Origin of the sequence: Microbacterium sp. zg.B48 (assembly GCF_024623505.1) — a bacterium.
In the GTDB taxonomy this organism is placed as follows: Bacteria; Actinomycetota; Actinomycetes; order Actinomycetales; family Microbacteriaceae; genus Microbacterium.
Genome location: NZ_JANJFE010000021.1, coordinates 1 through 52,539, shown reverse-complemented (window position 1 = coordinate 52,539; position 52,539 = coordinate 1). Strand labels below are relative to the sequence as shown.

At 69.6% G+C, this 52,539-nt stretch carries 47 protein-coding genes and 2 tRNA genes; 12 read left to right on the top strand and 37 right to left on the bottom strand.

What is annotated here, in order from left to right; genetic code table 11:
- Positions 1 to 257 precede the first annotated feature (257 nt).
- From NQ152_RS16940 to NQ152_RS16930, 3 genes are all read right to left on the bottom strand, one after another.
- Positions 258 to 1,337: a DUF1524 domain-containing protein gene (locus tag NQ152_RS16940; RefSeq protein WP_257524816.1), complete on the bottom strand. Its 1,080-nt coding sequence runs from the start codon at positions 1,335 to 1,337 to the stop codon at positions 258 to 260.
- A gap of 300 nt (positions 1,338 to 1,637) precedes the next feature.
- Positions 1,638 to 1,714: transfer RNA gene (locus NQ152_RS16935), tRNA-Ile, on the bottom strand.
- Positions 1,715 to 1,772: 58 nt separating this feature from the next.
- Positions 1,773 to 2,861 carry a DMT family transporter gene (locus NQ152_RS16930; protein WP_374113614.1) on the bottom strand — a complete coding sequence of 363 codons (1,089 nt, stop codon included), beginning with the start codon at positions 2,859 to 2,861 and terminating at the stop codon, positions 1,773 to 1,775.
- A gap of 42 nt (positions 2,862 to 2,903) precedes the next feature.
- Between NQ152_RS16930 and def the strand changes: the two genes are divergently transcribed.
- A complete protein-coding gene (gene def, locus NQ152_RS16925; protein ID WP_257502220.1) occupies positions 2,904 to 3,470 on the top strand; it encodes a peptide deformylase in 567 nt (188 codons plus the stop codon).
- An 84-nt stretch (positions 3,471 to 3,554) separates the two neighbouring features.
- Here def and NQ152_RS16920 read toward each other — a convergent pair.
- The 5 genes from NQ152_RS16920 to dusB all read right to left on the bottom strand — a co-directional run bounded on the left by NQ152_RS16920 (position 3,555) and on the right by dusB (position 8,912).
- A tRNA-Asn gene (locus NQ152_RS16920) sits at positions 3,555 to 3,627 on the bottom strand.
- Positions 3,628 to 3,688: 61 nt separating this feature from the next.
- Positions 3,689 to 4,477 (bottom strand): ATP-binding cassette domain-containing protein, encoded by a 789-nt coding sequence (locus tag NQ152_RS16915; RefSeq protein WP_257502219.1) that lies wholly within the window; start codon positions 4,475 to 4,477, stop codon positions 3,689 to 3,691.
- Between the two features lie 64 nt (positions 4,478 to 4,541).
- Positions 4,542 to 6,404, bottom strand: coding sequence for a DNA primase (gene dnaG / locus NQ152_RS16910; RefSeq protein ID WP_257524815.1), 1,863 nt, complete (start codon positions 6,402 to 6,404; stop codon positions 4,542 to 4,544).
- Positions 6,404 to 7,747 carry a deoxyguanosinetriphosphate triphosphohydrolase gene (locus NQ152_RS16905; RefSeq protein ID WP_257524814.1) on the bottom strand — a complete coding sequence of 448 codons (1,344 nt, stop codon included), beginning with the start codon at positions 7,745 to 7,747 and terminating at the stop codon, positions 6,404 to 6,406. The genes dnaG and NQ152_RS16905 overlap by 1 nt, the downstream gene beginning before the upstream one ends.
- Positions 7,737 to 8,912: a tRNA dihydrouridine synthase DusB gene (gene dusB, locus NQ152_RS16900; RefSeq protein ID WP_257524813.1), complete on the bottom strand. Its 1,176-nt coding sequence runs from the start codon at positions 8,910 to 8,912 to the stop codon at positions 7,737 to 7,739. Before dusB ends, NQ152_RS16905 begins: the two co-directional genes overlap by 11 nt.
- Positions 8,913 to 8,959: 47 nt before the next feature.
- On the opposite strand from dusB, the gene NQ152_RS16895 reads away from it, so the two are divergent.
- On the top strand, positions 8,960 to 9,463 hold the full coding sequence (locus tag NQ152_RS16895; protein ID WP_257502215.1) for a glutathione peroxidase: 504 nt from the start codon (positions 8,960 to 8,962) through the stop codon (positions 9,461 to 9,463).
- Between the two features lie 15 nt (positions 9,464 to 9,478).
- On the opposite strand, the gene NQ152_RS16890 is transcribed toward NQ152_RS16895, so the two are convergent.
- Positions 9,479 to 10,153, bottom strand: coding sequence for a DsbA family protein (locus NQ152_RS16890; RefSeq protein ID WP_257524812.1), 675 nt, complete (start codon positions 10,151 to 10,153; stop codon positions 9,479 to 9,481).
- A 191-nt stretch (positions 10,154 to 10,344) separates the two neighbouring features.
- On the opposite strand from NQ152_RS16890, the gene NQ152_RS16885 reads away from it, so the two are divergent.
- Both NQ152_RS16885 and NQ152_RS16880 read left to right on the top strand, forming a co-directional pair.
- Positions 10,345 to 11,403, top strand: coding sequence for a PIG-L deacetylase family protein (locus tag NQ152_RS16885; protein WP_257524811.1), 1,059 nt, complete (start codon positions 10,345 to 10,347; stop codon positions 11,401 to 11,403).
- 107 nt (positions 11,404 to 11,510) lie between these two features.
- The gene (locus NQ152_RS16880; protein WP_257524810.1) at positions 11,511 to 12,566 is read left to right on the top strand and encodes a PIG-L family deacetylase; all 1,056 of its coding nucleotides are present in this window, start codon (positions 11,511 to 11,513) and stop codon (positions 12,564 to 12,566) included.
- Positions 12,567 to 12,573: 7 nt separating this feature from the next.
- Here NQ152_RS16880 and NQ152_RS16875 read toward each other — a convergent pair whose 3' ends face one another.
- Both NQ152_RS16875 and recO read right to left on the bottom strand, forming a co-directional pair.
- Complete coding sequence (locus NQ152_RS16875) at positions 12,574 to 13,386, bottom strand: isoprenyl transferase (RefSeq protein WP_257502211.1); 813 nt, start codon at positions 13,384 to 13,386, stop codon at positions 12,574 to 12,576.
- Positions 13,383 to 14,111 (bottom strand): DNA repair protein RecO, encoded by a 729-nt coding sequence (recO, locus tag NQ152_RS16870; protein WP_257524809.1) that lies wholly within the window; start codon positions 14,109 to 14,111, stop codon positions 13,383 to 13,385. The genes NQ152_RS16875 and recO overlap by 4 nt, the downstream gene beginning before the upstream one ends.
- Before the next feature lie 101 nt (positions 14,112 to 14,212).
- Here recO and NQ152_RS16865 point away from each other — a divergent pair, with 101 nt between their 5' ends.
- Entirely contained in the window at positions 14,213 to 14,911 is a 699-nt protein-coding gene (locus NQ152_RS16865; protein ID WP_257524808.1) for a trimeric intracellular cation channel family protein, read from the top strand.
- Positions 14,912 to 14,937: 26 nt separating this feature from the next.
- Here NQ152_RS16865 and leuA read toward each other — a convergent pair whose 3' ends face one another.
- Complete coding sequence (leuA, locus tag NQ152_RS16860) at positions 14,938 to 16,698, bottom strand: 2-isopropylmalate synthase (RefSeq protein ID WP_257524807.1); 1,761 nt, start codon at positions 16,696 to 16,698, stop codon at positions 14,938 to 14,940.
- Between the two features lie 287 nt (positions 16,699 to 16,985).
- Here leuA and NQ152_RS16855 point away from each other — a divergent pair, with 287 nt between their 5' ends.
- Both NQ152_RS16855 and NQ152_RS16850 read left to right on the top strand, forming a co-directional pair.
- A complete protein-coding gene (locus NQ152_RS16855) occupies positions 16,986 to 18,509 on the top strand; it encodes a S1C family serine protease (protein ID WP_257502234.1) in 1,524 nt (507 codons plus the stop codon).
- 40 nt (positions 18,510 to 18,549) lie between these two features.
- On the top strand, positions 18,550 to 19,176 hold the full coding sequence (locus tag NQ152_RS16850; RefSeq protein ID WP_257502207.1) for a hypothetical protein: 627 nt from the start codon (positions 18,550 to 18,552) through the stop codon (positions 19,174 to 19,176).
- A 24-nt stretch (positions 19,177 to 19,200) separates the two neighbouring features.
- On the opposite strand, the gene era is transcribed toward NQ152_RS16850, so the two are convergent.
- From era to lepA, 11 genes are all read right to left on the bottom strand, one after another.
- Positions 19,201 to 20,160, bottom strand: a complete 960-nt coding sequence (era, locus tag NQ152_RS16845; RefSeq protein WP_257502206.1) for a GTPase Era — start codon at positions 20,158 to 20,160, stop codon at positions 19,201 to 19,203.
- On the bottom strand, positions 20,160 to 21,503 hold the full coding sequence (locus NQ152_RS16840) for a hemolysin family protein (RefSeq protein ID WP_257502205.1): 1,344 nt from the start codon (positions 21,501 to 21,503) through the stop codon (positions 20,160 to 20,162). The genes era and NQ152_RS16840 overlap by 1 nt, the downstream gene beginning before the upstream one ends.
- Positions 21,500 to 21,967, bottom strand: coding sequence for an rRNA maturation RNase YbeY (gene ybeY, locus NQ152_RS16835; protein WP_257502204.1), 468 nt, complete (start codon positions 21,965 to 21,967; stop codon positions 21,500 to 21,502). Before ybeY ends, NQ152_RS16840 begins: the two co-directional genes overlap by 4 nt.
- Positions 21,964 to 22,992, bottom strand: coding sequence for a PhoH family protein (locus NQ152_RS16830; RefSeq protein ID WP_257524817.1), 1,029 nt, complete (start codon positions 22,990 to 22,992; stop codon positions 21,964 to 21,966). Before NQ152_RS16830 ends, ybeY begins: the two co-directional genes overlap by 4 nt.
- Positions 22,993 to 23,035: 43 nt before the next feature.
- The gene (locus NQ152_RS16825) at positions 23,036 to 23,383 is read right to left on the bottom strand and encodes an HIT domain-containing protein (protein WP_257502203.1); all 348 of its coding nucleotides are present in this window, start codon (positions 23,381 to 23,383) and stop codon (positions 23,036 to 23,038) included.
- Between the two features lie 40 nt (positions 23,384 to 23,423).
- Positions 23,424 to 24,173 carry a 16S rRNA (uracil(1498)-N(3))-methyltransferase gene (locus tag NQ152_RS16820; RefSeq protein WP_257524806.1) on the bottom strand — a complete coding sequence of 250 codons (750 nt, stop codon included), beginning with the start codon at positions 24,171 to 24,173 and terminating at the stop codon, positions 23,424 to 23,426.
- 3 nt (positions 24,174 to 24,176) lie between these two features.
- Positions 24,177 to 25,292: a molecular chaperone DnaJ gene (gene dnaJ, locus NQ152_RS16815; RefSeq protein ID WP_257502201.1), complete on the bottom strand. Its 1,116-nt coding sequence runs from the start codon at positions 25,290 to 25,292 to the stop codon at positions 24,177 to 24,179.
- 54 nt (positions 25,293 to 25,346) lie between these two features.
- A complete protein-coding gene (gene hrcA, locus NQ152_RS16810) occupies positions 25,347 to 26,387 on the bottom strand; it encodes a heat-inducible transcriptional repressor HrcA (RefSeq protein ID WP_257502200.1) in 1,041 nt (346 codons plus the stop codon).
- An 86-nt stretch (positions 26,388 to 26,473) separates the two neighbouring features.
- Entirely contained in the window at positions 26,474 to 27,685 is a 1,212-nt protein-coding gene (gene hemW, locus NQ152_RS16805; RefSeq protein WP_257524805.1) for a radical SAM family heme chaperone HemW, read from the bottom strand.
- Entirely contained in the window at positions 27,685 to 28,332 is a 648-nt protein-coding gene (locus NQ152_RS16800; protein WP_257524804.1) for a DUF1990 family protein, read from the bottom strand. The genes hemW and NQ152_RS16800 overlap by 1 nt, the downstream gene beginning before the upstream one ends.
- A gap of 52 nt (positions 28,333 to 28,384) precedes the next feature.
- Positions 28,385 to 30,238: a translation elongation factor 4 gene (lepA, locus tag NQ152_RS16795; RefSeq protein WP_257524803.1), complete on the bottom strand. Its 1,854-nt coding sequence runs from the start codon at positions 30,236 to 30,238 to the stop codon at positions 28,385 to 28,387.
- A 105-nt stretch (positions 30,239 to 30,343) separates the two neighbouring features.
- Between lepA and NQ152_RS16790 the strand changes: the two genes are divergently transcribed.
- Complete coding sequence (locus tag NQ152_RS16790) at positions 30,344 to 31,063, top strand: alpha/beta fold hydrolase (RefSeq protein ID WP_257502196.1); 720 nt, start codon at positions 30,344 to 30,346, stop codon at positions 31,061 to 31,063.
- Positions 31,064 to 31,180: 117 nt separating this feature from the next.
- Positions 31,181 to 31,441, top strand: coding sequence for a 30S ribosomal protein S20 (rpsT, locus tag NQ152_RS16785; RefSeq protein ID WP_257502195.1), 261 nt, complete (start codon positions 31,181 to 31,183; stop codon positions 31,439 to 31,441).
- Positions 31,442 to 31,501: 60 nt separating this feature from the next.
- On the opposite strand, the gene holA is transcribed toward rpsT, so the two are convergent.
- The 10 genes from holA to pabB all read right to left on the bottom strand — a co-directional run bounded on the left by holA (position 31,502) and on the right by pabB (position 44,785).
- Positions 31,502 to 32,542, bottom strand: a complete 1,041-nt coding sequence (holA, locus tag NQ152_RS16780; protein ID WP_257524802.1) for a DNA polymerase III subunit delta — start codon at positions 32,540 to 32,542, stop codon at positions 31,502 to 31,504.
- Positions 32,543 to 32,551: 9 nt separating this feature from the next.
- Positions 32,552 to 34,975: a ComEC/Rec2 family competence protein gene (locus tag NQ152_RS16775; protein ID WP_257524801.1), complete on the bottom strand. Its 2,424-nt coding sequence runs from the start codon at positions 34,973 to 34,975 to the stop codon at positions 32,552 to 32,554.
- Between the two features lies 1 nt (position 34,976).
- Positions 34,977 to 35,588: a ComEA family DNA-binding protein gene (locus NQ152_RS16770; RefSeq protein ID WP_257524800.1), complete on the bottom strand. Its 612-nt coding sequence runs from the start codon at positions 35,586 to 35,588 to the stop codon at positions 34,977 to 34,979.
- Positions 35,589 to 35,707: 119 nt separating this feature from the next.
- Positions 35,708 to 36,784: a redoxin domain-containing protein gene (locus NQ152_RS16765; RefSeq protein WP_257524799.1), complete on the bottom strand. Its 1,077-nt coding sequence runs from the start codon at positions 36,782 to 36,784 to the stop codon at positions 35,708 to 35,710.
- On the bottom strand, positions 36,762 to 37,754 hold the full coding sequence (locus tag NQ152_RS16760) for an alpha/beta fold hydrolase (protein ID WP_257524798.1): 993 nt from the start codon (positions 37,752 to 37,754) through the stop codon (positions 36,762 to 36,764). The genes NQ152_RS16765 and NQ152_RS16760 overlap by 23 nt, the downstream gene beginning before the upstream one ends.
- A 20-nt stretch (positions 37,755 to 37,774) precedes the next feature.
- Entirely contained in the window at positions 37,775 to 38,989 is a 1,215-nt protein-coding gene (locus NQ152_RS16755) for an epoxide hydrolase family protein (protein ID WP_257524797.1), read from the bottom strand.
- A gap of 153 nt (positions 38,990 to 39,142) precedes the next feature.
- The gene (locus NQ152_RS16750; protein WP_257524796.1) at positions 39,143 to 40,117 is read right to left on the bottom strand and encodes a helix-turn-helix transcriptional regulator; all 975 of its coding nucleotides are present in this window, start codon (positions 40,115 to 40,117) and stop codon (positions 39,143 to 39,145) included.
- Complete coding sequence (locus NQ152_RS16745; RefSeq protein ID WP_257502186.1) at positions 40,110 to 40,739, bottom strand: MEDS domain-containing protein; 630 nt, start codon at positions 40,737 to 40,739, stop codon at positions 40,110 to 40,112. The genes NQ152_RS16750 and NQ152_RS16745 overlap by 8 nt, the downstream gene beginning before the upstream one ends.
- Positions 40,740 to 40,820: 81 nt before the next feature.
- Positions 40,821 to 43,409 (bottom strand): leucine--tRNA ligase, encoded by a 2,589-nt coding sequence (gene leuS, locus NQ152_RS16740; protein ID WP_257524795.1) that lies wholly within the window; start codon positions 43,407 to 43,409, stop codon positions 40,821 to 40,823.
- A 71-nt stretch (positions 43,410 to 43,480) separates the two neighbouring features.
- Positions 43,481 to 44,785, bottom strand: a complete 1,305-nt coding sequence (gene pabB, locus NQ152_RS16735; RefSeq protein ID WP_257524794.1) for an aminodeoxychorismate synthase component I — start codon at positions 44,783 to 44,785, stop codon at positions 43,481 to 43,483.
- A gap of 43 nt (positions 44,786 to 44,828) precedes the next feature.
- Between pabB and NQ152_RS16730 the strand changes: the two genes are divergently transcribed.
- The 3 genes from NQ152_RS16730 to NQ152_RS16720 are packed head-to-tail and all read left to right on the top strand — an operon-like array spanning position 44,829 to position 47,318.
- A complete protein-coding gene (locus NQ152_RS16730; RefSeq protein ID WP_257524793.1) occupies positions 44,829 to 45,527 on the top strand; it encodes a DedA family protein in 699 nt (232 codons plus the stop codon).
- A gap of 4 nt (positions 45,528 to 45,531) precedes the next feature.
- Positions 45,532 to 46,569, top strand: a complete 1,038-nt coding sequence (locus tag NQ152_RS16725; protein ID WP_257524792.1) for an App1 family protein — start codon at positions 45,532 to 45,534, stop codon at positions 46,567 to 46,569.
- A gap of 41 nt (positions 46,570 to 46,610) precedes the next feature.
- Entirely contained in the window at positions 46,611 to 47,318 is a 708-nt protein-coding gene (locus NQ152_RS16720; protein ID WP_257524791.1) for an SOS response-associated peptidase, read from the top strand.
- A 33-nt stretch (positions 47,319 to 47,351) separates the two neighbouring features.
- Here the strand turns inward: NQ152_RS16720 and NQ152_RS16715 are convergent, their stop codons facing one another.
- The 4 genes from NQ152_RS16715 to NQ152_RS16700 all read right to left on the bottom strand — a co-directional run bounded on the left by NQ152_RS16715 (position 47,352) and on the right by NQ152_RS16700 (position 52,006).
- A complete protein-coding gene (locus NQ152_RS16715; protein ID WP_257524790.1) occupies positions 47,352 to 48,563 on the bottom strand; it encodes a glycoside hydrolase family 3 N-terminal domain-containing protein in 1,212 nt (403 codons plus the stop codon).
- Positions 48,564 to 48,609: 46 nt separating this feature from the next.
- Positions 48,610 to 50,289, bottom strand: a complete 1,680-nt coding sequence (locus tag NQ152_RS17320) for an acyl-CoA dehydrogenase family protein (RefSeq protein WP_257524789.1) — start codon at positions 50,287 to 50,289, stop codon at positions 48,610 to 48,612.
- A gap of 74 nt (positions 50,290 to 50,363) precedes the next feature.
- Positions 50,364 to 51,533, bottom strand: coding sequence for a PQQ-dependent sugar dehydrogenase (locus NQ152_RS16705; RefSeq protein WP_257524788.1), 1,170 nt, complete (start codon positions 51,531 to 51,533; stop codon positions 50,364 to 50,366).
- A complete protein-coding gene (locus NQ152_RS16700) occupies positions 51,530 to 52,006 on the bottom strand; it encodes a VOC family protein (RefSeq protein ID WP_257524787.1) in 477 nt (158 codons plus the stop codon). Before NQ152_RS16700 ends, NQ152_RS16705 begins: the two co-directional genes overlap by 4 nt.
- Positions 52,007 to 52,539 lie beyond the last annotated feature (533 nt).

The following is a 52,539-nucleotide window of genomic DNA, read 5'->3' as shown; positions in this document are numbered from 1 at the left end:
CGGATGCTCCCGCAGGTCAGCCTCTCGGCATCCCCATCAGGGCAACTTCTCTATCTTATTCCCCGCGACCCGCCTGTCAAATCCGCACAATCCAACGTTTCCGCCGGAAGCACGATCATCGACCGCGACTCACGAGAAGTCAGGTCCGCCCTGCGTTTAGGCCTTTCAGCCGGTCTCGCGGGGCAACTTGTCTAGCTTACCCCACGAAATCCCGAACCTGCACCACGGCCACCAGACTCACATCCGGGGTCTGATTCTCACTCGCAGCCGATGCCGTCGCCGTCTCGGTCGAGCTTGCTCGAGTAGCCCGGTTCGCCGGCTCGGATGGGTGCGGCACCGGCGGCGCGCACCGCGGTGCAGTTCTCGTAGTACACGCTCACCGGTGGGGCGGGGGCCGGCGCCACGGGCGCTGGCTGCACGGGCGCCGGTGCGGGCTCCACGGGCGCCGGTGCGGGCTCGGCGGGCGCGGGTGCAGGCGCGGGAGCGGGAGCGGCATACGCCGAGGTCGCTGCGGGTTCCTCTGGGCACCCCGCGAGGACGCGGGCGATGGCATCGTGTTCGGCCTGGGTCACCCACAGCCTGTACGTCGCCTTCACGGATACCTGCCGGGCGACGTATGCGCAGCGGAACGCCTTGTTCTTCGGCAACCAGGTCGCCGCGTCCCCGTCGGCCTTCTGCGCGTTGGACTTGCCGTCCACGGCAAGCAGATTCAGCGGATCGTTCGCGAACGTTGCGCGCTGGTCGGCAGTCAGCTGCTGGGCTCCCTTCTGCCATGCGTCCGAGAGCGCCACGACATGGTCGATCTGCACCAGTTCGGAGGTCCCTTGGCCGCGGACGAAGCTGATGCTGGTCCCGGTGAGCGGGTCCGCGAGGACACCGCTCATGACCTTGCAGACTCCGGACTTCACCACGGCGGTCAGGTCCCGAGCAAGGGTGTCGTTGCGGGTGTCGCAGCCGTTTCGGTCGACATCCAGCCAGCGCTGTCCGAACTGATCCCGGTCATATCCGGTCCGCGCCGCGCGTCCCTTCACCTCGAGCGTTGCCAGGACGGCCAGCGCGGTCCTGTCCGCCGTCGCAGACCTGTCCGAGACCGTGGCGGCATCGCCCGCGAATGCGACCAGCGTCTCATCCGGCTCCGGCGCGGCAACCGACGTGGGGGTCGGGGTCGGCGTCGCGGCCGGGATGGCCCTCGCTGCGGCGGCGGGCTCCTTGTTCTGGGTGCTGAGCACAACTGCACTGAGGCTCCCCGTGATCAGGAACCCGATCAGCACCCAGGCCCACATCGGCAGGCGTCTGTGCACCTTTTCCGGAGCAGACGCGCGCGGCGGCACCGTCACACGACCACCTCAGCCCACGCCGACACGGCGCGTCTCTTCGAGGCGAACTTTTGGCAACGGGTCCCCATGATTTTCCCCTGTGAAACTCAACGAGGTGAATGCTATATGCACGGCGTCGATATTGTGGCAGCGGCCACGCGCTGCGGGTTATGCAGGCGGCCGTTATACAAAGTCCGGCGACCGGGCAGAATGCGCACTTCGCCGCACCGAATGGCAAGAATGGCCGGAAACGGCTGCATTCCCGACAGTGAGCCGCATTCCACAACTGTGAACGCTCATGCCGCGGATTTCCGCGGCTCGTGGTGGGGCGGGTGGGACTTGAACCCACGATCGTCGGGTTATGAGCCCGCTGCCTTGACCAGCTTGGCCACCGCCCCTCGAGCACCGAGCCTAGCGAACCTCGGTCGCACGGACACGCGTCACACGTTCGCGGCCTCAGCGCGCCGGGCGGTGATCGTCGTCGTCGTCGTGCACCGGCGGCTCCGGCCACACCTTGGAGACCGCCTCCGTCAACCGGACGGATCCGGTGCTCGGGTGCGCGTCGCGTCCGCCGGTCGCGCTGCCGCGTTCGATCGGCAGCTCCTGGCTGTCGCTGAGCACCTGCGGATGATTGCGCGCGAGCGAGATCACCCCGTACACGGCGACCGCTCCGGCCAGCCCGAAGCCGACCAAGGCGGGCCAGGGTGCGGTGGCCGCCTCCTGCAGGATGATCAGCCCGATCAGAACGGCGACCATCGGGTCGATCACGGTGAGCCCGGCGATGACCAGGTCGGGCGGACCGGCCGAATACGCGGTCTGCACGAAGTACGCGCCGACAGCGACCGCCGCCAGCAGTGAGATCAGACACAGCAGCGTGAGCCACTCGAAATTGCCCGCCTGCACCCGCTTGATCACGACCTTGGCCAGCGTCGCGACGAACCCGTAGATCACGCCGGACGCGACGATGTAGAACAGCGCCTGCGCGCGCTTGCGCAACCAGATCCACAGGATGCTGAACGCGACGATGACCACCAGCAGCAGCAGCAGGATCGTGACCAGCTGCTGATCAGTCACCTTCTGCTCGGTGGCCACGAACGCGGCGATCGTGACGAAGATGAGGATGCCGCCGACGCAGGCGACGATGGCACGGATCGACTTCTTCGTCGGCTTGTGCCCGCTCACGCGCGAGTTCAGCAGCGTGGTGATCACCAGCGCAAGAGCGCCGAGAGGCTGTACGACGATCAAGGGCGCCAGTGCCAGCGCGCCCAGCTGACACAGGATGGCAAGAGCCAGCATCACGGTGCCGGCCACCCACGAGGGCCGTTTCAGCAGGCTCAGCAGCTGCCGTCCGGTCAAGCCCCGGCTGCCGGAAGAACCGGTCAGGCGCTCCACCTTCGCCACACCGCGGTGCTGATACTGCGCGCCGAAGGACATGAAGACCGCGCCCAGCAGCGCAAGGGGAATGCCGAAGAGGATGGCAGGATCGCGGAAGACGCCGACCACGTTCTGGGTCACGTCTTCGAGCGACAGGGGCAGCCACAGCACCCCTCGACACTAACCGCCAAGGCCGCTCGATAGGCTTAAGGCGTGGCCGTTCTGCCGATTCGCATCATGGGTGACCCCGTACTCCATGCCCCCGCTGACGCGGTGGGCGAGATCACCGACGAGGTGAAGCAGCTCGTCGCCGACATGTTCGAGACGATGGATGCCGCCCCCGGGGTTGGGCTTGCCGCCCCGCAGGTGGGCGTGCCGTTGCGGATCTACACCTACAGCTACCAGGACGACACCGGCGCACCCTGGCGGGGCGTGCTCATCAATCCCGAACTGTGGATGACTCCGCCCGAGCCGGGGCAACCGGACCCCGAGGAGGAGTCCGAAGGCTGCCTCTCGTTCCCGGGCGAGCGGTTCCCGCTCCGTCGCTCCGAGCGGGTTCTGGTCACCGGCCTGGACCTGGACGGGGCTCCGGTCGAGATCCGCGTGGACGGGTGGCGGGCCCGCATCATGCAGCACGAGTTCGACCACCTCGACGGCATCCTGTACGTCGACCGGCTGGACGACAGCGATTGGAAGACCGTGCAGAAGATCGCCCGCAAGCGGGGCTGGGGCCGTCCGGGCGCGTCCTGGACGCCGGGCGTCGATGACATCGACGCCTGAGGGAGCGCCTCGGGAAAAAGAAGCGACCCGGGGTGGAAGCCCGGGTCGCAGGTGAGGTCCGCGTTAGATGACGCGGGATCCTCGCTCCCCGGCTTGGACTCGAACCAAGAACCTATCGGTTAACAGCCGATTGCTCTGCCAATTGAGCTACCGAGGAAGACGCCCACCGGAGCGGGCAACTCGATCAGCTTAGCAAAAGGTTGAGCATCCTCTGAACGTCATGACACGACGAGTCGGCGGTCGGCGCCGCCGCTCGGAGTCCAGAGCAGATCATCCGCGCCGCGCCCGTACGCGATCGCATGACCGCCGCGCAGAACGAGCACCTCGGCGGCGAGCTCGCGGGCCACGTCGGCTTCGTTGGTGACGATGATCGCGGACATGCCGTAGGCCTGCCGACGCCGCAGAATCGCGTCCCTGGCCGCGCGGCGAACTTCCACATCCATGTTGGAGAACGGCTCGTCCGCGATCAGGGTGCGAGGCTGCAGTACCAGCGCGCGGGCGAAGACGACCCGCTGGCGCATCCCTGCGCTCAGCTCGTACGGGTATTTCGCCGCCGCGCCGAGCGGGAGCATCAGCTCGTCCAGAAGGGTCGCCACCCGCACAGCCAGCGCCCGCTGATTCACGCGACGGTCCCGGCTGGTGATCGGCTCGCCGATCACTTCGGCGACCGTCATGCGGGCAGGCAGCCGCGCTCCCGCCGTCTGCGGCAGGTAGCCGGTCAGGTAGGTCAGCGTCCGGTGTGCTCGTCCCGGTCGCCGCACGGCGATCCCCTCGACATGCGCACTTCCTCCGACCACCCCCAGTCCCGGCTCGTCGGCACCCGCGAGCACGGCGAGCAGACTCGACTTCCCGGATCCGGTCGGGCCCATCACCGCCAGCGTCGCACCGTGGGCGACCTCGAACGAGACACCGTCGATGACGCGCAGATCGGGCCCCCCGCGCGCCGCCCGTGCGATCGAGAGGTCATTGGTGCGGATCGCGACGTCGGCGTCTCGAGGGCGTGGCATGTGTTCATCCTGCCGTGCGGCCCGGCTCCGCGCCAGCGACGCCGTCCGCGCTGTCTGCACGGTGCTACTGGTCGGACGCGTACAACTGGCGCTCGGCATCCAGTTCGCGCAGCCGCATCCGGATCACGCGACCCTCCTGCGAGTCTGGAGCGACGCGCTGGATGGCACCCAGCAGCTCCGTCTTCTGCCGATCCACGGCTCGGCCCACCAGCCTTCGTGCCAGCGACCCGGCCGATACGGTCGCGGCCTCATCCGAGAGCGCGGGGAAGTCCGCGGTCAGCAGCTCCGCCGCGAGCGAGCGATAGGGCTCGCGCACGGCGGACACGGCATCCGCAGCCCATCCGGGCCGGCTCATGTCCGGCGCGGCGGCGACGGCCTGGCGGACCGCTTCCAGAGCAGGATGCCGGAAGGGCAGTGAGAGGGAGCGCTCGAGCAGGCTCGCATCCAGGCGGTGTCCGAACTGGAGGATGCCCATGAGGGCGTCCCGTTCGAGCGCGACCTCCGCGCTGCGCGGAAGCGAGGCGATCGTGACGCGAACCGCAGGCTCCGGCTCCCCCGGCTCCTGCCGCGCGGGCGCAGCCGGGGCGCCCTCCCCCGGTCGCTGGGACGCGCCGCGTGCGGCCCGCTCCACCGCGGCGCGCACCTCAGCCAGCTCCAGTCCCAGGCGTCGGGCCAGGACGCGCACATAGCCGGGACGAAGGGACGGGTCCCGGATCTCGGCGACGATCGGAGCCGCGGCGCGCAGGCCGCCGGCACGCCCTTCCACGGTGGACAGGTCGAAGCCGGCCAGTCGTTGGTCGATGACGAATTCGAACATCGGGACCTTGTTGTCCATCAGTGCCCGCACCGCTCCGTCGCCGCGCTGCAGCCGCAGATCGCACGGATCCAGGCCACCGGGCGCGACTGCGACGTAGGTCTGCGCGGCGAAGCGCTTCTCCTCGCCGAACGCGCGCATCGCGGCCTTCTGCCCTGCGGCGTCCGGATCGAATGTGAAGACCACCTCGCCGGAGGCGGAGTCATCCCCCATCACCCGGCGCAGGACCGTGATGTGGTCGGTGCCGAAGGAGGTGCCGCAGCTGGCGATGGCCGTGGTGACGCCGGCCAGGTGGCAGGCCATCACGTCGGTGTAACCCTCCACGACGACGACGCGGTGGTCGCGGGAGATGTCCCGTTTGGCCAGATCCAGACCGTAGAGCACGTGCGATTTGCGGTAGATCGGCGACTCCGGGGTGTTCAGGTACTTCGGTCCCTGGTCGTCGTCGTAGAGCTTGCGCGCTCCGAACCCGATCACCTGACTGGTCACGTCGCGGATCGGCCAGACCGCGCGGCCGCGGAAGCGGTCGTACACGCCGCGCTGGCCCTGGGAGACCAGGCCGGCCGCGCTGAGCTCGTCGTCGCTGAACCCGAGCTTGTGCAGGGCGTCCCGCAGGTTGGACCACCCCTTCGGGGCGTAACCCACGCCGAAGTGGGCCGCTGCTCCCGCGTCGAAGCCGCGTTCCCCGAGGAACCGCCGCGCAGTGTCGGCCTCGGCCGTGGACAACTGGGTTCGGAAGTACTCCGCGGCTGCTGCGTTCGCCGCGTACAGCCGCGCGCGACCGGTGGTCTCCGGCACCGCTCCGCCGTCCTCGTAGCGCAGCGTGTAGCCGATGCGACCGGCCAGTCGTTCCACCGCTTCGGTGAACGAGACATGATCCATCGCCCGCAGGAACGAGTACACGTCACCGGACTCGTTGCAGCCGAAGCAATGGTAGAAGCCCGCCTGGGCGCGCACGTTGAAGCTGGGGCTGCGTTCGTCGTGGAAGGGGCACAGACCTTTCAGCGAGCCGATCCCGGCCGGCTTGAGCGCGACCCGTTCGCCGATGATGTCCGCGATGTTGGTCCGCGCCTTGACCTCGTCGACGTCCGCCTGCAGGATCCGCCCGGCCATCAGCTCTCGACCCCGCGACCGGGGCGCGACGCCCGGGGGGCCCACACCCCCAGCGATGCGGCGTCCACCTCGCCGACGAGGCGACCGTGCCATGCGATCGCATGCTGGTCGGTCAGGCTGGCGACCTGGTCGACGACCACGCGGCGGCGCGCGGCATCGGTCTGCGCATCACGGAAGTCCTCGGCGTACACGGCGTCCAGCTCCTCCGGTCGCTCCCAGAGCGCCGTCGCCAGCCGTTTGAGCACCCGGCGCTGCTCCTTGTACACGCTCTTGCGTCCTTCGATCGATACGACCACCGCCCCGATGATGCCCTTGAGGACGGCCATCTCGGCCTCCACCACCCGCGGCACGACGACGTGAGCACGATAGCGCGTCAGCACAGAGGTGGCGTAGGCCTCGCGGGTCGCCGTCGTCGCGGCCCGCGCGAATCGGCCGATCAGATCGGACGTGAGGTTCTTCAGTCGCGCGTGGGACGCCCGCGTCCCGTCGAAGGAGGCGATCCACTCGGGCAGGCGCATCAGCCGGTACAGGGCGTCTTCGAGCTCGTCGCGCGCGAAGTCGAAGCCGACCCAGGACTGGATCGCAGACAGCAACGCGGCGTGCTCGGAACCGGCGGACAGGAAGGCCGGGTCCAGATAGCCGTTGACGATCGCGTCCTCGAAGTCGTGCACCGAATAGGCGATGTCATCGGAGAGGTCCATGACCTCAGCCTCGATGCAGCGCACACGCCCGGGGGCGTCGGCGCGGAGCCAGCGGAAGACGTCCTCGTCGTCCGGATACACCCCGAACTTCAGTCTGCCGCCGGGATCGGGCAGCGGGTGCTCGGACGTCCAGGGATACTTGCAGGTGGCGTCCAGGCTCGCCCGGGTCAGGTTCAGACCGTGGCTGCGCCCCGCCTGGTCGATCACCTTCGGCTCCAGCCGGGTCAGGATGCGCAGCGTCTGCGCGTTGCCCTCGAACCCGCCGCAGTCTGCAGCCCAGTCGTTGAGGGCGCGTTCGCCGTTGTGGCCGAACGGCGGATGGCCGAGGTCGTGACTGAGGCAGGCGGTGTCGACGACATCGGGCGAGAGCTGCAGCGCGGTGGCCAGCTCCCGGCCCACCTGGGCGACCTCGAGCGAGTGGGTGAGCCGGTTGCGGGCGAAATCCGCGGGGCTGGCCGGGCTGAGCACCTGGGTCTTGGCCGCCAGCCGGCGAAGTGCGGCCGAATGCAGCACGCGCGCCCGGTCACGCGCGAAGTCGTCGCGGCGAGAGCGGTGGTGCTCGGTGTAGAAGCGCGCGGCGTCCGCGTCGTCATAGCCTGAGGGGCGCTCGGTGGACAGCCGCAGCGCACCATCAGCCGCCACTGGTGTCCAGTTCCGCTTCGGCCAGGGTGCAGGATGCCTCGACCCCGAGGTCTCGCGAATCCAGCCAGCCGTCCGGGAGCGCCGGCCGTTTCGGGGTGCCGGAGCGACCGCGCTGGCCTTCTGCCGGAGCGCCCGGGTAGGGCGCTTCCAGATCGAGCGTCGCGAGGAGAGCGTCGATCTCCTCCAGCGTGGACGCCGTCGCCAGTGCCGCACGGGTGTCGCCCCCGACCGGGTAGCCCTTGAAATACCAGGCGACATGCTTGCGGATGTCGCGGCATCCGCGTCCCTCGTCCTCGAAGAACTCCACCAGCAGTTCCGCGTGCCGGCGGAAGGCGCGCGCGACGAACCCGAGTGTCGCATCCACCGGATCGCCGGCGGCGATCCCCGGAGCGCCGAGCGCACGGGCCAGGTCGCCGAACAGCCACGGGCGACCCAGGCATCCGCGCCCGACGACCACGCCGTCGCAGCCGGTCTCGGCCATCATGCGGACCGCGTCCTCCGCCGCCCAGATATCGCCGTTGCCCAGAACCGGCACGCTGGTCACCGCCTGCTTGAGCGCGGCGATGGCACTCCAGTCCGCCTCTCCGGAGTAGAACTCCGAGGCGGTGCGGGCGTGCAGCGCGATGGCCGCCACCCCCGCGTCCTCGGCGATCCGGCCGGCATCCAAGAAGGTGAGGTGGTCGGAGTCGATGCCCTTGCGCATCTTGATCGTCAGTGGGATCTCACCCGCTGCGCGCGCCGCACGCGAGACGATCTCTGTGAAGAGCTCGAGTTTCCACGGCAGTGCCGCACCGCCGCCCTTGCGAGTGACTTTCGGGACGGGACACCCGAAGTTCAGGTCGATGTGGTCGGCCCGGTCTTCTGAGACGAGCACGCGCACGGCCGCTTCGACGGTGGCGGGGTCCACGCCGTACAGCTGGATGGACCGCGGCGTCTCGGATTCGTGGTGCGTGATCAGGCGCATGGTCGTGGCGTTCCGCTCGACCAGTGCACGGGAGGTGATCATCTCGGAGACGTACAGGCCGGCGCCGTACTCACGACAGAGGCGACGGAAAGCGGTGTTCGTGATGCCGGCCATCGGCGCCAGTACGACCGGCGCGTCCAGCGCGATGGGCCCGATGCGCAGGGCGGATGCGGGAGCGATGGCAGTGGTCACAGCGTCCATTCTCCCAGAACGAGGCTGGGTACCGGCCTGCGCGCTAGCCTGTGGATATGACAGAGGCGACCAAGACCGATCTGCGCAGCATCCCGTTCGACACCGCCGATGGCGGTACGGCCACTCTTGCTGACTACGGCGATCAGGTGGTGCTCATCGTGAACGTGGCATCCAAGTGCGGATTGGCCCCGCAGTACGAGCAGCTCGAGGAGCTGCAACGGACGTACGGGGACCGCGGGTTCACCGTACTCGGCTTCCCCTGCAACCAGTTCATGGGACAGGAGCCGGGCTCGATGGAGGAGATCCTCGAGTACTGTGCGACCACCTGGGGCGTCTCCTTCCCTATCCTGGACAAGGTGAAGGTCAACGGCGGCAAGGCAGCCCCGCTCTACAAGGCGCTGAAGAAGGCGGACGACGCCGAGGGCGCCAAAGGCCCGATCCTGTGGAACTTCGAGAAGTTCCTGGTCACCCCCGGCGGCGACATCCACCGGTTCCGGCCGAAGGTCAAGCCCGACGACCCGGCGATCGTCGAGCTGATCGAGTCCAACCTTCCCCGCTGAGCCCGCTGAGCCGGCTCAGGCCTGGACGGGTTCCCGGCGTTCGTCCCAGACCTGACGGACGATCTGCGCGAATGCCTCTGCGGGCTGAGCTCCGGAGACGCCGTACTTTCCGTCGATGACGAAGAATGGCACGCCGTTGATGCCGTACGCGCTCGCCTGCGCCTGGTCGGCCCGCACGGCGGGCAGATAGCGTCCGCTCTGCAGCGCCTCACGCGCTGCGTCCGCGTCCAGTCCGACGTCGGTGGCCAGCGAGACCAGCTCGTCGTCGCGACCGAGGTGGCGTCCCTCGGTGAAGTAGGCGGACATCAGCCGCTCGGCCACCTCGTGCTGCCGTCCCTGCTCCTTGGCGAAATGCAGCAGCTCGTGGGCTTTGACGGTGTTGGTGTGCTTGAGCAGATCGAAGCGGTATGCCAGTCCGGCGCCTTCTGCGACACCGGTGACCCGCGCGAGCATCTCGCGAGCCTGCTCCGGCGAGATCCCCTTGTGGCGGGAGAGATACTCCTCTTCGCCGCCCTCGAAATCGACCGAGGTGTCCGGCGAGAGCTCGAACGAGTGGAACTCGACCTGCACGTCGGGAGCATCCGCATCCCCGGATGCCTGCTCCAGCCCTTTCTCCAGATTTCGCTTCCCGATGTAGCACCAGGGGCAGGCGATGTCACTCCACACGTCGATCTTTATGGCATCCGTCATTTTGCCTGCAACCACGCCGGTGGAACGGGAATTCCCGACATCGTGCACCACGGAACGGGAGTTGTGTGACTTTGTGCAATGATGACCCCGGCGCACGTGTCCACCCGGGAAGTGCGCGGAGAACTCGGTGAGGCATCGTGCGGGTCAGGGGAACCCGTCGCGCTGATAGTGCAGCGCGACGATCACGTCGCTTGGGGGCGACGTTAGGATGGTCGATCGGCATACTCGCCGTCGGCCTGTTCGGTCTTGCCGGCGCGGCCGTGGCCAGCGGTCAGGTGGGACAGCTGCTCGGCGGCGCATCGCCGACCCCATCGCTCACGCCCAGCCCATCCGCGACGCCGACTCCGTCGGTGACGCCCACCCCGACTCCCCCTCCGGCGCCGCCCGCCCCACCTGCCCCGGCCGTGCCGGTCTCGCCCGCGGACACCGCGTGCGCCACTGCCGTCACGATGTCCATCTGGGCGCACTATGACGACGACCTCATCTTCGGCAATCCCACCCTCCAGGATGCGATCACCGGCGGAGACTGCATCCGCTCCGTCTTCCTCACCGCATCCGACGCGGGCCGAGGCACGGACTACTCGAAGGGGCGCGAGCTGGGCATCCTGCGCGCGTACAACACGATGCGCGGACAGCAGGGGTTCTGGGCGGAGCGCCCCGTCACCCTCCTGTCCGGCGCGGTGCTGAGCCAGTGGTCGCCGGAGGATGACCCCGACATCACGGTGGCCTTCCTTCGCCTGCCGGACGGCAACGTCAGCGGCGACGGGTTCGCCTCCACCGGCTACGCCAGCCTGCCGAAGCTGCTCAGCGGCGTGCTGCCGGTGCTCGCCCCGATCTACGGCGCTCCGCCGCTGTCCTCCGAGACGCTCGTCGCCTCGCTCGCAGAGCTGGTCCTGGCCTATCACCCGGCGCACCTCCTCACGCATGTGCCTGCGGATGCGGCCATGCACGCCGCGGGAGACCACCCCGATCACGGCGCGACCGGGATATACGCCCGCGCGGCATGGCAGCGCGCGGGGTTTCCCGCCGGCGAGGTCCGTTACGCCGTGGGCTACCCCTCCGAGTCGTTCACGATCAACGTCACCGGCGACACGCTGATCCGCAAGATCGACGCGTTCCGGGTCTACGCCGCGCAGGACTCCGTCGTGACGTGCGCGACGGATGCCGCGTGCCTGGCCATGCCCCGTTTCGGCGCGTGGCTGCAGCGCAGCTACCTGGCGACGGATGCTGAGCTGTTCCCCGCCGGATGAGCTGCACCCCCGGTGCGCCGCACACACCGGGCCCGACGAACCGTGTGGGATGATCGAAGACGTCCCCGAGGGGATGCGCACACACAGCAGCTTCGGGAACGGTGGCCATGGCCCGGTTCACACGCACGGTCGCCCTGCGGGTGCGGTCCATCCGCACGTTCGCGGTCGCAGCTGCCGTCATCGGCGTCCTCGCACTCGGCGGCTGCACCACCGGCGCGGTCCCGGGGTTCGACGGAATCGAACCCGAGCAGACCGCCGCCGCGGCGCCCCCGCCTCCTCCCTCTTCCCCTTCCCCCGACCCTTCCCCCGACGAGACCGCGCCGCCCACCGCGGTGCCGACGCCACCACCCTGCACCGCGACGACGATGTCGGTGTGGGCTCACCCCGATGACGACCTGCTCTTCCTCCAGACCGTGATCGGCGCCGACATCGCGGCAGGAAACTGCGTGCGGACGGTGTTCCTGACCTCGGGTGATGCCGGCCGCGGAGCCGACTACTCGAACGGCAGGGAAGCCGGCCTCATGCGCGCCTACGACGTCATGCGCGGCGCGAGCACCCCGTGGGCTGCTCAGTCGGTGACGCTGTCCACCGGTGCGCAGACGACCGTGTGGCAGCCCGCGGACGACCCGCGCCTGTCCATCGTCTTCTTCCACCTGCCGGACGGAAACCTCTACGGACAGGGCTACCCGGCCACCGGCGAGCTCAGCCTCGCCAAACTCGCCGCCGACAAGATCCTGACGATCCCCAGCGTCGGCGGCGCGTACCAGCTCAGCTGGGGTCAGATCGTCGACTCGCTGCGCGAACTGGTCGGACAGTTCGCGCCGACCACGCTCCACACGCATGTTCCCGGAAGTGCGCAACGATGGGCCAAGGGCGATCACGCCGACCATGCCATCACCGGCATCCTGGGTCGGGCGGCGTGGCAGGCGGCCGGCCTGCCGGAGAGCCTGGTCAGGTACGCGGTGGGGTACCAGACGGTGGAGTACCCGCCGAACCTGGCCGGTCCGCTTCTGGAGAGCAAGATCGCCGCGTTCCGCGCCTACGCGGCCGGGGACTCGGTGGTGATCGGGTGTCATGACGACGCGAGCTGCCTCGCGCTTCCCCGGTTCGGCGACTGGCTCCAGCGCGAGTACACGCGGACCGAAGCCGAACTGTGGCAGTGACCACTGCTCAGAGCGCGGGGATCTCCGGGGTGTCCACGGCTCCGCCGAAACGGCGATCACGATTCACGTACAGACCGATCGCGTTCCACAGCTCCGTGCGGGTGAAATCCGGCCACAGTGTGTCCAGGAAGACGAACTCGGCGTAGGCGGACTCCCAGAGCAGGAAGTTCGAGGTCCGCTGCTCGCCGCTGGAGCGCACGAACAGGTCCACGTCGGGCATGTCGGGCTGGTAGAGCCGCTTCTGGACGAGCTTCTCGGTGACCGCCGAGGGACGCAGGCGCCCCGCGGCGATATCCTCCCCGATCGAACGCATCGCGTCGACGATCTCCACCCGGCCGCCGTAGTTGACGCACATCGTGAGGGTCAGCACGTCGTTGCCCGCGGTGAGCCGCTCGGCGTACTGCAGCTCCTTGATGACCGACCCCCACAGCCGGGGTTTGCGCCCCGACCAGCGCACCCGCACGCCCCATTCGTTCAGCTGATCCCTCCGCCGGTGCAGGACATCGCGGTTGAATCCCATCAGGAACCGGACCTCCTCCGGCGAGCGGCTCCAGTTCTCGGTCGAGAAGGCGTACACGCTGAGGTGTCGCACCCCGGCCTGAATGGCTCCGGCGACGACATCCAGCAGCGCCGCCTCGCCCGCGCGGTGCCCTTCGATGCGGGTCTGACCTCGCCGGTTCGCCCACCGGCCGTTGCCGTCCATGACGATCGCGACGTGCGCGGGAACCTTTCCCTGCGGGAACGTCGGCGGATACAGTCCGGTCCAGTCGACGCTCTTGTAGGGGACGGCGTCGCGATGGGTGAACGGCTTCGGGCTCACGTGGCAGCCTCGACGTGCTGCAGCGACCGGATGCCGCGCTCCAGATGCCACTGCGCGTACGCCGCGATCAGACCGGACGCCGATCCGCGGGTGGGGGCGGATGCCGCGTCCACCACGGCCCACTCCCCCTCCATCAGCGCCACCAGCAGAGCGGCGGTGGGCAGATCCACGCGGGCGGCGCCGACGGGCGCGCAGTCGCGGCACACCATCCCGCCGAGCTGCGCGACGAAGGTGTCGTGCGGGCCGGGTGCGCCGCATCGCGCGCAGTCGGCGAGGCCGGGCGCCCATCCGGAGAGCGCCATGGCGCGCAGCAGATAGGAATCCAGGATGCTGCGGGGAACGTGCTCGCCGCGCGCGAGCGCGCGGAGGCCCCCGACGAGCAGGAGGTACTGCTGCGCAGTGGCTTCCGCCTCGTTGAGCCGGTCGGCCGCTTCCACCATCGCGTTCGCGGACGTGTACCGGTCGTAATGCACCGCGATCTCGGCACCGTACGAGCCGAGGGATTCCGCCTGCTGCACGATGTCCAGCGATCGGCCTTCATACAGCAGCACGTCGGCCACCATGAACGGCTCCAGACGGGCGCCGAACCGCGAGGAGGTGCGTCGCACCCCCTTGGCCACGGCACGGAGCTTGCCGTGCCGGCGGCTGAGCATGGTCAGGATGCGATCCGCTTCACCCAGCTTGTGGGTGCGCAGGATCACGACCTCGTCGCGGAAGGTGGGCACCCCCCAATTATGGTCGCCACCGCCCTGCCCGCGGTGCGCCGAGCCGCGGTCTGACGGCAGGGCGTGTGGGCTGTTGCCGGGGATCATCCCAGAATGGAGGCATGAAAGAGCAGGTGTTCACGATCCCGCTGTGGGCCGACCTCCTGGCGGTGGGGCTCGGTGGGATCCAGGGCGCCCTGTTCGCCTCAGGATTCCGGGGTCAGCAGCGCCTGGATCTGCTGGGTGTGGCGATCATCGGCATCGTGGTCGGCATGGGCGGCGGGCTGATCCGCGACCTGCTGCTGAACGAGCCGCCGACCACGCTGCAGAGCAACTGGTACCTGCTCACCGCGATCGCGGCCGCGCTGTTCGGCATGCTGCTGGCCGGTCCGCTGAGCAAGCTCAACGGGATCATCGTCGGGATGGATGCCGTGGTGATCGGCCTGTTCGGCGCGTTCGGGACCAGCAAGGCCCTGGCGATGGGACTGCCGCTGGTGCCCGCCGTCTTCGTCGGCGTGTGCTCCGCCGTCGGCGGCGGAATCCTCCGTGACGTGTTCATGGGGATTCCGGTCGCGATCATGCACGTCGGCTCGCTGTACGCCGTCGCCGCAGCCACCGGATGCTTCCTGCTGGCGGGTCTGGAGGCCTTCGGGGTGCCGCTGGCGATCGCCGCCACCGCCGGGGTGTCCCTGACCGCCGTGATCCGGTTGCTGGCCGTGGTGTTCGACCTGTCGCTGCCCGAGCAGCGCATGCTCTACCGCCGCAAAGTCGCCTCCGAGACCGGTGCCATGCCGATCATCAAGCGTCGCCGTTCCGCCTGATCGGCCGACGCGCGCCGGCTGCGACGCTAGACGCTCGCCAGCTGCGCCGAGGCTTCGCGGGTGCGGATCGCGCGATTCACGCAGGACACGATCGCCTTCAGCGATGCCGTGGAGATGTCGCCGTCGATGCCGACGCCCCAGAGGCGCTCGCCTTCGACCTGCAGCTCGACGTAGGCCGCGGCCTGCGCGTCTCCGCCCGCGCTGAGCGTGTGCTCGACGTAGTCGTACAGCGAGACGTCGAAGCCGCGTTCGCGCAGGATCTCCAGGAACGCCGCGATCGGCCCGTTTCCGTGGCCCGAGGCTTCGACGCGGTCCTCGCCGTCGCGCAGCGAGACCTCCAGGGTGACGTCGCCGGCCAGATCGCTCTGCGTGCGCGTGGAGTGCAGTTCGAACCGTCCCCAACGATCTTCGGCCACGGCGGACGGCAGGTACTCGTCGGTGAAGATGCGCCAGATCTGATCGCTGGTGACTTCTCCGCCGTCGGCGTCCGTCTTGGCCTGCACGACGCCGGAGAACTCGATCTGCAGTCTGCGCGGCAGGTCCAGAGCGTGGTCGCTCTTGAGCAGATACGCCACGCCGCCCTTGCCGGACTGTGAGTTCACCCGGATGACAGCCTCGTACGAGCGCCCCAGGTCCTTCGGGTCGATCGGCAGGTACGGAACGGCCCATTCCAGCTCGTCGACCGAGACCCCTTCTGCGACGGCCTGTGCGGCCATCGCTTCGAATCCCTTCTTGATCGCGTCCTGGTGGGAGCCGCTGAAGGCGGTGAAGACCAGGTCGCCGGCCCAGGGGCTGCGCTCGTGCACGGGCAGCTGGTTGCAGTACTCGGCGGTGCGCTTGACCTGGTCGATGTCGCTGAAGTCGATCTGCGGATCGATGCCCTGCGTCAGCATGTTGATGCCCAGGGCGACCAGATCGACGTTGCCGGTGCGCTCGCCGTTGCCGAACAGGCACCCTTCGATGCGGTCGGCGCCGGCCATGTAGCCCAGCTCGGCGGCGGCGATGGCCGTGCCGCGGTCGTTGTGCGGGTGCAGGGAGAGGATCACATTCTCGCGATGTGCGAGGTGACGGCTCATCCACTCGATGGAGTCGGCGTACACGTTCGGCGTCGCCATCTCGACGGTCGCCGGCAGATTGACGATGACCTTCCGCTCAGGCGTCGGCTCGAAGATCTCGATGACCTGGTTGCAGACGTCGACGGCGAATTCGAGCTCGGTGCCGGTGTAGCTCTCGGGCGAGTACTCGTAGTACACCGTGGTCTCGGGGATGCGCTGCTCGAACTGCCGACACAGGCGCGCGCCCTCCAGCGCGATGTCGATGACACCCTGCTTGTCGGTGCGGAACACGACGTCGCGCTGCAGAACGCTGGTGGAGTTGTAGAGGTGCACGATCGCCTGCTTCGCGCCGGCGATCGACTCGTAGGTGCGCTCGATCAGGTGTTCGCGCGCCTGCGTCAGCACCTGGATCGTGACGTCATCGGGAATGACGTCCTCTTCGATGAGGTGGCGGACGAAGTCGAAGTCGGTCTGGCTGGCAGACGGGAACCCGACTTCGATCTCCTTGTAACCCATGCTCACCAGCAGATCGAACATGATCCGCTTGCGCTCGGGGCTCATCGGGTCGATGAGCGCCTGGTTGCCGTCGCGCAGGTCGACCGCGCACCAGCGCGGTGCGGTCGTGATGCGGGCGTCAGGCCACGTGCGGTCGGGCAGGTGCACCGCGATCTGCTCGTGGTAGGGCCGGTACTTGTGGATCGGCATGCCGGAAGGCTTCTGGTTGTTGTCCATGTCGTCGCTTGCTCTCTCGTCAGATGAGGGGGGCCAACACCAAGCTCCGCGACGAGGAGGGCCCTAGATCGAGGACTCGTCGCGGCGGCTAAGAAGGAGCCGGCCGAAGCGCATTCCTCAACGATACACCGCCGCGAGAGCAGGTTGCGAAGGGGCATGTATCAGAGCCTCCGGAAGCGGGCTCTGAGTCATCAAATGCCGCCGCCCGGCGCACGGCTCGAACAGCCGCGCCTCCCGGTCCGGCCGGTGACTTCCTTCCCTACCTATGCCAGGAGGCAACCGTGTCCATGTTCCATTCCAACACCGAGAGACGCGTCGCGACTGCGGTCGCGCTGGTCGCCGCCGGCGGCCTCGCGCTCTCCGCGTGCATGGCGACTCCCGCCGCCGCCGACCCCGAGAAGTCCCCCGCCGTGGGCTTCGATGACCTGCAGTCCGCGACCGTCTACATCAAGGGCCAGGGCACCTTCATCGACCCCGGCACGCTGGATCCGGCTGAGGGCCGCTGGATCGGGTCCGGGTTCATCGTCAGCGCGGACGGCCTCGTCATGACCAACAACCACGTCGTGACCGGCGCCGGGACACTCAACGTCTACATCGGCGGAGACGAGAAGAAGGAGGTGCGTGCCAAGGTGCTCGGCGCCTCGGAGTGTCTGGACCTCGCCGTGCTGCAGCTCACCGGCGGCGACTACCCGCACCTCGACTGGCACGACGGCGACATCGAGACGGGCCTCGACGTCTACTCGGCCGGCTACCCGTTGGGCGTCGCCGAGGAGTACACGCTGACCCGCGGCATCGTGTCCAAGCAGGACTTCCCGCTCGACACGCAGTGGGCGTCCCTCGACCACGTCATCGAGCACGACGCGCGGATCCGCGGCGGCAACTCGGGCGGCCCGCTCGTCGATGAGGAGGGGCGCCTGGTCGGCGTCAACTACGCCGGCGACGACAGCCTGGACTACAACTTCGCCATCCACCGCGATGAGGCGCAGGCGGCCATCGAGTCGCTCGCGGCCGGTGAGGCGGTCGACTCGCTCGGCATCAACGCCAAGGGCTGGGTCAGCGAGGACGGCTCGATCGCCGGCATCTGGGTGTCGTCGGTGGATGCCGGCGGCCCGGCCGACCGCGCCGGCGTCGAGCCCGGCGACCTGGTGTACAAGCTCGCCGGCGTGAGCGTCGGCGTGGACGGCACCCTCGCCGATTACTGCCAGGTGTTGCGCACGCAGGGCTCGGACGCGACGATCGACCTGCAGATCTACCGCCCCGCCACCGACCAGCTGCTGGACGGCCAGGTCAACGGCAAGGAGGTGACGGTCACCGCCTCGAACGTCTTCGGCGGCACGGCGGCCGACACCGGCGGGTTCACCACCGTGACCGACGACTCGCGCGTCCTGAGCGTCTCGGTGCCGAGTGACTGGTCGCAGATCGACGGCGAGGGCTTCTCGGCCGAGGACGGCACGCAGTGGAATTCGTTGTCGGCGGCGCCCGACCTGGCGGCGTTCTGGTCCGGCTACACCGCACCGGGCATGCAGCTGGTCGCCTCTCAGGGCACCGGCCAGTCCGCGCAGACCATGCTCGACACGATGTCGGCGACCTTCCAGGGCAGCTGCACCTCGGTCTCGGCGGCGCAGTCGTACGACGACGGCTGGTACGCGGGCGTCTACAGCGAGTTCCAGTGCGGCTCGACGACGGCCGTGGTGATCTCGACGCTGGACGAGGCGAGCAACCACGTGGTGGTGATCGTCCAGCTCGCGTCCGATTACGAGAAGCAGTCCGCGCTCCCCGAGATCCTGGCGACGTTCCAGGCCTCGCTCTGATCAGGTGAGACGATGCGGGTCATGCCGACACTGTGAAGACATGACCCGCATTCGTCGTCTCGCCCTCGCCGTCACGGCCGGCGCGCTCATATGCGCGCTGGCGGCCTGCGCCACCCCGACACCGTCCGACTCGTCTCCCGCCGGGTCGGGAGCTTTCGCGTCTCCAGAGCTGCCCGACGGGGACGTCATCGGTCAGGGCACCGTCATCGACGCGGACGGGAGGGTGAGACTGTGCCTGGGACCGATCGCGGAATCGTATCCGCCGCAGTGCGCCGGCCTGCCGGTCACGGGCTGGACGTGGGAGGACGTCGAGGGTTACGAGACCGCCGGCGACACCAGGTGGGGCGCCTACGCGGTGCAGGGGACGTACGACGGCGAGTCGTTCACCGTGACGCAGCCGCCGGTAATCCTGGCTCTCTACGACCCGATGACCAGTCCGGATCCGACCGGGGCCGAGCCGGGCAGGGGAATCGCCACCGAACTGCAGGCGATCCAGGATGAGCTGCCGGGTCTGCTGGGCAGCGACCTGCTGTCCGCGTCGGTCGCGGACAGCAGGCTGTGGATCGACGTCGTCTGGGACGATGGGACGCGGCAGGCTGTCGCGGACGCGGTGTACGGCGAGGAGGTCATCGTCGTGCGCTCCGCGCTGCGGCCGGTGCAGGGCTGACACCGCCGGCGCTGCCGCGGCGGATCAGAAGCCGAGGCGCCCCAGCTGCTTGGGGTCGCGCTGCCACTCCTTGGCCACCCGCACGTGCAGCGACAGGTACACCCGTGAGCCGATGAGCGGCTCGATGCCCGCCCGCGACCGCGCGCCGACGCTGGCCAGCCGTGAGCCCTTGTGCCCGATGATGATCGCCTTCTGACTGTCGCGCTCCACCACGATGTCGGCGAAGATGTCCGTCAGGTCGGAGTCCTCGCGCTTGGCGATGTCCTGCACGACGACCGCGATCGAGTGCGGAAGCTCGTCGCGGACGCCCTCCAGCGCGGCCTCCCGGATGATCTCCGCGATCCGGTCGTCGGTGGACTCGTCGGTGACGACTCCCTCCGGGTACAGCGCGGGACCGGTCGGCATCAGCGAGAGCAGCTCGCGCGTGAGCACATCCAGCTGCTCGTTGGTCAGCGCCGACAGCGGGATCACGGCATCCCAGTCGTCGCGCAGGGCGTCGACCTCGAGCAGGCGCTCGGTGATCTGCTCCCGGCTGGCGGCATCCGTCTTCGTCACGATCGCGACCTTCTTCGCGCGGCGGTAGCCGTCCAGCGATTCCGCGATGCGGCGATCTCCGGGCCCGACCTTCTCGGTGGCGGGCACGCAGAAGCCGATGACGTCCACGTCGCCCAGGACCTGTTCCACCAGATGGTTCAGCCGCTCACCCAGCAGGGTGCGCGGACGGTGGATGCCGGGCGTGTCCACGATCACGAGTTGACCGTCCGGCCGGTTCAGGATGCCGCGGATCGCGCGCCGGGTCGTCTGCGGCTTGTCGCTGGTGATCGCCACCTTCTCGCCGACCAGGGCGTTGGTCAGGGTCGACTTGCCGACGTTCGGACGTCCGACGAAGGTGACGAAGCCCGATCGGAAGTCCGGCCCCGACCTGAATTCGGAGGTTCGCGCCGACCCCGGCTCGGCCGAGGACTCTGCGGGCTCGCTGGGCATCATTCGCCTCTCTTGGCGCCGCTCTTGGCGACGCCGATCTCGCCGGTGCGCGGTGGGCGCCCGCCGTTGACTTCTTCGGCGGCGCGCGACGGTGCGCTCCGTTCCACGAACACCGACGCCAGGCCGCGGCCCCGGCCGCGCGATGCGCCGCCGGTCAGAATCAGTCCGCCGTACTCGGCCGTCACGCCGGGCTGGGGCACCTGCCCGAGCGCCTTGCCGAGGAGGCCGCCCACGGAGTCGACGTCCTCATCCTCGAGCTCCAGCCCGAACAGGTCGCCGACCTGGTCCAGTCCGAGGCGCGCGCTGACGCGGTACTTTCCGGGCTCGAGTTCCACGACCTCATCGGCACGGGGGTCGTACTCATCTGAGATGTCTCCGACGAGCTCCTCGATCAGATCCTCGAGGGTGACCAGACCGGACACGCCGCCGTACTCGTCCACGACCAGGCAGACGTGCACCGCTTCGCGCTTCATCTGCTGCAGGAGAGTCTCCGCCTTCATCGACTCCGGGACGAAGACGGCCGGACGCGCGATGCGGCTGATCGGCGCGTCCCGCCAGCCGGTCTCATCCCGGAAGCCGAATTGCACGAGATCCTTCAAGTACAGGACGCCCACCACGTCGTCGGCATCGTCATCGACGATCGGGATGCGCGAGACGCCCTTCTCCAGGAAGGTCGTCATCGCCTCCCGCGTCGAGGCGGCCGCATCGACGGTCACCATGTCGGTGCGGGGCACCATCACGGCCCGCACGAACGTGTCGGTGAAATCGAAGACCGAGTGGATGAGCTCGCGGTCGTCCTCCTCGATCAGCTCGTTCTCGGCCGCTTCGTCGATGATGCTGAGCAGCTGCTCTTCGGACGCGAAGGACGAGCCGCGCGCGACGCCGGGGGTGACGCGATTGCCGAGGGCGACCAGTCCGTGCGCGAGCGGGCCGAGGAGGATGCGCACGCCGCGGATGACCGGCGCGGCGCCGCGCAGCAGGCCCTTGGCGTGCTGGCGCCCGACGGTGCGCGGGCTGGCGCCCACCACCACGAAAGAGACACCGGTCATGATGACCACGGCCGCCAGCATCGCCCACCAGATGTTCTCGAACAGGATGGTGAATGCCACCGTGACCAGCACGGCGGCGCCGGTCTCGGCCAGGATTCGGATGAAGACCACCGCGTTGGCGTGGGCGTCCGGATCGATCGCGATCTTCCGCAGCGCGGCGGCGTTGCGGCCGCCCTCGCCCAGCTCGGCCAGATCGGCTCGGGAGGTGACACTCATGGCCGCATCGATCGCGACCATCAGAGCACCGAACGCGATCAGCAGGATCGCGGCGAGCAGGAGAAGTGCTGCGGTCATGCGCGCCGTCGTCGCTCGGCGACGTGGAAGCTCATGATCAGGTCGTTCTGCACACCGAACATCTCGCGTTTGTCCTCCGGCTCGGCATGATCGAACCCGAGCAGGTGAAGCAGGCCGTGGGTGGTCAGCAAGATCAGCTCGTCCATCGTGGAATGCTTGGCCGCGACCGCCTGCGTCTCGGCGACCTGAGGGCACAGCACGATGTCGCCCAGGAGCCCCGCCGGGGTCGGCATCTCCTCGGTCCCTGGGCGCAGCTCGTCCATCGGGAAGCTCAGCACGTCGGTCGGGCCGGGCTCGTCCATCCATTGGACGTGCAGCGCCTCCATGGCGCCCTCGTCCACGAGGAGGATGGCCACATCGGCATCCGCGCTCACGTGGAGCTCGGCGAGGTTGTGCTCCATGAGACGAAGCAGCACGGTCTCATCGACCGCGAATCCGGATTCGTTGCCGATCTCGATCGTCACGATCTGCCCCGCTTCGGAAGGTGGTCGCGCGGACCGGCCGGTCGCGCGCTGGTGCGCCGTTCGGCGCGGTTGGCGAACTCGGCGGCCTCGTCGCGCTCGCGACGGGTGGCGAGTCGGCGTTCGTCGTACTCGGTGTACGCGTCGACGATCCGCCCCACCAGATTGTGGCGCACCACATCCTCGCTGGTGAGGTACGCGAAGTGGATGTCCTCGATCTCACTGAGCACGCGGGTGACCAGTCGCAGACCGGACGCGCCCTGCGGGAGATCGATCTGCGTGATGTCGCCGGTCACGACCATGCGGGTACCGAAGCCCAGCCGGGTCAGGAACATCTTCATCTGCTCCGGCGTGGTGTTCTGCGCCTCGTCCAGGACCACGAACGAGTCGTTCAGCGTCCGGCCGCGCATGTACGCCAGCGGTGCGACTTCGATGGTTCCGCTCGCCATCAGCTTGGGCACCAGCTCGGGATCCATCATCTCGTTCAGCGCGTCGTACAGCGGCCGCAGGTAGGGGTCGATCTTGTCGTTCAGCGTGCCGGGCAGGAAGCCGAGCCGCTCGCCGGCTTCGACCGCGGGGCGGGTCAGGATGATCCGGCTGACCTCCTTGCGCTGCAGCGCCTGCACCGCCTTGGCCATGGCCAGATAGGTCTTTCCGGTGCCGGCCGGGCCGATCCCGAAGACGATCGTGCTCTCCTCGATGGCGTCGACGTACGACTTCTGGCCGAGGGTCTTGGGCCGGATGGTCCGCCCCCGCGACGAGAGGATCGCTTCGCCGAGCACTTCGGAAGGGCGCGGGGAACCTTCGGATTGGAGGATGCGGTTGGAGGAGGACACATCGGTCGGACCGAGCGAGTGACCGGCTTTGGTCATCGCCAGCAGCTCTTCGACGAGGCCGCGCGCAGCGGCGACGGCCGCGGCATCCCCGGTCAGGGTGATCTCGTTGCCTCGGACGTGCACATCCACCTCGGGGTGCTCGCGCTCGACGACGCGCAGCAGCCGGTCCTGGGGTCCCAGGAGCTGCACCATCGCGACCCCGTCCGCGTACAGACGTTCCACCGTGGCGTCGGCGTCAGCCACCGAGACCCGATTCGGTCAGGTCCCCGGCCAGGACGTGCCCGTGGACGTGGAAGACGGTCTGACCGGAGCGGGGGCCGGTGTTGAAGACGAGTCGGAAATCGCCATCCGCGTGCTCGGCGGCCACCGAGTTGGCCAGCCCGACCAGCTCGGCGAGCAGGTCGGGATCGCCCGCCGCCAGCTCCACGACGTTCCGGTATTCGTCGGACTTGGGGATCACCAGCAGGTGCACGGGCGCACGGGGCGCGATGTCGCGGATCGCGAACGCGTTCTCCGTCTCGGCGATGATCTCCGAGGGGATCTCGCCGTTCAGGATGCGGGTGAAGATCGACGGTTCGCTCATCCGGCCAGTCTACCGGCGGGGCACCTGCCGCGGCGGGCGCTCACCAGCGTCCCAGTGCGGCGTTGAGGACGGCCAGGGCCGCAGGACCGGCGGTCGAGGTGCGCAGCACGGTGTCCCCCAGTCGGGCCGCGGTCGCCCCGGCGCGCTGCAGGAGCAGCAGCTCTTCCGGAGCGATGCCGCCTTCTGGTCCGACGACGAGGATCACCTCGCGCGTTCGGGGGCTCAGGCTCAGAGCGCTCAGGCGCAGGTCGGCGGAGGGCTCGAGGACGATGACGTGGGATGCCGCGGCGCGCGCCGCCAGCTCGGCGGCCGTCGCCAGCGGTGCGACGTCCGGAACCCACGCCCGGTGCGCCTGCTTGGCGGCTTCGCGCACGATCGCCGCCCAGCGAGTGCGGCCCTTGTCCGCCTTCGCCGCGTCCCACCGGGAAACGCTCCGGGCGGCCTGCCACGGGAGGATCTCGTCGACTCCGAGTTCGGTCGCCGCCTGGACCGCAAGCTCATCGCGATCCCCCTTGGCCAGCGCCTGGGCGAGCACGATGCGCGGGACGGGAGCGGGGATGTCGGCGCGCGCCGTGATCCGCACCACCACCTCTCGAGGCGACACAGATTCGCACTCCCCCGACAGCCACGTACCTCGGCCATCGCCAACGGTGACGCCCTCACCGACCCGGACTCGGCGGACCGCCGCCGCGTGATGCGCCTCGGCGCCGGTCAGCAGAACCGTGTCACCGGGCTGCGCCTCCACCGCGCTGCGCTGGACGACCTCCGGCAGCAGGAAGTGCAGCGCCACCGGTCATCCGTTCCGGAAGCGGTCGCGCAGCTTCGCGAACAGTCCCTGGTGGAATTCGGCCAGTCGCGGCGGCGGGGACTTGGTCCGCTTGGCGAACTCTTCGACCAGGGCGCGCTCCTTGGCATCCAGCCGGGTGGGCGTGACCACGTGAACGCCCACGCGCAGGTCGCCGCGCTGCGTGCCCCGCAGCGGGGTGATGCCGCGACCCTTGATGGTCAAGACGTCGCCGCCCTGAACCCCCGGTCGGATCTCCAGGTCGACAGGTCCGTCGAGGGACTCGATGGTGGTGGTGGTGCCCAGGATCGCATCGGGCATCGACACCTCCAGCGTCGCGAGCAGGTCGTCCCCGTCACGGCTGAACTCCTCATCCGGCGAGACGGTGACCTCGATGTAGAGATCGCCGTTGGGACCGCCGGCGGGGCCGACCTCGCCGGACCCGGGAAGCTGCAGCCGCAGACCCGTCTCCACGCCGGCGGGGATGTCGAGCGAGACGGTGCGTCGGGCGCGGACGCGGCCCTGGCCCTGGCAGGTGGCGCACGGGTAGGGGATCGTCGTGCCGTAACCCTGGCAGACGCCGCACGGCTGGCTGGTCACGACGTTTCCGAGCAGGCTGCGCACGGTGCGCTGCACGTGGCCGGACCCGTGGCAGATGTCGCACGTGACGGGGGACGTTCCGGGCTGGGTGCACGATCCGTGGCACGTGTCGCACAGCACCGCGGTGTCCACGTCGATGTCCCGATGCACGCCGAACACGACGTCCTTCAGGTCCAGGGTCACCCGGACCAGCGCGTCCTGCCCGCGCTCACGACGGGACCGCGGCCGTCCGGCGCGCTGGCCTCCCCCGGACCCGAAGAAGGTCTCGAAGATGTCGCCGAAGCCGCCGAAGCCCTGCGCGCCGCCGCCGAAGGGCGAATCGTTCCCGCCGACGTCGTAGCGCGCCCGCTGATCGGGGTCGCTCAGCACGTCGTACGCGTGGGTCACGAGCTTGAATCGCTCGGAAGCGTCATCTCCGGGATTGACGTCGGGATGAAGCTCCCGCGCAAGACGCCGGTACGCCTTCTTGATCTCGTCCGGGGTCGCGTCGCGCGCAACTCCGAGGACCTCGTAGTGGTCGACCACAAATCGCCTTCCTGTCCGCGCGTCGCGCGGGATCATCTGGTTCCGGATGCCGCGTCAGCGGGCACTCTCGTCTTCGTCGAGCATCCGGGTGAGATAGCGCGCGACGGCTCGTACCGCCGCGAAATTCGTCGGATAGTCCATCCGCGTGGGGCCGAGCAGGCCGACCCTGGCCCGAGCGCCGGTGGCGTCGTATTCGCTCGCCACGACCGATGCCTCGGCCAGCCCGAACGGCTCGTTCTCCCGACCGATGCTGGCCGCCAGACCGTGGTCGTCCGCCACCATCTCGCTCATCAGCTTCATGAGGGTCACCTGCTCCTCGATCGCCTCGAGCAGCGGATAGATGCTCCCTCGGAAGTCCGCCTCGCTGCGCGCGAGATTGGCTGCGCCGGCCATGACGAGCCGGTCGTGGCGGAATTCCTCGAGCTCTTCGGCGAGGACCCGCACGATCGCCGCGGTCGCCACGTCCGGTGGCGTCGGCGACGGGTCATCCTGTGCCAGGCGCTCCTGCACGCGCTGGACGCCCTCACGCACAGGCAGGCCGACCACGAGGGAGGCGACCTCGGCGCGCACCCGAGCCAGATCCTCGTCGTCGAACTCGTCTCGGACCAACGCGAGCCGCTGCGAGACCCGGCCGGTGTCGGTCACCACGATCACCAGGATGCGCCCGCCGCCGAGCTGCACCAGCTCGACGTGCGAGATCGTGGCGCGCGCGAAGGACGGGTACTGCACGATGGCGACCTGACCGGTCAGCTGAGTCAGCGCACGCACCGTCCGCGCCAGCACGTCGTCGAGGTCGCCGGGGCCATCGAGGAACGCCGAGATCGCGCTGCGCTGGGCCGGCGACAGGGGCCGCACTTCGGCGAGATGATCGACGAAGACGCGATAGCCCTTGTCGGTGGGGACGCGACCAGAGGAGGTGTGCGGGGCTGCGATCAGCTCCTCGTCCTCCAGCAGGGCCATGTCGTTGCGGATCGTCGCTGCGGACACGCCGAACGCGTGGCGTTCCACGATGGCCTTGCTGCCGACCGGCTCGCGCGTGTCGACGAAGTCCTGAACGATCGCCCGCAGCACCTGCAGTCCTCTGTCGGTGACCATCTCGCCTCCCCACGCGCTCGAATTGGCACTCCTACGATCTGAGTGCCAATTCTACCGGATCGCAGACGCGGCGAGCGGGATGCTCCTCAGTCGGTGAGGGCGCGCACCACGGCGTCCGCCAGCAGCCGGCCCCGACGGGTCAGCACGATGCGACCGTGCACGGCCGCGGAACCGTCGATCAGACCGTCGGCGATGAGGGCGGCGACCGCGTGGCGGCCCTCGCCGAGCAGTTCGGAGATGGGCAGTCCCTCCCGCACGCGCGTGCGCAGCAGCACGCTCTCCAGCGCCCGTGCTGCGGCATCCGGTCGCTCGCGCGCCGCGGCGGGCGACTCGCCCGCCGCCAGGCGCTGGGCGTACGCGGCGGGATGCTTCACATTCCAGAAGCGCACGCCGGCCAGGTGGCTGTGGGCACCGGGACCGAAACCCCACCAGTCCGCACCCTGCCAGTAGGCCATGTTGTGCCGGGAGCGGTGCGCCGCATCGCGGGTCCAGTTGGACACTTCGTACCACTGGTAGCCGGCGCTTTCGAGCAGGTCGTCTGCAAGCTCGTACATGTCCGCCTGGAGGTCGTCATCGGGTGTGACGACCTCGCCGCGGCGGATCTGGCGCGCGAGCTTGGTCCCCTCCTCCACGATGAGCGCGTAGGCCGAGATGTGATCCGGCTGCAGCGCCGCGGCCGCCTCGAGCGAAGCCCGCCAGTCCGCCAGCGACTCGCCCGGCGCTCCGTAGATCAGGTCCAGGCTCACGTCCAGTCCCGCATTCCGCGCGGCCTCGACCGCGGTGCGGACGTTCCCGGGTACGTGGGTGCGATCCAGCGCCGCGAGAACGTGCGGGACCGCGGACTGCATCCCGATCGACAGCCGGGTCACCCCGGCCGCGGCGAGCATCGACGCGGTCGCGCCGGTCACCGTGTCCGGGTTGGCCTCGACGGTGATCTCGGCATCCGGCGCGATGCCGAACGTCGAGCGGACACCCTCGAGCATGCGCACCAGGTCACCCGGTGGGAGCAGCGTCGGCGTGCCCCCGCCGAAGAACACGGTGGCGGCGGGGCGGGGCGGACCGATCTGGGACAGCACCCGACCGGCCAGCTGCACCTCCTGCAGCAGAGTGTCGGCGTACTGGTCCTGGCGCGCCCCGCGCAGCTCATCCGCGGTGTAGGTGTTGAAGTCGCAGTATCCGCACCGCACGCGGCAGAACGGCACGTGCAGATAGACGCCGAACTGCGCAGCGGGATCGATGGTCGCCGGAACGGACCCGTCCCGCGGCACGGGCTCACCGAGCGGGAGCGCCGATCCCATCAGGGCGTGGTGTACAGGGGCGAGATCGCGCGGAGGTAGCGCGTGAACAGCTCGCGGCGGCGGCGGCGGACCAGACGGGGGAAGACGCGGTAGAGCAGCGCGGAGGGCGCGTCGAACGCGCGCACGGTGAACCACACCTCATCGTTGTCGTACCACTGCACCATGAACGATTCCTCGCCGCTCACGACCGATCCGCTGACGGTCCCCAATGCGAAACCGACCCGCCGAGGCTCCTCGATCGCGAAGATGACGCGCAGCTCCCCCCCGACGCTCATGCCGCGGACACGACCGTCGACACGGACGGTGGTGCCCGGCCCGACGTACGGCGTACCGTCCGAGTCGAAGCGCTGATCCGCTTCGAGCTTGCTGGGGGCGAGCGGATTGCCTTCCGAATCGAAACTGACCCCGGAGTACATCGGCCCCGCGGCGGGTCGCACGTCGCTCAGCTCGAGTCCCGCGCCCCGCTGCGCACCCCAGGACAGGAGCGCGTCGCTCGCGCTCTCGAACCGCGCCTGGCCGCTGCCGATCCGCCAGGATTCCTCTGCGGGCAGGCTCCGCTCGGGCGGATAGTGCATCAGGTCTGCGGCCTGCGTCGCTCCCACGGCGGCATAGTCGACCGTCTCATCTCTGAAGGTCCCGCGGCGCATGGATTCCAGCCTAGTTCGGGTTCCTGAAGGCGTCATCGGACGCGTTCAGCAACTACTTCTTGTCTTTGGTCTCGGTGTCCCCCGACAGCGCGGCGATGAACGCCTCCTGGGGGACCTCGACGCGTCCGACCATCTTCATGCGCTTCTTGCCCTCCTTCTGCTTCTCGAGGAGCTTGCGCTTGCGGGTGATGTCGCCGCCGTAGCATTTGGCCAGGACGTCCTTGCGCATCGCGCGGATCGACTCGCGGGCGATGATGCGGGCGCCGATCGCGGCTTGGATGGGAACCTCGAACTGCTGACGCGGGATCAGCTTCTTCAGCCGCTCCGTCATCAGCACGCCGTACGCGTAGGCCTTGTCCCGGTGCACGATGGCACTGAACGCATCGACGGGCTCGCCCTGGAGCAGGATGTCGACCTTGACGAGGTCGGCCTCCTGGTGCCCGCTCGGTTCGTAGTCCAGCGAGGCGTAACCGGCCGTCTTGGATTTGAGGTGGTCGAAGAAGTCGAAGACGATCTCGCCGAGCGGGATGGTGTAACGGATCTCGACGCGATCCTCACCGAGGTACTCCATGCCCAGGAGGGTGCCCCGCCGTGACTGGCACAGCTCCATGATCGTGCCGACGTAGTCCTTCGGCGCGAGGATCGCGGCCTTGACCATCGGCTCGGTGACGCTGGCGATCTTGGTGCCCGAGGGGAACTCGCTGGGGTTGGTGACGGTGTATGTCTTGCCGTCGTCGGTGGTCACCTCGTAGGTCACCGACGGCGCTGTCGAGATCAGATCCAGTCCGAACTCGCGCTCCAGGCGCTCGGTGACGATCTCCAGATGCAGCAGCCCGAGGAACCCGCAGCGGAATCCGAACCCCAGCGCCACCGAGGTCTCCGGCTCGTAGTTGAGGGAGGCGTCCGAGAGCTTCAGCTTGTCCAGCGCCTCACGCAGCACGGGGTAGTCGCTGCCGTCGATCGGGTACAGGCCGGAGAAGACCATCGGCTTGGGATCGGTGTAGCCGGGCAGCGCGTCGTTCGACGGCTTGGCCGCGCTGGTCACGGTGTCACCCACCTTGGACTGACGGACGTCCTTCACGCCGGTGATCAGGTATCCGACCTCCCCCACGCCGAGACCGCGTGTGGGGGTGGGCTCGGGCGAGGAGACGCCGATCTCGAGCAGCTCGTGGACCGCGCGCGTGGACATCATCTGGATGCGCTCGCGGGGACTGAGCGACCCGTCGATCATGCGCACGTAGGTGATCACGCCACGGTAGGAGTCGTAGACCGAGTCGAAGATCATGGCGCGAGTGGGCGCAGTCGGATCCCCCTGCGGGGCGGGGATCTGCCGGATGACCTGGTCGAGCAGCTCTTCCACGCCCACGCCGGTCTTGCCGCTGACGCGCAGCACGTCCTCGGGCTTGCCGCCGATCAGGCTGGCGAGCTCTCTGGCGTACTTCTCGGGATCCGCGGCGGGCAGGTCGATCTTGTTCAGCACCGGGATGATCTGCAGATCGTTCTCCAGGGCGAGGTAGAGGTTCGCCAGCGTCTGCGCCTCGATGCCCTGAGCCGCGTCCACCAGCAGGATCGCGCCCTCGCACGCCGCCAGCGAACGACTCACCTCGTAGGTGAAGTCCACGTGGCCGGGGGTGTCGATCATGTTCAGAGCGTGCGTGACCCCGTCCAGCTGCCACGGCATCCGCACCGCCTGGCTCTTGATCGTGATGCCGCGCTCACGCTCGATGTCCATGCGGTCGAGGTACTGCGCACGCATGTCACGGTCGGAGACGACACCCGTCATCTGCAGCATGCGGTCGGCAAGGGTCGATTTGCCGTGATCGATGTGAGCGATGATGCAGAAGTTTCGGATCAGCTCAGGAGGGGTCGCGGACGGCTCGAGCGTGTTCAGGGCGCGCGGTGACATATGGGGGCCATTCTACGGGCCGAACGCGCCCCCATCGCTCCCCCGCCCCTTAACCCTCCGGCAGGAGTGCGCCGAGCGCATGTTCGTCGGCAATATCCTGGGCGGATGGTCGTCCAGGTCGTGCTCGTGCACGGCATCCGGACGTCCGCGACCATGTGGCGCGCGCAGGTGGCCGCTCTCCAGGAACGCGGCAATCCAGCGGTCGCGATCGATCTGCCCGGCCATGGCACCCGCATGGCCGAGGATTTCACGATCGAATCCGCTTTCGCCACGATCGATGCGGCGGTGAGGGAGGCTGCCGCACGCGGGCCGGTGCTGCTCGTGGGGCATTCCATGGGCGGCCTCCTGTGCATCGAATACGTGGGTCGGAACGACCCGCCGCCGGTCGCCGGGTTCGTCGCCGCCTCCTGCACGTCCATCCCGCGCGGAGTCGGTCTGCGCACCTACCGCCTGCTCGCGCGCGGCTTCGACTCCCTCCCCGACCGCGGGATGTGGCTGACGAACCGGATGCTGGAGCGGACCCTTCCGCCGGAGACCCGGGCCGACTTCGGCGCCGGCGGCTACGCGTTCGACATGCAGGACACCGCGCTGCGCAGTCTGTCGGTGCTGGATCTGCTCGCAGCGCTGGAGCGGATCACCGTGCCCCTCTGGTTCGTCAACGGCCAGTACGATCAGCTTCGACTCAATGAGCGGCTGTTCCAGCGGATCGCCCCGCACGCCGAGCTGATCGTGGTGCCGCGCACGAGCCATCTGGTCAGTGCCATGCGCCCGGGCGTGTTCAACGCCGTCCTGGGTCTGGCGATCACGACGGTCGAACGGACCTGATAGACTCGGTGATCGGCTTGCGTGTGGGTTGATTCCCTCACGTCCGTCGTGCGACAGCCCTCTTCTGTCACTCGACACTTCAGATCGATTCCTCCGAACGAAAGACCGTCGTCAAACGTGGCAAACATCAAGTCGCAGATCAAGCGCAACAAGACCAACGACAAAGCACACGAGCGCAACAAGGCCGTGAAGAGCGAGCTGCGCACGCAGGTGCGTCGCACCCGTGAGGCCATCGCCGCAGGCGACAAGGCCGCCGCCGAGAAGGCGCTCGCGAAGGCGACCAAGAAGCTCGACAAGGCAGCCAGCAAGGGTGTCATCCACGCGAACCAGGCTGCCAACCGCAAGTCGGCCATCGCGAAGCAGGTCGCAGCTCTCTGAGCTCACCTTTCACGACAAGCCCGTCCCCCTGGGGGCGGGCTTTCGGCTTTGTCCGCGTGCTCAGGAACTCCCGTAGGGTGCGCGAGTGGCGATGACGGTGATCAGCCGCTCCAGCGCGAAGATGCTGTCTCGTGAGCCGCCCTTGACCTCGGCGTCGGCGCGGGCCGCGGCCTGGATCGCCATCCCCAGCGACGCGTCCGACCAGCCGGTCAGATCGCGGCGGGCGCGATCGACCTGCCAATCCTTCAGCCCCAGGCGGGCCGCGAGAGCGGATGCGGGTTCCCGGTTGCCGGCGACCCGGGCCATCGTGCGCAGCTTGGAGGCGATGGCGGCCACCAGCGGTACCGGATCGGCGCCCGACGCCAGCGCGTGGCGCAGCGACACCAGCGCATCGCCGTAGCGTCCGGCGATGGCGGTGTCGGCGACCGCGAACGCCGAGGTCTCCACCCGCCCGCCGTAATAACGTTCGACGACGTCCGCGGTGACATCTCCCGGCACATCCGAGATGAGCTGCTGGCACGCTGCCGCGAGCTCGGTCAGATCGTCTGCGAACGCCGAGACGAGCGTGCGCAGCGCCCCCGGGGCGATGCGCTTGCGCGCCGCGGCGAACTCGCCGGCTGCGAAGTCGAACCGGTCGGAATCGCGTTTGACGGCCGGACAGGCGATCTCGATCCCGCCGCCCTGGCCGGCCCGGACGGCGTCCAGGAGCTTCTTGCCGCGCACCGAGGCTCCGGTGTGCCGCAGCACGACGGTCGCGCCGTCCTGCGGCACAGCCAGGTAGCTGACCGCCTCGGCGAGGAACGCGTCCGAGCACTTCTCGACCCCGGTGATGCGCACCAGGCGCGGCTCGCCGAACAGCGATGGCGAGGTGACCGCCAGCAGGGTGCCCGCCTGATAGTCATCCGCGCGCAGATCGGTGACCTCGAGGCTGGGATCCTCGGCGCGAAGATACTCGCGGATCCCCGCGATGGCCCGTTCCGCGCAGATCTCCTCGGGACCGGACACCAGCACGACCGGTGCCGGCTGCGGGGTGCGCCAGGACACCTGCGGGATGCTCGTCCGGGCGCGCCCGGCCGGGGTCCGTCGGGTGCTGGTCGCCATGCTCCCAGCCTACCCAGCCGGCCCGACGTCGCTTCCGCGCTCGCGCCACACCCGCAGAGCCTCTCCGTCCCGCCACACCGCGATCGCCCCCGCCCGGTCCGTACGTGCGATGCGCGCCCCGAGTAGGCTCAGCGCGTCCAGCACCTCGGCGCGCGGATGGCCGTACCTGTTCTCGCCCACCGTGATCAGGGCGAGCGCAGGCTGCGCCCCGGCGTACAGGTCGGGATCCTGATCGGCGCTCCCGTGGTGGGCGACCTTCACGAGGTCGTACGGCGGATCGAGCACGGCCGAGGCGGCGAGCGCCCGCTGCGGGGAGGCCGACAGGTCGCCGAGGAACAGCGCGGCCGGCATGCCGCCGCCGCGCACGTCCAGCACCACGCTGGCATCGTTGCCCGCCTCGAATGCGCGACTGCGCGGTGGCGGCCAGAGCACCCGCCAGCGCGCATCGCCGAGGCTCCCGGTCAGTCCCGCCCGGGCGGAGACCATCCGCGCGCCGCCGCCCTCGAGGAGCGAGAGCACCGCCGAGGCTTCGGGCGATCCCGCAGGTCCGTGCAGGGCGGTTCCGACGCGGTCCGCGACAGCGGCGACGCCCCCGACATGGTCCAGGTCGAAGTGGGTGAGCAGGAGCAGGTCGATGCGCTGAACTCCGGCACGTGCCAGGCATGCCTCCAGGCGAGCCGGCTCCGGGCCGGCATCGACCAGCGCCACGGCCTGGCCCGAGCGCAGCAGCACCGCATCGCCCTGACCCACGTCGCACGCCAGGATGCTCCACGAAGACGGGAGCGTCCACCGCCCCGCCACGGAGCTCAGGGCGGCACCTCCGGCCGAGACACCGGTGACGGCGGCGAGCAGGAACACCGCGACGAGCCGGACCCGGCGCTGCCGGGTCGACCCGGTCGGCGGCAGCGCGATCGCGATCGCGACGGCGCTGCCGACCACGGCCAGGCAGAGCACGCCCGGCCAGCCCGACAGCCACGGGATCTGGTCGCCCGGAAGCGCACTGAACGTGGTGGCTGCGCCGGCGATCCAGGATGCCGGAAGCCAGGCGAGGGCCGTCAGGCCGGACTGCAGCCACGGCAGCGGCGCGGCGACGCACGCGGTCAGTCCGAGGACCGTCGCGATCGGCGCCGCCGGCGCAGCGAGCAGATTCGCCAGCACCCCGTAGAGCGGAACGCTCGGCGTGACCCCCAGCAGCAGCGGACCGCAGGCCAGCTGCGCTGCCAGCGGCACCGACAGCGCGAGCGCCAGCGGGCGCGGCATCCATCGCTCCAGGCCGGCCGCGAGGGGCCGCGCGAACAGCAGCAGCGAGGCGGTGGCGACGGTGGACAACGCGAACCCGAGCGATCCCGAAAGCCACGGATCCCCGACGAGCAGCACAGTGACGGCGAGCGAAAGCACGCCCATCCCCATGCCGGTGCGGCCCAGGAGCACGCCCAGCATCGCGATGCCTGCCATTGCCGCAGCCCGCACCACGCTCGGCTCGGCCGTGACCAGCAGGACGAACCCGAACAGGGCCGCCGATGCGACAGTGACCCGGGCGCGGCGCGACCCCCCGACGGCCGCGACGGCTCCGAAGGCGAGACCCACGACGATCGCGCAGTTGGATCCGGACACCGCGGTCAGGTGCGAGAGGGAGGATCGCTTCATCGCCGCGTCCAGCTCGGCGGACACGGCGGAGGTGTCCCCGACCGCCAGCCCCGGGATCAGCTCCGCCCCGGGCGCGGGCAGCCCCCCGGCCGCGCGGACCAGGCCTCGCCGCAGCTCGCCCGCCACGGCGAGCACCCCCTGAGGCGCAGACAGCACCCGCACGCCGCGTGAGGCGTTCACGGCCAGCACAGCGCGGGCACCCGAAGCCCCAGGGCGTGCCGTCCCGCTCACCTCGACGGCCGAGCCGACATCCAGCAGCGGCGCACGGTCCACCCGGGACGGCTGCACACGGACCGTGACGTCGATGCGGACGGCGTCCGCCACCGCCCCGGTGCTGACATGTGTCGCCACCGCATCGAACTCCCATTCCCCGCTCGCACGCGTCTCCACCTTGCCGGCCACCGTCGCGTCGAAGACCACCGCCCTCCCCCCGCCCAGTGCGAACCGCTCCACCTCCGCGCGCGCCGGCTGGGCCAACGCCACATGGGAGCCCACCGCCGCCGAGGCAGCCAGCAGCAGTGCCAGGACCACCGCCGCCCGCATCCGTCGCCGGCGCACTCGAGGTGTGCGGTGCTCGCGCCGAGCAGCCGCCAGCAACCCGCACAGCGCCGCCAGGCACGCGCCCCACAGCGCCAGCGCGACCGGCGCCGCAGCCGCCGGGAGGAGCGTCGAGATCAGCGCCGCTGCCCACACGGCGCCGGCGACCGGCACCAGCCGCAGCTGCGCCCGCCGCCGCGCGGGAACCACGACGGCGCCGTCCGCCACCGTCGCCGTGCCGCGGCTCACGTCACACCGTGACCAGATCGCGGAGGGCCTCGAGCATCTTGTCGCCGATGCCGGGCACGGCCAGCAGATCCTCGACGCTGGTGAAGCGCCCATTCGCATCGCGCCACTCGATGATGCGCGCCGCGAGCGCCGGTCCGATCCGCGGCAGGGTGTCCAGCTCGGCCTCAGAAGCGGTGTTCAGGTTGACTCGGCCGTCCCCGGGCGGACTCACCGGCGCGCCGCCCGGCGCGGCTCCGGCTGTGTCCCCGGCGGTCGGCACGTGCAGCTGCTCGCCGTCGCTGATCGGACGGGCCAGGTTGACGGCCATCTCGTCGGCTCCGGCGGCGAAGCCTCCCGCGGCCGAGACGGCATCCATCACCCGAGCCCCCGCGTGCAGGACGTACAGGCCCGGCGCGGACACGGCGCCGGAGACGTGGACGTACACGGATTCCGGCGTCGCGGCATCCACCTGCCCTGCCTCCGCGACGGTCACCGTCTCGACCGGTGCGGCGGCACCACGCAGGATGCCGATGCCCACGGTGACGCTCAGTGCCAGCAGCACCACCACGATGGCAGCCCCCAGCCCGAGTCGCACGCGAGGCCTCGCCGTGCGGGATCCCTCGGCAGTCGACACACGGCGAAAGTAACCGCGTCGACCCTCACCGATGCGCGGCCCGTGCGATCCCGTGGACGCTCACCGCTCGCCTCCGTCTGGGGAGGAGACGGGCGGAGAGCGCGTGCTCGGGGCGCGGCTCAGCCGAACGTGAAGCAGTACGCCTCCACTCCGGGTGAGCCGAACTCGATCTCGAACAGACGGTCGACGATCGGCTCGGGCTGCCGGACGAGCTGGTACGTCTTCTGATCCAGCACCACCCCGGTCCCGTCGGCCGCCGCATCGGTGCCACGGCTGTCGCCGACCGCTTCCCCGTCCAGCAGGATCCGGAACGGGATGCTCTCGCCCGCGCGCGCCGGCCCCATCACGAGATTGACATCTCTGGCGTGGAACGCGAACGAGATCCGACCGCCGGAGCGGTCCGCCACGACCGCCTGGCTGGTCACCGTCCATTCGCCGGTGAGGTCCCACCCGTTCAGCGGCAGCCGCGCGGCGCCGCTGTAGGCGTGCCGACGGTCAAAGGCCGCCGGGTCCTCCGAGGCGAACCCGGCACTCTGGGCGTATCCGAGGTAGGTCTCCGGGGATTGCAGGGACCGCCAGTCGGCGGCGACCTCCACCCCCACCGGGTCGACCAGCACCAGCTCCCGGTCCACCCGGGGGCTGCCCGCGTCGACGAGAAGCCGTTGGATGACCATTTCGGTCCGCTCGTACTCGCCTTCGCCGTAGTGGTGGAACCGGATCCGTCCCGCCGCGTCCGCGATGTACAGCGCCGGCCAGTAGTGGTTGGCGAACTCGTCCCACACGCCGTAGTCGTTGTCGATGGCGACCGGGTAGCGGACGCCGAGGTCCTGCGCCTGCATCCTGACGTTGCGGAGGGAGTGCTCGAAGCCGAACTCGGGTGTGTGCACGCCGATGATGCTCAATCCCGCGTCTGCGTATTTGGCATGCCACGCCGACAGGTACGGCAGCGTCCGCAGCCAGTTCACGCAGGTGTAGGTCCAGAAATCGACCAGGACGACGCGACCGCGAAGCGCCACCGGAGTGAGCGGATCGGACTGCAGCCAGCCGGTCGCCCGGTCGAAGGACGGCAGCCGTCCCTCGTCCGGGAGGAGCTCCCGGTCCCCGGCAAGCCGGTGCGCGATCGAGCGGACCAGCCCGCCGCGGGCGGGGGTGTCGACCGGTCCCTCCGCATCCTCAGTGCCGACTCGCCGCGACATCGACGCTCGCCTCCTCCGCCTGCTCCGGCCGACGCGTCCCGGCCACGTCGAGGACGGCGTCGGCGAACGCATGCGGTGCTTCTTGCGGGAGGTTGTGGCCGACTCCCCCGCCGATGACGCGGTGCTCGTAGGCGCCGGCGAACAGCGGGCGGTACGCCCCGGCATCCGGGTGCGGAGCGCCGTTGGCATCGCCATCCAGCGTGATGGTCGGAACCTCGATGGGGGGACGCTCAGCCAGCCGTCGCTCCAGTTCGTCATGCGCATGGGCGCCGTCGGCGAGCCCGAGTCGCCAGCGGTAGTTGTGGATGACGATGTCAACGTGATCGGGGTTGTCGAATGCCGCCGCAGTCCGATCGAAGGTCTGCTCGTCGAAGTTCCACCGCGGCGAGGCGGTCTTCCAGATCAGCCGCGCGAACTCGCCGCGGTACTGCTCGTACCCGCGACGCCCGCGCTCGGTGGCGAAGTAGAACTGATACCACCAGCTGAGCTCGGCCGCGGGGGGCAGCGGAGCCCGATTGGCCTGCGGGCTGCCGATCAAATAGCCGCTGACCGACACCTGCCCGCGGCAGCGCTCGGGCCACAGGGCGGCCAGCACGTTCGCCGTGCGCGCCCCCCAGTCGAACCCGGCCACGACGGCGCTCGGTATCCGCAGCGCGTCCAGCAGTGCGATCGCGTCCAGAGCGAACACGACCTGCTGTCCGTTGCGCACTGTGGCATCGGATCGGAACCTCGTGGTGCCGTACCCGCGGAGGTACGGCACCAGCACCCGGTGACCTGCCGCCGCGAGGAGCGGCGCGACCTCGGCGTAGCTGTGGATGTCGTACGGCCACCCGTGCAGCAGCAGGACCGCGGGACCGTCCGCCGGCCCCAGATCGACCAGGCCCACGCTCAGCTCGCCGGCGTCGATCTGGGACAGCGGAGCGAACGCGCCGTCGCTGGGGGACACGGCGGATCGGACTGCGTCGGTCATGATGTCACTGTCCCCGGGGCTCACCGCAACGACCGGAAAGCGGCGCGCATCTCCCGCGAGAACAGGTCGGGCTGCTCCCAGGCCGCGAAGTGGCCGCCGCGATCCAGGCGGTTGAAGTGGATCAGGTTCGGGTACGCCTGCGCGCTCCAACTGCGCGGCGCCGCGTAGATCTCGTCGGGGAAGACGCTCACCGCGACCGGCAGCGTGACTCCCTTGGGCGCGAAGAACGGGAGCTTGCTCTCCCAGTACAGACGCGCCGAAGACACCGCCGTGTTGGTCAGCCAGTACAGCGTCACGTTGTCGAGGATGTCCTGCGCAGTGAGCCCTTCGCTGCCGCCCGCGAACACCCGCGCGATCAGGTCATAGCTGCGGGAGTCGTGATCGAGCATCCAGGCGGCCAAGCCGACGGGCGAGTCGGCGAGCCCGTAGAGCGTCTGCGGTCGGTTTCCCATCTCCTGGGCGTAGGCCAGCCCGTGGGCGTAGAAGAACGCCAATTGGTCCCACGCGCCGCGCTCCTCCGGCGAGAGGTCCTCGGGCGCCGGCTCGCCGGCGCTCAGTGCCGCTTGAATCGCGTCCGGGACCGTGGCCGGCATGTTGGTGTGGATGCCGATGAGTCCCGGCGGGGTCAGCAGCGCCATCTGCTCGGTCACGGCGTTGCCCCAGTCCCCGCCCTGTGCGACGTAGCGCTCGTATCCGATCCGGCGCATGAGCTGCACCCAGGCCTTGGCGATGCGGATCGGGTCCCAGCCGGTCGCGTCCGGTGTGGCGGAGAATCCGTGTCCGGGAAGGGACGGGATGACGAGGTGGAACGCGTCCTCGGCGCTCGCGCCATGCGCGGTGGGATCGGTCAGGGGGCCGATGATCTTCAGCTGCTCGATCACCGAGCCCGGCCATCCGTGCGTGACGATCATCGGCAGGGCGCCTTCGTGCGCCGACCGGACGTGGATGAAATGGATGTCGAGCCCATCGATCCGCGTGACGAACTGCGGCAGCTCGTTGAGTCGTAATTCGACGGCCCGCCAGTCGTAATCGTCGGCCCAGCGCTGTGCGAGCTGCTGGACGACCTGGAGCTGGACCCCCTGCGAGGCGTCGTCGACGGTCTCCCGCTCCGGCCAGCGGGTCTCACGCACCCGCGTGCGCAGGTCATCCAGGTCCTCCTGCGCGAACTGCACGGTGAACGGACGAAGCGCGGTGTCGTCGCTGCGTTGTTCGGCCCGGTCTTCGGTCATGGTCATGGTGATCTCCTCTGCGAACGCGGCCGCGTTGTGCCGCACGTCGAATGCTCCCGTGGCACCGCCGCCGACGGCGTCCGCGGGAATCCTCAACTGTCCCGCCGAGTGCGCACCCCCGTGTCGGCAAACCCTCAACCGCCGACCCGCTGCCGCCGATCAGGCCAGGCCGTGTCGGAATGCGAAGGCGGTCGCTTCGCTGCGACGGGCCACGCCGATCTTGCGGTACAGGCTGGTGACGTGCCGTTCGACGGTGCGGTCGCTGAGCCACATCATCCCGGCGATCTCCTTGTTGCTCAGGCCCTGGGCCAGCAGTCCCAACACCTCGGTCTCGCGACGGGTCAAGGAGGGCACGGCCGAGCGGACGCCGTCGCGGGACGTGCCGCCCGCCGGCGCCGGCGGCACCGCTTCCCGCACCGATGGCAGGCCGGTATCGGCACCGAGCGCCGCCAGCAGCGAATCGACATCGTTCTGCAGCTGCGCGGCCTCCTGCATCCGGCGCGTCAGCGCCGCGAACGACGGACCGACATCTTCGGCCAGGGCGCGCACCAGCTCGTGCTGTCGGCGCAGAGCAGCCTCCGCGGCGACGCGCGCGGCGTGCTCGCGCCCGATGCGGCGCGCGGTGTGGATGGCGATCGCGGCTTGACTGACCGCGATGCGCAGCAGATGCGTCTCCATGGCGGTCGGAAAGTCCTCCCGCTCGGAGGAGACGAGCACCAGCCCGCTCTCCCAGGGGAGTGCCAGTGGCACGCTCGTGACGCGGACGGTGCGCCGCCCGTCGGCACGCACCGGCGTGGTCGTCGTCCCGGCCCCCGGCGCCCCTGTGTCCAGGAGGATTCGAAATTCTGGGGGCGGGGTGGATCCGGAGGGCCGCCAGCATTCCAGCGGAACGCTGCCGGAGGGCAGGTCGTGGAAGCGCGCGTACGCGCCCTCGAGCTGCAGGACACCGGCCAGCACGCTCAGCAGGCCGGTCGCGATCTCCGCGGGTTCATGGTCCACCCACATGGCCGGCAGCGCGAGCAGCGCGCTCAGGTCGCGCATCCATCGTCGCGAATCGGCTGCGGACAGCGCGAGATCAGCCGCCTTGGCGGGCCTCGACGATGCGTCCACCACCGGGATGGCCCCGTCAGGCATCCGAGGTCGCACTGCGCTCCCGCAGGAACTCGGACGGCGGGACGAAGAACGGGTTCTCCTGCAGGATCCCCCCGATCAGGACCATCGGATGGGTGCGCAGGATGTCGATCACGAACGAGCCGTCGAACCTCGTCGCATCGTAGGAGCAGATCACGACGTGCTCATGGCGGGCGTGGATGAAGTTCGCGCGTGCCTCGAACCGGATCAGGCTCTCCGCGATCCCCGGGCGGTCCACCGCCCACCCCATGTCGCACAGCATGCGGGTGCGGGGCGAGTCGCCGGCTCCGAGCATCCGGTCCAGTTGATCCAGCATCCGTCCCTGATCGAAGCTGCCGCCCTGCAGGTAGGTCTCCGACCAGGTCCGCACTTCACAGCGATGCTCTTCGAGAAGCCGTCCCGCGTCGTATCCCAGGTGCCGGATGTGCGTCACCGGCGCTGCGGATGCCGCGGGATCCACGACGTAGAGCAGGCGGTCGCCGTGATCGATCCCCTGGGCGATGAACGGATCCAGAACAGCATCGTCGGCCTGCCCGTCCATGAACGCGCACACGTGGCGGTAGCGGTCCAGCACGCCACCCGCGAAGGTGATCGGGTCGGCTGCATGACGGTGTTCGGATGCCATTTTCCCGCCCCAGCGAGGAACCGGCTCGATCGGTTCCGGAATCTGGAGGATAACCCACGCGCTCCGGGCACCACAACGGCATCAGCTGGTGCTGAAACTGACCACCTTCGGCGGACGCACCACGGCCCGGGTGATCTCCCGGCCGTTCAGCGCGCGCTGCACGCGGGCATCGGCGCGTGCCAGCGCTTCCAGCTCGTCCGGAGCGATCCGGGCGGAGACCTCGATGGTCGCGCGGACCTTGCCGTCGATCTGGATGACGGTGGTGACCGTGTCCTCCACCAGCAGCGTCGCATCGGGCTGGCGCCAGGGCACCAGACCGACGAACGGCTGGTAGCCCAGCATCTCCCACATCTCCTCCGCAGTGTGCGGGGCGAACAGGTCCAGGACCATCGCGGTCGTCTCGGCCGCCTCGCGGACGGCGGGATCGGCCGGGCCGGCCCCGCTGTCGATCACCTTGCGGGTGGCGTTGACCAGTTCCATCAGCCGCGCGACCACCACGTTGAACTTGGTGTGCTCGACCAGCCCGGGAGCGTCGGCGAGCAGGCGGTGGGTGACGCGTCGCAGCGCCTGGTCGCCCTCGGCCCAGACCACGTCCGGGCTGCTGGCCACGTCCTGGGCCACGCGCCAGGCTCGCGCCAGGAACTTCTGCGCGCCGGTGGTCGAGACGTCCTCCCAGTTGATGTCGTCCTCGACCGGACCGGCGAAGGCGACCGCGACGCGCACGGCATCCGCGCCGGGGTCGACCATGCTCGCGGAGAACTCGACCAGGTTGCCCTTGCTCTTGGACATCTTGGAGCCGCCGAGCAGGACCATTCCCTGGTTGATCAGGGTCGAGAACGGTTCGGTGAAGTCCACCAGACCCATGTCGAAGAGGACCTTGGTGATGAAGCGCGCGTACAGCAGATGCAGGATCGCGTGCTCGACGCCGCCGATGTACGAATCGACGGGCGCCCACTTGGCGGCCTCCTTCGGCGAGAACGCCTCGGTCGGGTCACCCGGTGAGAGGAAGCGCAGGAAATACCACGAGCTGTCCACGAACGTGTCCATCGTGTCCGGATCGCGCGTGGCCGGTGCGCCGGTCTCGGGGTCGGTCGTGGCCATCCACTCCTTCGCGGCACCCAGCGGCGACGTTCCCCTCGGCGCCAGGTCGAGTTCCTTGGCGTCGGGCAGGGTCAGCGGCAGCTGCTCGTCGGGCACCGGAACGGTGCGGCCGTCCTCGGTGTGGATCATGGGGATCGGGGTGCCCCAGAAACGCTGGCGTGAGATGAGCCAATCCCGCAGTCGATAGGACTTCGACGTGCGGCCCGTGCCGGCAGCGGTGAGCTGCTCGGTGATGCGCGCGATGGCGTTGCGCTTGGAGAGCCCGTCGAGCGGTCCGGAGTTGATCATCCGGCCCTCGCCGGTCAGCGCGACGCCGGTCGTTGCCGGGTCCAGGTCGGGGACGGATGCCGCGCTCGGGCCGGGATCGATGGGATCTCCGTGCTCGTCCAGCTCGATCACGGCGATCGCGCCGGTCACCGGCGCGGTCGTGTCCACGACCACCCGCACCGGCAGATCGAAGGCGCGCGCGAAGTCGAGGTCGCGCTGGTCGTGGGCGGGCACGGCCATGACGGCGCCGTGCCCGTAGTCGGCCAGCACGTAGTCGGCAGCCCAGATCGGCAGTCGTTCGCCGTTGATCGGGTTGATGGCGTACCGCTCCAGGAAGACGCCGGTCTTGGGACGATCCGTGCTCTGGCGCTCGATCTCGGAGGTGCGGCCGACGCTGGTCAGGTAGTCCTGGAATCGGAGCTGCACCTCGCTCGACGCCCCCGCCGCCAGGGTCGAGGCCAGGTCGGAGTCGGGGGCCACGACGAAGAAGGTCGCGCCGTACAGCGTGTCCGGGCGCGTGGAGAAGACGGTGACCTTCTCGGGGTGTCCTTCGATCTCGAAGTCGATGTCGGCCCCGATGGATCGTCCGATCCAGTTGCGCTGCATGCGCAGCACCTTCTGGGGCCAGAAGCCTTCGAGCTGGTTCAGGTCGTCCAGGAGGCGGTCGGCGTACTCGGTGATCCGGAAGTACCACTGGGTGAGCTTCTTCTTGACCACTTCGGTGCCGCAGCGCTCGCAGCGGCCGTCCACGACCTGCTCATTGGCCAGCACGGTCTGATCGTTCGGGCACCAGTTGACCGGGCTCTCCTTGCGGTAGGCCAGACCGCGCTCGTACAGGCGCTGGAACAGCCACTGGTTCCAGCGGTAGTAGTCCGGGTCGCTGGTGTGCAGGATCCGGCTCCAGTCGTATGACGAGCCGTACTCGCGGAAGCTCTTCTTGTGCTGTTCGATGTTCGCGTACGTCCACTCGCGCGGGTCGGCACCGCGCTGGATCGCCGCGTTCTCGGCGGGCAGCCCGAAGGAGTCCCAGCCGATCGGGTTGAGCACGTTGTAGCCGCGGTGGCGCCAGAAACGCGCCACCACGTCGACGTACGCATAGCTCTCGGCGTGACCCATGTGCAGGTCACCCGAGGGGTAGGGGAACATGCCCAGCACGTACTTCCGCGGCCGTCGATCCTCGGCGCCGCCCGCACGGAACGGGTCGGCCTCGCGCCACCGCGCCTGCCACTTCTGCTGGATGGCGTAGGCATCGTACCCGCCCTCGGAGGGCGCGGCGGTGTCGGGCGGAAGGGTCTGACTCACGGAAAGATGCCAATCGTGGGGGTGTGCTGGACGCGCAGAGCGCGCCTTCTAGGCTACCGGACCGCGCCTCGTCACCAGCCGGGAGGCAGATCCGCGCCGATCGCGGCCAGTGGGCCCCGGGCCTTGACGCCGACCTCGGCGACCTCCGCGGCGGCCTCGGACCGCCATGTGATCCCTCCGCCTGCTCCCACGTACGCTCCGCCCGGGTGCACGACGATGGAGCGGATCACCATCGCCAGATCCAGCGCACCGTCGCTGCCGATCCATCCGAAGCAGCCGGCGAACACGCCACGTGGGCCACGTTCCAGCTCGTGCAGGATCGTCATCGCGGACAGCTTCGGAGCTCCGGTCATGCTCCCTGCGGGGAAGGTCGCATCGAGCAGGTCGCCGACGGTGACGTCCGGTGTCAGCGTCCCGGACACGGTGCTCACCAGCTGGTGCACCGCCGGATACGACTCCACCTCGAGAAGACCCTCGACCCCCACTGAGCCGGGTTCGCAGACGCGCGACAGGTCGTTGCGCATCAGGTCCACGATCATGACGTTCTCGGCCCGTTCCTTCTGGCTGGTCCGCAGCTCCTCGGCCAGGGCGGCGTCCTCGATCGGATCAGAGCCGCGCGGCCGGGTTCCCTTGATCGGCCGGGTGCGCACCACGCCGTCCTCGACCTCCAGGAAACGCTCGGGGCTTGCGCTGGCGAGCGCGAACTCTCCCGAGCGGACGAGCCCGCCGTGGTGCGCCGGCGTCATCCGTCGCAACCGGACGTACGTGGCCACCGCATCGACCTCGGCATCCACGGTGAACCGCGTCGTCAAGCACAGCTGGTAGGCATCGCCTTCGCGGATGGCGTCCCGGCAGCGTTCGATCAGCGCCGCGTACGCGTCCGGCTCATGCCGGCCCGTCGCCTGCACCCGCAGCGGCACCGGCGCACCGATGCCCGGGTGGGGAGCAGTCACAGCCGCCGCGAACGCTTCGACCGCTTCGGCGGGCGCCACCGCCCAGGCGCGGCGACGGGCATGATCGAAGGCCACGAAGCGCTCCACCCGGAGCCACCGCTCGGTGGGCGCATCGGGGGCGGCCTCACTCACCGGCGCTCCCGCACGAGCAGCCGCGTCCTCGTATCCGAGCCACCCGATCCACCCGCCGCGGAAGCGGCCGGCATCCCACCCGTCGCGCGGCCCGGCGCCGGCCAGCGCGACGGCGCGCACGCGGTCGGGATCATCCTCCACGACGCCGTCGCCCACCCAGCTCCAGCCGCTCTCGGCCGATGGTCCTGCGTCCAGCCAGAAGGAATCAGAGGAGCAGCCGACGATGAATGCGTGGACGGACGCCGGGTCCTGCCACCCGCTCAGAGGGACGGCGATCAGGGGCTCCGGCATCCTCCCAGGCTAGAGGGCCGCGGGGCCGCTCTAGGCTTCAGGTGTGAACGAGTTCCTCACCTGGCTGCTCGACACCGTCCAGAGCGTCGACCCGCTGCTGCGGACGGTGCTGGCCGGGCTGGCGATCATGCTCGAGACCAGTGTGCTGGTCGGGCTGGTCGTCCCGGGTGACACCGTCGTGATCATCGCGGGCACCGCGGTGGCATCGCCGCTCGAGGGGGTGCTGCTGGGCGTGGCGGTCGTGATCGGCGCGCTGATCGGCGAGAGCATCGGATTCGGGCTCGGCCGCTTCCTCGGTCCGAAGATCCGTCACTCGCGGCTGGGCCGGCGCATCGGTGAGGACAACTGGAAACGCTCGGAGAGATATCTGCGCAGACGCGGCGGACCCGCCATCTTCGTATCCCGGTTCCTGCCCGTGCTGCACTCGCTGGTGCCGCTGACGGTCGGGATGAGCGGGTTCTCGTACCGCCGTTTCCTGGCATGGACCCTCCCCGCCTGTGTGATCTGGGCGGGACTTTATGTGTCCGTCGCCGCTCTGGCCGCCGGAAGCTACCGCGAGCTGGCCGATCGACTGCACTTCGCGGGCTACATCTTCGTCGCGATCATCGTCGCCTTCGTCCTCCTGGTCTTCGTCGCCAAGAAGCTCATCGAGCGGGTCGAGCGCAGGCACCTCTCCGACGATGACGGGGAGTCCGACGTGTCCCCCGGGACGATCGGCACCGCGGATGACGTGAAAGACTGAAGGGATGCCCCCTTCCTCGACGACGCCCGAGCGCCCGAAAGTGCTGTGGCTCGCCAGGCTCGAGTACCGCTTCCACTCCTGGCGGGAGCGCCGGGCCCGTGCCCGCGGCCTCACGCCGACGGTCACCCCGTTCCCCGGATACGGCGGACCCGACTGGGTCCGGGTACTCGGCCGCGTGATGATCGTCCGGCCGGCGCCGTCGTCTGCGTCGATCGAGTACGAGAGCGTGCGCGGCTGGCGCAGCTTCGCCGCCGTCCCGGTGGGGTACGCACAGGTGCAGATCACCGTCGCCGATGCGGTGCACGAGGTGGTCGCCGATCGGGGCGGTGTGATCGACACGGTCATCCCGGCTCACCTGGCTCCCGGCTGGCAGACACTGACGATGTCGGTGGAGGGTGGTGAACCCGTGGAGACCCGCGTCTTCGTCGTCGGCGCCGATGTGCGCCTCGGGATCGTCTCCGACGTGGACGACACCGTCATGGTCACCGCCCTGCCGCGCCCACTCCTGGCGGCGTGGAACTCCTTCGTCGTGAACGAACATGCCCGCCAGCCCGTGCCCGGGATGGCCGTCCTCATGGAGCGGCTGGTCCGCGACGCACCCGGCACGCCGGTGATCTACCTGTCCACCGGCGCCTGGAACGTGGCGCCCACGCTCATCCGGTTCCTCAGGCGGCACCTCTTTCCCTCCGGGGCCGTGCTGCTGACGGACTGGGGCCCGACGCATGACCGATGGTTCCGAAGCGGCAAGGCGCACAAGCTGTCCAACCTGCGCCGCCTGGCCGAGGAGTTCCCGGACATGAAGTGGCTGCTGATCGGCGATGACGGCCAGCACGACGACGAGATCTACACGACCTTCGCCATCGAGAGCCCCGGCAAGGTCAGGGCGGTGGCCATCCGACGACTGTCCCCCGCCGAGGCGGTGCTGGCCGGTGGCCGCACCGCGGTCGACGACCACACCGCGGCGTCGGTGCCGTGGGTGACGGGATCGGACGGAGCCGGACTCGTCGAGCGACTCGAAGAGGTCGGCGTCCTGGAACGCTGATCCGCGCGCTCGTGTCGACGGGCGCACGTAAGCTCGCAGGCATGTGCGGACGTTTCGTGGTGGCCGACGTCGCTTCCGACCTCGTCAGCGTGCTGCGGGTCGATCTCGAAGGCGAGAACCTGCCCGCGCCGTCGTACAACATCGCACCCACGGCGCAGGTGGCGATCGTGCTGGACTCGTCCAAGACCGAGCCGCCCACCCGCCGGCTCGAGGCCGCCCGCTGGGGTCTGGTGCCGTCGTGGGCGAAGGACCCATCGGTGGGTGCGCGGGCCTTCAACGCGCGGTCCGAGGAGCTCGAGGACAAGCCGATGTTCCGCAGCGCGCTGGAGAAGCGTCGCGCAATCGTTCCGGCATCCGGCTATTACGAATGGAAGCCGGTCGGCGACGCGAAGGTCCCGCACTACATCCACCCCGCCGACGGGTCACCGCTGTTCCTGGCGGGCCTGTACGAGTGGTGGCGGAACCCGCAACTGCCCGAGAATGATCCTGCCCGCTGGCTGCTGAGCTTCACGATCCTGACCCGTGACTCCATCGGCCGCCTGGGATCCATCCACGATCGGATGCCGCTGTTGCTGGATCCCGATCACGCGGATGCGTGGCTGGATCCCACCGTCGAGAACGTCGGTGATGTGCTGGACGCCGCGATCGACGCCGCGCCGGCGGTCGCGGCCACCCTGGACGATCACGTCGTGCCCGCCGCGGTGGGCAACGTCCGCAACGACTCCCCCGCGCTGATCGAGCCCGCGTAGGAACACGACCTCGGGTGTGTCCGACCCGCTGGCTCACTCCACCGGGGCGCACTCTCCGCAGGGCACCAGCCCGCGTCCGGCGGCGGCGACCTGGAGTCTTGCCGTGGTCACGCGCAGTGCCGCCTCTTCGAGGCGGTCCGGAGACAGGATGCCGCTGTCCGCGGCGGCAGCGATTCCCTCGACGATCCGCGGTGCCGTCTCCACGGAGGAGAACATCACCGACAGGACCATGTCGTTTCCCGCCGCCAGCGCGGCCACGGCATTGGCGACGGGGTCCTGGTATCCGTCGAGCCCGGACGCCTGCAGCATCCCCAGGTCGTCCGTGATGGCGAGGCCGGTGAACCCGAGCTCCTCCCGGGCGATGCGATGCCACTCGGCCGACAGCGTGGCCGGTGCGGCATCGATCGCGGGATAGGAGAGGTGGCCGAACATCAGGATGTCCGCGCCGGCGTCGATCCCGGTCCGGAAGGGCACGCCGTCCGTTGCGATCCACTCGTCCTTGGTGCGTCCCGAGGTGGGGATGCCGGAGTGCGAATCGCCCGGCGCAGCGCCGTGTCCGGGGAAGTGCTTGAGGGTGGACATGGCCTGTCCGCTCGAGCCGGCCACGGCGGCATCCACCCGCGCGGCGGACTCTTCCGGGGTCGTGCCGAGGGCGCGGCGGAAGATGAACATGGACCGGTCGTCGGTGACGTCGGCGACGATTCCGAAGTTCACCCCGATCCCGGCGCGTTGCAGGAGCGCGCTGCGGGCGGCGAACGCCCCGCCGGCGGCTTCTGCCGGCTGGTCCTTCAGGGTGACCGCGGACCCGAAACCGTCCCAGGGCAGGCGGGAGACATCGCCGCCCTCCTGATCGACGGCGATCAGCGGCGGCAGCGCGGCATCCGTTGTCAGGGCGGCAGTCAGCTGTCGCAGCTCGGTCTCGGACGCGGGGATGTTGGCGCCCATCAGGATGAACCCGCCGATGCCGGTGCGCGCCATGTAGTCGGCCAGGGCGGTCGCGTCCGTGCTGGGGATGTGGCCCATCACGACGCTCGCCGCCCGCTCACGTGTGGTCATCGCCGCCACCAGCTCACGCGCCCGCGCGACCTGGTCCGACCCGGCGATCACCCGGACCGTTCCGTGTTCCGCCGCACTCGGCGAGGGTTCCGTCGCCGGTCGATCCGTGCCGTGGGACGGCGGCGCGAGACCCAGGACGAGCAGCGCGCTGAGCACACCGGCGACGAGGGTGCTGCGAGCCGAGTTCACCCCGTCAGCCTAGGCGTGGTCCCTGGGCGGCGCCGGAGCAGGGGGCTCAGTGCCGTGCCACGATGGCGGCGGCATCCGTCCCGCGCGGAAGGCCGCCGTACTGCGCCGTGCGGTCCTCACCGAGGCGCGCCGCGAGGAACGCCTCCGCCGCCACCGACGGGGCGTGACGCAGCATGAGGGACCCTTGCAGCGCGAGAGCGAGGTTCTCGCTGAGCCGCCGCGCCTGCGCCTGCGCCTCGTCGAGATCCGCGCCGGCGATCTCATCCATCATCCGGAGTGTGCGAGCGACGTGTGCGTCCAGAAGTGCGGAGCCGCCGGAGGTCATCTCGAGCTCGGCGGCGAACGCCGCGGCCGACTCCGGATCGCGGGAGAGGGCGCGCAGCACGTCCAGTGCGATGACGTTGCCGGTGCCCTCCCAGATGGCCATCACCGGCTGTTCCCGGTAGCGGCGGGCGAGCGGGAAGCTCTCCGAGTAGCCGTTGCCGCCCAGGCATTCCAGCGCCTCGTACGCGTGGTGCGGCCCGCGTTTGGTGACCCAGTACTTCGACACGGGGGTCGCGAGGCGGCGGAAGGCGATGTCGGAATCGGACGCGTCCGCGCCGAACGCCTGCGCCAGGCGCAGCCCTGTGAGCATGGCGGCCTCCGACTCGAGGGCGAGATCGGCGAGCACCGAGGTCATCGCGGCCTGATCCACCAGGAGCTTGCCGAACGCGGACCGGCCCCGTGCATGCCACGTCGCCTCCGCGACGGCCTGGCGCATCCCCGCTGCCGAGCCCAGCACGCAGTCCATCCGGGTCCGCTGCACCATCTCGATGATGGTGCGCACGCCTCGCCCCGGCTCGCCGAGGACCATCCCGATCGTCCCGTCGAATTCGACCTCGGCCGACGCGTTGGACCGATTGCCGAGTTTGTCCTTGAGGCGCTGGATCCGGAAGACGTTGCGCATCCCGCGCTGCAGCAGGCGCGGCACGAACAGGCAGCTCAGCCCCTCCTCCACATTGCCCCGCCGCGTGTTCGCCAGCACCAGGAAGCCGTCCGACATCGGGGCGGAGCAGAACCACTTGTGACCGGTCAGCTGGTACGCGTGACCGCCCATCGCCTCGCCGACCGTGGTGCCGGCCCGGACGTCCGACCCGCCCTGCTTCTCGGTCATGGCCATGCCGATCAGCGCACTCGTCTTCTCCTCGTTGGGCAGCAGCCGTGGCTCGTACTCGCGCGAGTACAGGCGCGGAAGCCACGTGTCGGCGACCCACGGCGACTCCTTGATCGATGCCACCGCGGCGTGCGTCATCGACACCGGGCAGGCGTGCCCCGGCTCCACCTGCGCGAACAGCATGAACATCGCCGCGCGCGCCACGTCCGCACCCTGCTTCGGATCGGACCACGCCGAGGTGTGCGCACCCCGGGCGACAGCCTCGGAGATGACCCGGTGGTAGGACGGGTCGTACTCCACTTCGTCCAGCCGGAAGCCCCAGCGGTCGTGGGCCTGCGCTACCGGCGGGTGCACATTCGCAAGGGTGGCATCGCGCTGGAACGAGGGCGAACCGACCAGCGCACCGGCCTCGCGCAACGCCTCATCCGCCCAGGCCGCGCCGAACGCGGCGACACCCTCCACGAGCGGAGCGTTCGCGGCGTACTCGTTCACCTCCGTGCGCACCGGTGGCTGATTCTCGACGTAGTGGGTCGCGGCGCCGATCACGCGCTGCCCGCGGGCGACTGAGGTCACGCTTGCTCCCGTTCTCGGGACGCCACCACGACGCCCGCCGGTCTCACCGTATCGGTCGCCCCGAGCCGCCTGTCTCACGGCGCGGGGGCGAGCGGCACGCTGATCAGGAGGTCATCGTCCGCACGCGGCGCCCCACGGCCGTCGGTGTTGTTGGTGAGGATCCACAGGCCGCCGTCGGGGGCGGCGATGACATCCCGCAACCGGCCCTGACCCGCCAACCCGACGGTCGGCGGCGCGGCCCCGTCGGGCGGCGTCGCATTCACCACCCACAGGCGTTCGCCGCGCAGACCCGCGACGAACACCGTGTCGCCGACGGCGGCGATACCGCTGGGACTGGCGTCGCCGGGCGTCCACACCACGACGGGGTCGGTGAACCTGGCATCGCCGGCCTCCCCCTCCACGACCGGCCAGCCGTAGTTGGCCCCCGCGACGATGCGGTTCAGTTCGTCCCACGCGTTCTGACCGAACTCGCTGGCCCACATCTGGCCGTCCGCGCTCCAGGCCAGCCCTTGGACATTGCGGTGTCCCAGGGTCCACACCGCAGTGCCGAAGGGGTTGTCCAGGGCGGGGGCTCCCTCCGGCGTCAGCCGCAGGATCTTCCCGCCCAGCGCGTCCGGATCCTGCGCGGCATCCGGGTCCTGCGCGTCACCGGTGCTCACGTACAGCAGACCGTCCGGCCCGAAGGCGATGCGACCGCCGTTGTGCGTGCCGGCGCGTCGGATGCCGGCGAGCACGGTCTGCGCCTCGCCGAGACCCAGCTCGCCGGGATCGCCGAGCAGCGGCATCCGCACGACCCGATTGTCCTCCGCCGCACCGTGATACGCGTAGAGCCAGCGCTCCCCCGAGCTCTCGTCCTCCCACACGGCCAGGCCATGAAGCCCGGACTCCCCGCCCGAGACCACACCGGGCACGACTCCTGCCGTTCGCAGCCCACCCCGCGGTGTCAGCTCCCGCACGGTGCCGCTGTCGCGCTCGGAGACGAGCGCTCCGCCCGTATCGAGAGCCACGACCGACCAGGGCGCGACCAGGCCGGTGGCCAGAGTGGTCGGTGCTCCGGCCGGCTGCCATCGGCCCTGCACGACGGTCGTCGACGGCGCAGCGGTCGCAGACGGCGAGGGGGTCGCCTGCGGCGAGGCGGCACGCGTGGGCACGGCGTTCGGCGGCACGGCGGGGGCACAGCCGGATGCCGCGACCAGAGCGCACAGCAGGCACCCGATGGCCGCGGTGCGGCGCGAGCGCTTCACGAGCCGTCGGCGGCCGCCTCGAGGGCGGCGATGTCGATCCTGGTCATCCCCAGCATCGCCTGCACCGCGCGGTGCGACCGGTCCGGATCAGTGTCGCGGATGAGTTCGACCAGCCGGTCCGGCACGATCTGCCACGACACACCCCATCGATCCTTCAGCCACGCGCACGGTTGCTCCTGGCCGCCGTCGGCGGTCAACGCGTACCAGTACCGGTCCACTTCCTCCTGGTCCGCGCAGGAGAGGAACAGCGAGATCGCCTCGGTGAAGGGGAACTGGGGTCCGGCATCCATTGCATAGTAATCGCGGCCGGCGAGGCGGAAGTGCGCGTGCATCACCTTCCCGCCCATACCCGGAACCTCGTCCGGGTACGTCGCGACGGACACGACCTCAGACCCGGGGATCAGGGCGGTGTAGAACCGGATCGCCGATTCGGCGTCGTCATCGAACCACAGAAACGGGATCACGTCGCTCATCGGGCCTCCTCGGATCATCCAGGTTCCCGCGCGGAGCGTCTGCGGTCAAGGCTGCGCTCCGGGCCCATCTCAACTCCGACGCCGATCGCGGTTCGACTCGCCACCTCTGCGCTCCAGTTGAGCGTCGCTGCCGTCCGCCACGAAGGAGAGTGGATCGACTCGGGCCGGCGACGCGTGCGGCGCCCTGGCCGTCGGCGGGCGTCGAGGATGCCCGGCGGCTCTCGCCAGACGCGCCCGTCGCGTCGTGAACAGTGGCGCATCTTTTGGGCCGTCGCGCCGAGCGCGAAGCGGTCGACGGACTCCTCTCCCGCGCGCGCCGGGCGCAGCGGGTCGCTCGTGGTGCGCGGCGAGGCCGGCATCGGAAAGACGGCGCTGATGGTTCCGTAGGAGTTTTGGTGGACCTGAGGGTGCCTGGGTTCACGACATATGTCACAGGTGATGTGTCGCTCATGTCTCGGGTCATAGGTCACAGTCCGATGCATGTCGAAGCATCGGGTCGTGGTCTTGAAGATCGTCGCTGGGCAGCTCACCGT

Coding starts and splice junctions, on each gene's coding strand:
- pabB (WP_257524794.1), bottom strand. CDS start 44,785: ATGCCGGAGCCCCTGATCGCCGTCCCTCTGAGCGGGTGGCAGGACCCG.
- NQ152_RS16855 (WP_257502234.1), top strand. CDS start 16,986: ATGTTCCATTCCAACACCGAGAGACGCGTCGCGACTGCGGTCGCGCTG.
- NQ152_RS16840 (WP_257502205.1), bottom strand. CDS start 21,503: ATGACCGCAGCACTTCTCCTGCTCGCCGCGATCCTGCTGATCGCGTTC.
- NQ152_RS16865 (WP_257524808.1), top strand. CDS start 14,213: ATGAAAGAGCAGGTGTTCACGATCCCGCTGTGGGCCGACCTCCTGGCG.
- NQ152_RS16700 (WP_257524787.1), bottom strand. CDS start 52,006: ATGAGCGACGTGATCCCGTTTCTGTGGTTCGATGACGACGCCGAATCG.
- NQ152_RS16850 (WP_257502207.1), top strand. CDS start 18,550: ATGACCCGCATTCGTCGTCTCGCCCTCGCCGTCACGGCCGGCGCGCTC.
- NQ152_RS16895 (WP_257502215.1), top strand. CDS start 8,960: ATGACAGAGGCGACCAAGACCGATCTGCGCAGCATCCCGTTCGACACC.
- NQ152_RS16800 (WP_257524804.1), bottom strand. CDS start 28,332: ATGCGCCGCGGGACCTTCAGAGATGAGACGGTCGACTATGCCGCCGTG.
- NQ152_RS16880 (WP_257524810.1), top strand. CDS start 11,511: ATGGCCCGGTTCACACGCACGGTCGCCCTGCGGGTGCGGTCCATCCGC.
- leuA (WP_257524807.1), bottom strand. CDS start 16,698: ATGGACAACAACCAGAAGCCTTCCGGCATGCCGATCCACAAGTACCGG.
- era (WP_257502206.1), bottom strand. CDS start 20,160: ATGCCCAGCGAGCCCGCAGAGTCCTCGGCCGAGCCGGGGTCGGCGCGA.
- NQ152_RS16915 (WP_257502219.1), bottom strand. CDS start 4,477: ATGCCACGCCCTCGAGACGCCGACGTCGCGATCCGCACCAATGACCTC.
- lepA (WP_257524803.1), bottom strand. CDS start 30,238: ATGTCACCGCGCGCCCTGAACACGCTCGAGCCGTCCGCGACCCCTCCT.
- NQ152_RS16725 (WP_257524792.1), top strand. CDS start 45,532: ATGCCCCCTTCCTCGACGACGCCCGAGCGCCCGAAAGTGCTGTGGCTC.
- dnaG (WP_257524815.1), bottom strand. CDS start 6,404: ATGGCCGGGCGGATCCTGCAGGCGGACGTCGACGAGGTCAAGGCGCGG.
- NQ152_RS16825 (WP_257502203.1), bottom strand. CDS start 23,383: ATGAGCGAACCGTCGATCTTCACCCGCATCCTGAACGGCGAGATCCCC.
- hrcA (WP_257502200.1), bottom strand. CDS start 26,387: ATGGTCACCGACAGAGGACTGCAGGTGCTGCGGGCGATCGTTCAGGAC.
- NQ152_RS16745 (WP_257502186.1), bottom strand. CDS start 40,739: ATGGCATCCGAACACCGTCATGCAGCCGACCCGATCACCTTCGCGGGT.
- hemW (WP_257524805.1), bottom strand. CDS start 27,685: ATGGGATCGGCGCTCCCGCTCGGTGAGCCCGTGCCGCGGGACGGGTCC.
- NQ152_RS16720 (WP_257524791.1), top strand. CDS start 46,611: ATGTGCGGACGTTTCGTGGTGGCCGACGTCGCTTCCGACCTCGTCAGC.
- NQ152_RS16750 (WP_257524796.1), bottom strand. CDS start 40,117: ATGCCTGACGGGGCCATCCCGGTGGTGGACGCATCGTCGAGGCCCGCC.
- NQ152_RS16755 (WP_257524797.1), bottom strand. CDS start 38,989: ATGACCATGACCGAAGACCGGGCCGAACAACGCAGCGACGACACCGCG.
- NQ152_RS16760 (WP_257524798.1), bottom strand. CDS start 37,754: ATGACCGACGCAGTCCGATCCGCCGTGTCCCCCAGCGACGGCGCGTTC.
- dusB (WP_257524813.1), bottom strand. CDS start 8,912: ATGGACGCTGTGACCACTGCCATCGCTCCCGCATCCGCCCTGCGCATC.
- NQ152_RS16765 (WP_257524799.1), bottom strand. CDS start 36,784: ATGTCGCGGCGAGTCGGCACTGAGGATGCGGAGGGACCGGTCGACACC.
- holA (WP_257524802.1), bottom strand. CDS start 32,542: ATGGCGACCAGCACCCGACGGACCCCGGCCGGGCGCGCCCGGACGAGC.
- NQ152_RS16790 (WP_257502196.1), top strand. CDS start 30,344: ATGGTCGTCCAGGTCGTGCTCGTGCACGGCATCCGGACGTCCGCGACC.
- NQ152_RS16890 (WP_257524812.1), bottom strand. CDS start 10,153: ATGACGGATGCCATAAAGATCGACGTGTGGAGTGACATCGCCTGCCCC.
- NQ152_RS16830 (WP_257524817.1), bottom strand. CDS start 22,992: ATGGTGCAGCTCCTGGGACCCCAGGACCGGCTGCTGCGCGTCGTCGAG.